This is a genomic window from Candidatus Thioglobus autotrophicus (genome assembly GCF_001293165.1).
Classification (GTDB): domain Bacteria; phylum Pseudomonadota; class Gammaproteobacteria; order PS1; family Pseudothioglobaceae; genus Thioglobus_A; species Thioglobus_A autotrophicus.
Map to the genome: position 1 here is coordinate 1434801 of NZ_CP010552.1, position 57671 is coordinate 1492471.

Here is a 57671-nt window from a genome sequence, read left to right on the forward strand (position 1 = left end):
AAAAAAATATCCACTAAATCTTGATCAATACTTACCAGGTAGCGCATCAAAAAAAGATACAAAGGTTGGGATGAAAATTTATCAGCATTATTGCCACGGCTGTCATTTGAGCCATAACGACCAAATAAAGATGCCAGCATTATCATTAGAGATAATGGCTAAAAATCTTTCATCTGAAGAGTTTATTGCGCGTATGATTGCCGGAGTTAAGGGTAATGGTGTAATTGCGCTAAGAAACCCTTTGAGTCGTAAAGATATTTCCAGTATTTATAGCTATTTACTGTATAAAGAATAAATTACAACAGCATGATGTCCTGTCATCACATTTTTTTAGGTAGTTAAATATGTCCACATTATTTTCTGATCGTAAACTTAAGCACTTGTTTAACGTTTGCTCAACTGAACAAGTAAAAGAGTTCGTCCCACTTAAGAGAAGTATTCGCATACATGGGCATGGTACGACCATTAGACTGGAAGAAGCTTATTGGACAGTTTTAGAGCAAATGGCGGAAGATGAAGAGTTGTCATTGGCAAAATTGCTGGAGCTGATTAGCGACACCTGTTTAGTGGCAAATGATAAAAACCTTGCCTCTTGTTTGCGAGTATTATGTTTAAAGTATATTAATATTTATTATTAGCACACTTTAGCAACTCCTCTTGTGCCTTTATTGCATTTCCCAGACATATGTAGAGGGCTATTCTCACTACTTTAGTAATTTTAGATTGTTGTCTTAATTTATTGGGGTGTTATAGTGTTAGTAATTTGGACGCTTTAAGCTCGAATGGTGAGATCTTTAGAGGCGTGATTAAGCTACAAAGAATGTCAGCTGATTTTCCCTACTTAGTTTTAAAAGATACAAGTTGTAGTGGTCTGACAAACTGTAGTGGTCCGTTAATCTTGGACTTATTTTAAGTTGCTTTTACCGGTTTAGGGGTGCCCGTCATTGCATATAAAATTGGTATTTAGGATGTTGTATTTACAATCGATGTTATTTAATATCAGTTTTTTATTTTTAAACAAAAGTTTAACCACATTTTCACTACATCTGCCATATGTGCACCTATGCACAGGTTGTTACACCTCGTTAAAACCTTGTTGTATAGCGATATTTAACTATATAATACATTTAAAAGGGGATTCGAATCCCTCTCTCTCCACCATATTTTTACTTAAAAATCAATGACTTACATTTATTTTTGATTTTGTTTTAACCAAATTTTCACGTGAAAATTTGGTTGCATTTAATTAATTTAACAAATATCCAAAAAATTATTGAACAAAATCTAAAGTCAACAGCAAACGATTTTCTTCACTAAAAATTTCCGGTGAACGGTGAACCAGGCCTAAATCTCCATTTTCTTGCCAAAGTGTGCCTTTGAGTAATGCCACATCTCCATAATTAAGCTTTTGAATATCGCTATGATTTTTATATAGTCCAGATATATTATCAGGTAGGCCATTGCTCCCTCTGCCTAATTTAGTATGATTAATAGCTTCATGTGGCAACCATTCTGTGGCTACACCTTGGTATGTAGTAACAAGGCGACAAGGAACTCTGTCAACATGGAATCTTGGACACATAACACTATCAAGAGATTGCAACCGCAAGCCCACTTGCTCAATCTCAAACAAACAACAAAACATATCGGCAAGTTCAGCAATATCTCTTTTTAATTTTGTTAAATTATTAACACCACTAACACCATCAAGAGATTCGCTAACGCGTGAAAATATATTTTGTGGTGTTACGATCATTTCTGATTGAAATTTAGGGTTTAAAGCTAAAAACTTTTTCACCGAGCCTTGAGTTTCTGAAGGTAGATTGCGCTTCCAAATAGCGATATTGACACCTTCTTGGTAAATATCTGTAAAGATAGTTGGGCTTTCTCCTTGTGATGCGTGTTGCGATACCAAAGGTATGCTATGAATAAATTCGGGTTTAGTGGTATGAATAGGGTTGGTAGATAACATAACTCTCTCTTATTAAATATATATAAAAATGGTATAACAAGTATTATATATAATTGCAATATTATTGCAATTATATATAATATATTTTTTGGATATGAAAGTGATATTTTCTCCACTGAGAGTAGATGTGTCGTCTCGTATAGTGCTAGTTAATATCACCATTACAGTGGGTGTCGATGCAAATTATGCAAATCTATAAAGCAATATTAAGCTTTGACAATCCAGCCTTGATGCAGTCAGCATTTAGTCGTACATCGCATTAATTTTATCCAAATTTATTTAATTATTTGATATTTTATTTTATACATGGTATATTATTGCAATTATTATTACAACAGGCAACTATTATGAATAAATCAATCGTAGCATCATTATTAATAGCAACAAGTGTATCGGTCGATGCGAATGAAAAAAGGCATGCGAGCGCCCATGTGCATGGGTTAAATAATGTGGAAATGCTTCTTAGTCAAAATCAATTGAATGTGATGTATCAAATGCCAATGGTGCAGATTAATGCTGAACACGATCATGATGATCACGAAGAAGGTGGACTGATTGCTTTTATAGAAGAGTTATTTGGCCATGGCCACGATGATCATCATGACCATGAGGAGGAAGAGGGTCATGATAACGAGCATGAGCACAAAGAATCACACAAAGATGAGCATGGACATGAAGATCATGATGAGGACAAGATAGTAGTACCGGAGAACCTATCAGAAAAATTAGCTGAATTTAAAGACAACACTGAGTTGTTTAAATTAGCATCTGCTGCAAAGTGTTCTATTGTAGATTATGATTCTGAACTTCATCAGGTTTCAAGTGAATCTAAGCATAAAGATATTGAATTGTCTTATCAGTTTAAGTGTAGCAATCCTGAGAGGCTTGATAGCATTGAGTTTACTGCCTTTAAACATTTTCCAGGGCTAAATGTAATTGTTTTAGATGCACTTATTAATAACAAGGCGATTTCTAAAAAAATAGACTCGGATGATGGTAAAGTTGTTTGGTGATTTTAAATACCAATAGTCTTCAATATACTTATCAAAATGGGAAAGTTATTAGCTTTCCCGATATTGAGATTAAAGCTGGTCAAAAGGTCCTCATCATTGGATTTTCTGGATCTGGAAAAACAACCTTATTAAATTTAATTGCCGGTGCTTTAAAGATCCAATCTGGAGAGGTAAGCTTACTTGGAAATAGCTATTCATCCATGTCTTCTACCGAGCTAGATAGACTTAGGGCAGATCATATTGGTTATATTTTTCAAACACTTAATTTGATTCCGTTTTTATCTGTTGCTGAAAACATCTCATTAGGCGTTAAGTTTTCGCATAGCAGGGGTTTGCTTGTTAGTAACTTGACAGTGGAAATTGAAAGACTGCTTAAGTCGCTTGGGCTAGATAAAGAAGTGCTAGATAATCCTGTTGATAATCTTAGTATTGGCCAACAACAGCGAGTTGCTGTTGCTAGGGCGCTACTTGGAAGTCCTAATTTGATTCTTGCAGATGAGCCCACTTCTGCACTTGATCAAGACTCAACCAATAATTTCTTAAATGAGGTGATGCAAACATTCAATCCGGAGAGTCAAGCGATACTTATGGTTAGCCACGACTTATCGCTTGCGCCACACTTTGATACAGTGATTGATTTTAATAAAGCCAATGTTTAAGTTGTTATTCAAATCAATTCGCTCAAGAATACTGCCAGTGTCTTTAGTGACAATAACATTGATGGCATCAATGGTTTTGTTGTTAAGTATTGAGCGTATACAGAAGGCTACAGAAGAGGGTTTTAATCAAAGTATATCAGGCGTTGATGCAATTATTGGTCCACGATCAAGCTCTCTTGAGCTTGTGCTTTATACGGTGTTTCATATTGGTCGACCTACTAATAATATCACCATGCAAACGGTTGATGATATTAAACAAAGAAAAGACATAGATTGGCTTGTACCGATTGCTTTAGGGGATAGTCATCAAGGTTTTAGAGTGATAGCCACTGAAAAAAACTACTTTCAACATATTAAGTATGCGGGAGATAGGTCACTTTCCATGTCTAGTGGTTCGGCCTTTAATCAGATTTCTGAGGCGGTAATTGGCGCAGATGTTGCAAAAAAATTAAATTACAAGATAGGCTCAAGTTTACAAATTAGCCATGGATCTGGTGAATCTATTGGTATGAAGCATGATGACTTTTCATTTAAAGTTTCTGGCATACTAAATAAAACAGGTACTCCAATAGACCAAGCTATTTTTGTAGATTTAAAAGGATATGAGTTGATTCATATTGGTTGGCAAAGTGGCAAAAAACTCTTCAGTCTTGATAGATTCGATATGTCTTCAATAACAAATGATGAGCTAACTCCTAAAACGGTCACCGCTGCTTTTGTGGGTTTAAAATCAAAGCTAACATTATTCAAGTTTGCTAAAAGTATACAAAAATATTCAGATGAAGCCATTTCTGCAGTGATTCCAGGAATTGCACTATCTCAATTGTGGTCAGTTATTGGTCTTGTTGATAAAGGATTTGAATTGTTAAGTTGGATAATTATTGTGATTAGTTTAATCGCTATGGTCACACTTATTATTTCTAGTATTGAAAATAGAAAACGTGAAATGACTATATATAGGGCTAATGGCGCTAGCGCATTCTTTTTATCTAAACTGGTGGTATTTGAGGCGCTATTAATAGGTGTAACTGCAATTATTGGCGCTATTGTATTTGTTACAATTGTTAGTTATCTTGCGACTGATCAAATAAATGTAGCTCTGGGCATCACCCCTAAGTTTGAGTGGGTTAGTTTAGAGGAAGTAAAGATATTTGGTATTATTTTGTTAGCTGGTGTATTAAGTAGTCTTGTGCCAGCGATAATGGTCTTTAGAAAAAACATACATCATGGTTTGAGTTAAATAAAAATGGTTAATAAATTTATTGTTGTTATATTGTTATTTTTCTCATCTGTTTCTTTTGCTAAAGAGGTTTCAGATGAGTATCTAAGTCAGTTGGTCGACGGCTGGAATTTATTGGCGCCGTCTGAATTATATGACTTCATTCCAGAAAATATTGATTATAAAACCATGAATAGTCCTGAATTTCAAAAAAAAATTGATAATGCCGGCAATCAAATTAATAGCTTAATGGATGGAAAGGTTATTGAAATTGCTGGATTTATGGTGCCATTAAAAACTAAAGGTTCTAGTGTTACACAGTTTTTATTAGTGCCAGAAGCCGGGCAATGTATTCATGTTCCACCACCACCTTTAAATCAAACGCTGTTGGTTGAAATGCCTGAAAACCCTACGAATATTAGAGACATCTATATCCCTATTATTGTTACTGGAAAAGTTTCAGTTGGCTCTCAAAGCTTTGATATAGCAGACAGCGGTTATTCATTGACTGATGTAACTGTTGAAAATCTAACTTTTAAGTATGAGGATGATCTTTAATGATTGATAAAAGTGAATTGTTAAACAGGTGCACAAAGGCAGGAAAAAGTGTCACACCCCAAAGAATGGCTATTATTAAACAATTATCAAAATCAAGTCATGGTGTTTCAGCCTATGATTTGTTAGAGCAAGTGAACGCTGCTGGTCATGAATTTAATATTAGCACCATCTATAGAGTTCTTGATTTTTGGACTGAAATGGGGGTTGTGCACAAAATTGAATCTAATAATACATATCTAGTTTGTAACGATTCGCATGACAACCATCTACATATTTTGTTTCATTGCACTAAATGCCATGAAATTGAAGAGTCCTGTCAATTTTCAAAACAAATATCTATCCCTGATAATAAAAAGTTTATAGCTAAAAAAAACCAAGTAGTAGAATTGCAAGGGTTGTGTAGTGGTTGTAAAATTGCCTAATTGATGATTTTTTTTAATTATTAGGCTTGCCTTGTATTGAGCTAACAAACTGTAGTGGTTTGTTAATTCTAGGCGCACTTTTTAGTTTCTTTTGAATGATAATTTGATTAATATAAGTTTAACCACATTTTCACTACATCTGTCATAAATGCAGCTAAATACAGCTAGTGATAATTTTAAAAAACCCTTTTACAGCGCTATATTTAGCTATATAATGCTTTTTTAAACGGATTCGAATCCCTCTCTCCACCAAATTTTTATCTTCTACTGTGTTAATTGTATAAAAATATTCAATCACATAGTTTTAACTATACTCAATCAAATTTTTCTACAATATGCCTTGTAGAAAGAAAAAAACCATAACCATTCTTATTATGAATCTCACACCAAACTTCAAACCTGAAAATATTGTTAAAACGATTGATGGTCTTACTAAAAAAGGCCTTGAAATTGTAACCCAAGCTGAGCAGGGTAATGACTGGGATAGTGTTGTCACCATTACTGATAATTTTGAATGTGAATTAGGTAGAGTGACTAGTGTTAATTCACATTTAAACGCCACGATGTTTAATGATGACTTTAACGCTGAGTATGAAAAAACATTACCCATTATTACCAATTTTTATTCAGATATCTCTAGCAACAAAGCGCTTTATACAGCGTACAAGAATCTTAAAAACACTAAGTTAAATAAACAACAACAGCATATATTACAAGAAGCGATTGATGGTTTTGAGTTGTCTGGTGTCGGGCTAGAGGGTGAAGACTCTAAGCGCTTTAAAGCTATTAAAGAGCGATTAAGCTTGCTCAGTAATCAGTTTTCTAAAAACTCCCTTAAAGCTACCAATGAATGGACAAAGTCTGTTGAATTAGACGAGTTAAAGGGTTATGGTGAAACTGAGCTGGCCAAGATTAAAACAGATAAAGGCTATGAGCTCAGCTTGCAAATGCCTGTGTATATGGACGTCATGACTTATCTGGATAATCGTCAGCTTAGAGAAGAGGTTTACAGGGCTTATGTATCTCGTGCTTCTGAGGTGGGAATCACTTCAAGTGAATATGACAATCAAGCCATTATGGATGAGATTCTTGCACTAAGACATGAAATGGCAATCATTCTTGATTTTGATAACTATGCTCAGTTGTCTATTGAGTCAAAAATGGTTGAAAGTGTTGATCAAATCCTAGATTTTTTAATGAATTTAGTGGATAAATCAAAGTATCAAGCGCAGACAGAATTAGACGAATTAGCTCAGTTTGCAGGTATAACGCTACAACCTTGGGATTTAGGTTTTTATAGTGAACAGCTAAAAGAGCAAAAGTTTGGATTTAAAAAATCAGACCTAACGCCTTATTTTCCAGAACACAAGGTATTGGAGGGGTTGTTTTCTACCATTGAAACTTTGTACCAAGTTAAGATTGAACAAATTAATGAGTCGAGCTACCACCCAAATGTACGAGTGCTGCAAATAACTAGTCAAGATGAGTTGGTGGGTAAAATTTACTTGGATTTGTATGCTAGAAAAGATAAGCGTGGCGGCGCTTGGATGGCGGATTATCAGCCTTTAATCAAGAGTGACAAGCCTGTTGCTTTTGTCGTGTGCAATCTTAACTCGCCTAGTGAAGGTAAGCCGGCACTGTTCGAGCATGATGAAATTGTGACTATTTTTCATGAATTTGGCCATGCATTACACCATGTTTTAACCAAAGTTGAGTATCCTTGTGCAGCGGGTATTGCCGGTGTTCCGTGGGACGGCGTTGAGTTGCCCAGTCAATACATGGAGTTTTTCTGCTATGAGCGAGATGTGGTTATGCAAATGTCTGAGCACTACCAAACTAAGCAAAATCTGCCGGATGAATTATATGAAAAATTAATCGCTGCTAAGAATTTCCAATCTGCTATGGGTATGTTGCGTCAGTGTGAATTTTCGATTTGGGATTTAAAGACTCACTTAGGCTTGGTTGATGCCTACCAAGTGTTGGCCGAGGTTCGAAAAGAGACCGCTTTAATGCCAAGTATTGATGAAAATCGTTTTTTAAATACCTTTGGGCATATTTTTGCGGGTGGCTATGCGGCTGGTTACTTTAGCTACAAATGGGCAGAGGTTCTCGCAGCAGACGCTTATTATTATGTGCAAGAAAATGGCGGTATTGGCTCAGGGGCATCCCTTGATTTCTTGCATCATATTTTGGAAACGGGCGGCTCTGAGGATTTTATGGTGAGTTATGAAGCCTTTAGGGGTAAAAAACCTGAGATTGATGCTTTGTTACAGGCCAATGGGATTGTGAATTAGGTACAATGCTTTTTATTTTTTAGGAAAAGACGATGATTAAATTTATCTTAAGCGTTATTATTATTTTGGCCTTGATTGGCGGTGCAGTTCAATTTGTTTCTACACCAGAAAGTTGGGCGCTAGTGGTTAACAAGGAAGTGGCATTAAACAGTATTCAAAATGGCGCTATGATTGTTTTTGAATTTTTTGAAGGTTTGATTGCTGATGCAGACCAGATTAAAGGTGTAGATCTTACGGTTGAAAAGTAGCTTTTAGCTCTGATTTATAACAATGCCTAGCTCTATGCTAGGCATTTTTTTTACACTTTAGACAGTAAGATGCTGCCGTTAGTGCCACCAAAGCCGAATGAATTGGAAATGGCATGATCTATTTTCATTTGACGCGCTTCATTGGCACAATAGTCTAAGTCGCAATCTGGGTCTTGATTGAAAATATTAATGGTAGGTGGCACTACCTGGTCTTTGATGGCGAGCGCTGTAAAGATCGCTTCAATGCCACCTGCAGCACCCAATAAATGACCTGTCATAGATTTGGTAGAGCTCATGACTAAGTTGTAAGCGTGATTACCCAATGCTAGTTTAGCAGCATCAGTTTCCGCTTGATCACCTGCAGGTGTAGACGTGCCGTGTGCATTGATATAATCAATTTGATCGGTGTTGATGCTAGCATTACGCATGGCATTTTTCATACAGCGCGCTGCACCTTCGCCACCTTTTGAAGGTAGGGTCATGTGATAAGCATCACCACTCATGCCGTAGCCTGATACTTCAGCGTATATTTTTGCACCTCGCGCTTTGGCGTGTTCGTATTCTTCAAGCACTACCACACCTGCGCCATCACCCAAAACAAAGCCGTCACGGTCTTTGTCCCAAGGGCGAGAGGCTGTTGCTGGGTCGTCATTGCGAGTAGAGAGGGCACGCGCCGCTGCAAATCCGCCTAAGCCACAATTAGTGGTTGACATTTCAGCACCACCTGCAATCATAACATCAGCATCACCATATTCGATTAAACGTGAAGCATCGCCAATGTTGTGTGTACCGGTTGTACAAGCGGTCACAATGGCAAAATTTGGCCCTTTAAGGCCGTATTTGATAGATAAGTTTCCAGAGATCATGTTAATGATCGAAGAGGGAACAAAGAAAGGAGAGATGCGCTTGGCGCCTTTCTCTCTAAATAAGTCAGCTGTTTTTTCAATTGTGCCTAAGCCGCCAATGCCAGCGCCAATAGCCACGCCAATACGCTCGGAATTTTCATCAGTTACTTCTATACCAGAGTCTTCAAAGGCTTGAATGCCAGCCGCCATACCGTAATGAATAAAGGTATCCATTTTTTTGGCGTCTTTAGGTTTTAAATAATCAGTGATTTCAAAATTTTTAACTGAGCCGCCAAAAGTTACTGACTGACCCTCAGTTTCAATATTGGTTAGAGCGTTGATGCCAGATTTTCCTGCTAGGATATTACTCCAAGATTCTTCAACCGTATTGCCAACGGGTGAAACAATACCCATACCAGTAATTACAACTCTTCTTTTGCTCATAATATCACTTTTTTTAAAAATAAAAAAGGCGCTTAATTCTGTGAAGAAAGCGCCTTATTGCTTAGCAAGCTAAACGGAAATTACAAATTGTTGTTGACGTAGTCAATGGCTTGTTGAACCGTTGTAATGTTTTCTGCTTGATCGTCAGGGATTTCACAGTCAAACTCTTCTTCAAGAGACATAACCAATTCAACAGTGTCTAGAGAATCTGCACCTAAGTCATCAATAAATGAAGCGTTATTATCAATATCACCACTTACGTCTAATTGCTCAGATACAACTTTTTTAACTCTTTCCTCAATGCTCATTTGCTACTTCCTGTTTAGTATAATAAAGTTATTATTTTATCGATTATTGACTACAAAGCAAGACTAAATTGCAAAAAAACTAGATTAGTTTTGATAACGAGTTGGATCTGTGATTTTTGCCTCATAAAAGCCTATTTTTCGATATTCGCAAGCATCGCAAACCCCGCAAGCTTGCCCTTGTTCGTTGGCTTGATAACAGGTAGTGGTGTGTGCATAGTCAACACCAAGCGCTATGCCTTTTTGAATAATTTGAGCTTTGTTGAGATTTATTAATGGGGTTTGTATGTGGATTTTTTGTCCTTCAACGCTTTGTTTGGTGGCTAGATTTGCCATGGTTTCAAACGCATCAATATAGACTTGTCGGCAATCAGGATAGCCGGAATAATCCAGTGCATTAACACCGATAAAAATGTTTTGACAATCAAGCACCTCAGCCCAAGCTAGTGCATAGGACAAGAAAATGGTGTTCCTAGCGGGAACATAGGTAATAGGAATTTTGTCACTTTCTACAAAGTCAGGTACGTCAATATTTTCATCTGTGAGAGCAGATCCACCAATATCTGAGAGTGAAATTTTCATCACTCGATGTTCGGCCGCCTTAAAATGCTTGGCAATGTTACTGGCAGCTTTTAGCTCTGATTTTTGTTTTTGCCCGTAGTCAAAGCTTAGTGCATAACACTCAAATCCTTGTGATTGTGCTATGGCTAGTGTGGTGGTTGAGTCAAGCCCACCAGACAGCAAGACCACTGCCTTTTTTTTAATATTAGACATTGGCTAAATTGCCTTTTTCTTCTAGCCATTTTTTACGATCGGGTGCTCGCTTTTTACTCAAAAGCATATCCATGGTTTGTTCTACTTGTAATGGATTATCAAGGGTTAGCTGAATAAGTCTTCTGGTATCAGGCAGCATAGTGGTTTCGCGCAATTGTGCTGGATTCATCTCTCCCAGCCCTTTAAAGCGCTGTACTTGGATTTTAACGCGTTTATTTTCACTTTCAATTTTTCTAATAATACTATCACGCTCACCATCATCCAAAGCATAATGCACTTGCTTGCCTGCATCGATTCGGTACAAAGGTGGCATGGCAACATAAATATGCCCCTCTTTGACCAATTTTGGAAAATGCTTAACAAATAAGGTGCAGATAAGTGTGGCGATATGTGCGCCGTCAGAGTCAGCATCCGCCAAGATGCAAATTTTTCCATATCTTAAATTGGAGAGGTCTTCGCAGTTGGGTTCCAGTCCAATAGCAACGCTAATATCATGAATTTCATTACTCGCTAGAACCTGTTCTGAATCTACCTCCCAAGTGTTTAGGATTTTTCCTCTCAGGGGTAAGATAGCTTGATATTCTTTGTCTCGTGCTTGTTTGGCAGAGCCGCCCGCAGAGTCTCCTTCAACTAAAAATACTTCAGTTTGAGTTAAGTCGGTGCTCGTACAATCAGAGAGTTTTCCAGGTAGGGCGGGGCCACTTACAATCTTTTTACGAATTATCTTTTTATTGGTTTTAAGGCGTGCCTGGGCATTGCTAATAGCTAATTGGGCAATTTGCTCAGCAATATCTGTATGTTGATTAAGCCACAAACTAAAAGCATCTTTAACAACACTAGAGACAAAGCTGGCGCATTCTCTAGAGGATAGTCTTTCTTTGGTTTGACCTGAAAACTGCGGATCTAAAATTTTAATAGATAATACGTAGGCGATTCGTTGCCAAACATCATCTGGTGTAAGCTTGATATTTTTAGGGATTAAATCTCTAAATTCACAAAATTCCTTCAGGGCATCAGTCAGACCTGAGCGCAATCCATTAACGTGCGTTCCACCATTGATGGTGGGAATAAGATTAACATAACTTTCAGCGACAACATTGGTGTTGTATTGGGTCCAAGCCAGCGAGCAGTTTAACTGCTGCTCGCTAGATTCAAAATTAACCACAAAAGGTTTTTCCGGTAGATTATCAAGCCCATCTAATGCCATTGATAGATAATCTTTTAAGCCTTCTTGATACATCCACTTGTCAGTAGTGTCATCAATTTCATTGTAAAAATTTATCTCTAATCCTGGGCAAAGTACCGCTTTAGAACGTAAATTATGACGTAGTTTGGTGGCTGAAAATTTAACTGTATCAAAAAATTGAGCATCTGGCGTAAATTTAACCTTGGTACCTGTGTTTAGCTTGCCAACTTTCCCAACAACTTCTAACTCGGTTTTTTTAAAGCCATTTGTAAAGCTAATGTGATGCTCTTTGGCGTCGCGTTTAATCCAGATTTCTACCAAAGTGGATAGCGCGTTAACCACCGATATTCCTACTCCATGAAGGCCGCCAGAAAATTGATAAGAATCATTAGAGAATTTACCACCTGCATGGAGCTTAGTCAGAATAACTTCAACACCCGATTGACCTTCGCCCGCATGCATATCAACAGGCATACCTCGACCGTTATCTTCGACAGAAAGAGAGCCATCTTTGTACAATATGACACTAATTTTATTCGCATGCCCGGCAACCGCCTCATCAACACTGTTGTCGATTACTTCTTGTGCAAGGTGGTTTGGACGCTCGGTTTCAGTATACATACCAGGGCGTTTTCTAACAGGCTCTAGCCCAGTTAAAACCTCAATCGAGGAAGAATCGTAATCACTCATATTTACCCAAGAATAGTTTCACCTCTCAAGAAGGTGTTAGACAGAATGCCAAGTATCATACCAAAAAAAGCCCCGTAAAAACGAGGCTTTTTGTCATCAATTGCGCAATAAAAAACGCAGTAGATTTTTACTACATCATACCACCCATGCCACCCATATCTGGTGCAGCTGGCGCACCACCTTCTTGAGGAATATCGGTAATCATAGCTTCTGTGGTAATCATTAATCCAGAGATACTTGATGCATGTTGTAGGGCTGCGCGTGTTACTTTAGTTGGGTCTAAGATACCCATTTCAAGCATATCACCGTAAGTTTCATTACCGGCGTTATAGCCATAATTTCCTTCACCATTAGCAACATTATTAAGCACAACAGAAGCTTCGCCACCACCATTAGAGACGATTTGACGTAATGGCGCTTCCATAGCACGCATTAGGATTTGGATGCCAATATCTTGGTCGTGATTGTCACCTTTTAAATCAGTCATGGCGCTAATTGCACGAACTAAAGCAACACCACCACCCGGTACAACGCCTTCTTCAACTGCTGCACGAGTCGCATGTAGTGCATCATCAACACGGTCTTTCTTTTCTTTCATTTCTACTTCAGTCGCAGCACCTACTTGAATCACCGCAACACCGCCAGATAATTTAGCCAAACGCTCCATTAATTTCTCTTGATCGTATTCAGAAGTTGTCGTTTCGACCTGTGCTTTAATTTGGGCAACACGGCCATTAATAGCTTCTTTTGCACCTGCGCCATCAACAACAACTGTTTCATCTTTACCGACTTCAATGCGCTTAGCGCCACCTAGTTGTAATTCTGTTACACCTTCGAGTGATAAACCAATTTCTTCAGCAATAACTTCACCACCTGTTAGGATCGCCAAGTCCTGTAAGATTGCCTTACGACGAGCGCCAAAACCAGGTGCTTTAACAGCAGCTACTTTTACAATGCCGCGCATATTGTTCACGACTAGAGTAGCAAGCGCTTCGCCCTCAATATCTTCAGCGATAATTAATAAAGGTCTGCCAGATTTTTGCGCGATTTCTAATGTCGGCAATAAATCACGAATATTGGAGATTTTTGCATCATGCAATAAAACCAGTGGATTGTCTAAATCAGCAGTCATAGCGTCCTGATTGTTAACAAAGTATGGTGATAAATAGCCACGATCAAACTGCATACCTTCAACCACTTCTAGTGCATTATCAAAACCTGAGCCTTCTTCCACAGTAATAACACCTGCTTGTCCAACACGCTCCATAGCTTCAGCAATAATATCACCAACAGAGTTATCTGAGTTAGCTGAAATTGTACCAACTTGGGCAATCGCCTTAGTGTCGTTACAAGGTTGAGATAGTTCACGTAGTGCATTAACAGCAGCTTCTGTTGCCTTATCAATGCCGCGCTTAAGATCCATAGGGTTCATGCCTGCAGCAACAGATTTAACACCTTCTACTACTAGTGCTTGTGCAAGTACTGTTGCAGTTGTTGTGCCATCACCGGCAATATCATTGGTTTTAGAGGCGACCTCTTTAACCATTTGTGCACCCATGTTTTCAAATTTATTTTCTAGTTCAATTTCTTGAGCAACAGAAACGCCATCTTTAGTGATGTGTGGTGAGCCAAATGAGCGATCAATAACAACATTTCTACCTTTTGGTCCTAACGTAACCTTAACTGCGTTTGCTAACATGTTAACGCCGTCTAGCATTAGATTTCTAGCATCTGAGCCAAATTTAATATCCTTTCCTGACATAATTCCTTCTCCTTTAATCGATGATTGCTACAATGTCATCTTCGCGCATTACTAGCAAAGATTCACCATTTGACTTAATTTCTGTGCCTGCAAATTGGCCAAATATTACCGTATCTCCAACTGCCACATCTAACTTAACAACCGTTCCGTTGTCAGCTGTTTTACCTTTGCCGATAGCAAGAATTTCACCTTGAGAAGGTTTTTCGGTGGCTGAATCTGGAATGATTAGGCCACTTGCTGTTGTTTTTTCTTCTTCTATTCTACGAACAATCACGCGATCGTGAAGGGGACGAATGTTCATTTTTTCTCCTAATTAATAAACGATAAATTTAAAACCAATGCTTAACTAAACAGAAGACTCTTCTAAAGTTAATTTAAGCTTTTGCATGGCTTTGTTTTCAAGTTGGCGAACTCTTTCTGCAGAAACACCGTACTTGTCTGCTAGAGTATGTAGGGTTGTTTTTTCTTCTTTCAAGTATCTAGATTGTAAAATATCCAAACTTCTTTCATCTAGTGAAGAAAGCGCTTTGTAAAGTTGCTGTTGTTGGTTTTTTTGAGAGTCGTCAATTAATAATAACTGCTCTGGCGTTTGTGTATTTTCGCCTGTAAGGTATTGCTCTGGCGCATGCGAATCTTCATCGTCAGAATTTTCAAAAGCGACATCGTTAAACTGCAAGCGCGATTCCATTTCTAATACATCTTTACGTCTAACACCTAAGTCTTGGGCGATCTGATCAGCTTGATCGCTATTAAGAGACTGGTATATTTTTGACTTGGCTTGCTTTAATTTGAAAAACAATTTGCGTTGGGCTTTGGTGGTAGCCACTTTGACAATTTTCCAATTTTTGAAAATGAACTCATGAATTTCGGCGCGAATCCAGTACACTGCAAACGAGGCTAAGCGTACGTTTTTATGTGGATTAAAGCGCTTAACAGCTTTCATTAAACCGATCGTACCTTCTTGTATTAGGTCTGCTTGCTCAAGTCCATAACCTTTATAGCCATGTGCAATAAAAGCCACAAAACGCATATGTGACAACACTAATTGCCTTGCAGCGCCCAAATCGTGATTTTCGTATAGTTTAATAGCCAACTCGTGTTCTTGCTCGGGCGTGAGTATGGGCGGGTATTTTTGAACACCTAAAGCACTGGTGGTGTTAGATATTGGTAGGGCGAACTCTGAACTCATTACAAAAGTTAATATAATTAAGGATTAATATTATAGGTTAAATCAATGAGTTAAGCAAGGATTGATGGCTTAATACTTGCTGAGAGAGTTGTAGTCGTTGGGCGTGAATTATTTGGGATAAATCCTCTAAAGCCACTTCAAAATCATCATTAATCACCAGGTAGTCAAATTCATTGTAATGCTGCATTTCACTCACTGCATCTTGCATGCGTCTATCAACAATCGTTTTGTCATCCTGGCCTCGATCGGTTAAGCGCTCGCGTAGGGCCGCTTCAGAAGGTGGCAAAATAAAAATACCAATTGCATCATCGAAAGTTGCTTTGACTTGTCTTGCACCTTGCCAATCGATTTCTAAAATTACATCCGTGCCTGAATCTAACAAATCTTTGACGGTTTGCTTGGCACTGCCATAATAATTATCAAATACTTGAGCAGACTCAATAAAGCCATCATCTTGGTTGATTTGATCAAATTCTTGTTGAGAAACGAAAAAATAATTTTTACCGTGTTCTTCACCAGGGCGAGCAGTACGTGTTGTATGAGAAACAGAGACGCATAAATTTTCAGTTTTTTCAATCAGTGCTTTGACTAAAGAAGTTTTTCCACAGCCTGAAGGTGCAGCAACAATAAATAAATTAGCCATTACGTCTCAGGGGTGTAGCCTTGTACATCGTCAGCACCTTCTTCGGAAAAGAAAAATTTATCCATCTGTTCTTTGAGATATTTTTGCGCATTAGGATCCATCATGCTTAAATTATTCTCATTAATCACCATGGTTTGGTGCTCAAGCCATTGCTGCCAGCCTTGCTTTGACACATTAGCTAAAATTCTTTGCCCTAGTTCACCTGGATAAGGTGCGCGATCTAGCGCTTCAAGTTCTTGATTGAGTTTGACACAATGTACGGTATTCATAATTTTTTCATCCTGACGCCTAATATTCTTAGACTTAAAAAATAAACGAACGCTGATAAGCAAACAGTTGTAATAAGCGCCGTTACTCTAGAAAATGCATCTGCATCAATATAGGCACCCAATGTTTGATCAAAGTTCAAAATAAAGAGCACCATTATAAAGCTTGCCATTAAAACTTTAAAAAGCATTTTGACTAATTCTTGAGAAAAAGTAAAAATTGATTGTTTTTTTAAATAATAATACAAAATTGCGCCATTGATCAGGGCAGAAATAGAGGTGGCAATTGCCAGGCCAACATGATCAAAATAATAGCCAAGAATAGCATTTAAAAATACATTGGAAAGCATGGCCACAACACCAGCTTTAACAGGCGTTGTAGTGTCACCTCTAGCGAGAAAAACTGGCGCCAAAACCTTAACCATAATAAAAGCCATTAAGCCCGATCCATAGGCCATCAAGCTTAAAGAAGATTGGTGTGCAGCAAATACACTAAATTTATCATATTGAAATAGAGTAATCATCAAAGACTCTGCCAGCAGAACTAATCCTGCGCAAGCGGGCAGACCCAAAATTAGACCAATTTTCAAAGCATAATCAATAGTTCGAGTAAATTTCTGAGTGTCTTTGTTGGCATAGTGCTTGCTAAGCTTGGCTAGTGCAACAGTTGCTAGGGCGATGCCAATAAGTGCTAAAGGGAGTTCTAACAATCGATCAGAATAATACAACCAAGAAACACTACCACTTATCAGCATTGAGGCAATCATGGTATCAATTAGCAAGTTGATTTGAGAGACAGATACCCCAAATAAAGCCGGTAACATGCGTTTTTTAAGTTTTTTAACGGCCTGATGATCGCCTTTGGCAAGTTTGGGTAATTTTTGAATTTTAATCAGAAAAGGAATTTGAAACAGGAGTTGTAATACGCCACCAATTAGTACACCCCAGGCCAATGCCATAATCGGCTCGGCTAAGTATTGTGACAAGTAAACACTTGATAAGATCATCGAGACATTGAGCAGTACTGGGGTAAAGGCAGGCACAGCAAATTGGTCATAGGTGTTGAGAATACTGCCTGAAAAAGCCGTTAGAGAAATCAGCAATAGATAGGGAAAGGTAATGCGAAGCATATCTGATGCAAGATTAAATTTAGTCAGGTCTGACTCAAAGTAAAAACCCCAGGCAAACATAAAGATAATCACTGGCGCTGCGATAACAGCCACTAGGGTAATAATGATTAAAACCTTTAGAAATTTTGTACCAATATGGTTAATGATATTTTGAACTTCTGCTTGCGTTTCATTGGCTTTTGCTTCAGCCAAGATAGGAATAAAAGCTTGAGAAAAGGCGCCTTCACCAAAGAGTCTTCTTAAGAAATTAGGAATACGAAAAGCCACCAAAAAAGCATCGGTTAGCCCATTGGCACCAAAATATTTAGCAATAAAAAAATCGCGTATAAGACCTAAAATACGCGACAAAAAAGTCATGCCAGTGACGATACTGCTTGACTTTAAAAAAGATTTATCCATTAATAGCAGGAATAGATTTATTCCTCGACAGGGCCACGCATAATACCCACTTTTGAGCCTCGAATACAGTTTACAAACTGCATAACTTCAGGGCTGTCAGATTCTGATTCTTCTAACTCTTTGAGCATTTGATCCAGTAATCGACCTGTTGACTCTCGATAAACCACTTTAAAAGCGCGCTTAATAGAGGCAATTGAGCTAGATGAAAACCCGCGACGACGCATACCTTCAGCATTAATACTACGCACTCGAGTTTGAGTGCCTGAAGCCACCATATAGGCCGGGATGTCTTTATTAACATGACAACCCATGCCGATATAAGTATGAATGCCAATCATGCAGAATTGCTTAACCAGCGTAAAGCCACCCAAAATTGCCCAATCATGAACCCTAACGTGACCTGCTAGCGAGGCATTGTTAGACATAATAACATGGTCGCCAATCTGGCAATCATGAGCAATATGAACATAGGCCATCAGCATATTATTGGAGCCAACTCGGGTCAGTGATTTTTCTTTTTCAGTACCACGATTGATTGTGCAAAATTCACGAATTAAATTTTCATCACCAATGACAAGATTAGATTCTTGTCCTTCTTCATAGGTAATATCTTGAGGGTCGCCACCAATGGAGGCAAAAGAGTAAATGTGATTATTTTTACCAATTTTGGTAGGGCCTTGAATAACGGCGTGAGACTCGACAATAGTACCAGCACCAATCTCTACATTAGCACCAATAACGGCATAAGCGCAAATTTCTGCATCTTTATGAACTTTCGCACTTGGATCTATAATTGCACTTGGATCTATAGCCACAGGATTCTCCTCAAGAATTTTGTTTGTTAATCAGCTGCCTTTTGCGTACACATGAGTTCAGCGGTTGTCACAACCTTACCATCAACAGTTGCCTGACATTTAAACTTCCATATACCACGCTTAACAGTTAGCACTTCCACCTCTAGACGCAGTTGATCTCCAGGCTCAACCATACGCTTAAAGCGTACTTTGTCGATACCCACTAACATATAAATTTGACCATCAATCGGCTTGCCAACTTCTGATTTAAAGGCCAAAATTCCTGTTGCCTGGGCTAATGCTTCAACAATCATCACACCCGGCATAATAGGTTGAGAAGGGAAGTGGCCTGTAAATTGTGGCTCATTGAAAGTAACATTTTTCAGTGCAACCAGTGATTTTCCCACTTCAATCTCAAGCACTCGATCAATTAGTAAAAATGGATAGCGATGGGGTAGGTAGTTTTTAACATCTTGAATATTCATTTCCATAATTATTTTCCTTTTAAATGGGTAAGCTTGATATTTAAATATTGAGTGATTTTATCAAGTTTTGTTAACCAAACACCAACAATCTGCCATTTTTTATGAGGCATTAGTGGCATAATTCCTGTGTACACGCCAGATATTGTGATATTTTTATCAACCGTACTTTTGGCATTCACAACGACATCGTCACAAATATTCAGATGGCCAACAACACCAACCATGCCGCCAATCATACAGCGTTTTCCAATGCGCGTACTGCCAGCGATACCTGTACAAGCCGCAATTGCTGTATCCTCGCCAATGGTTACATTGTGAGCAATATGCACTAAGTTATCGAGTCGCACACCCCGATTAATGTATGTATTTTCCAAAGTGCCACGATCAATTGCAGTATTGGCGCCAATATTTACATCATCTCCAATCACGACATTGCCAAGATGTGCAATTGAATGCCAGCGTTTATACTTATCTCTAGCATTGCCAAAGCCTTCTGAGCCGATCACAGCGCCAGATTCGACAACGACATTGTTACCAATAATAGTGCCTTGAAGAATGCTAATATTTGAGCCGATTGTGCAATTAGCGCCAATTGTTGTGTTGTCTTCAATAACCGTATTAGCGCCAATCGTTGTATCAGTACCAATACTTACTTGTTTTCCAATGCAGCAGTTTGGTGCTACGGTGGCGTTATTTGTATTGGCACTGGCGTGAATGCCATTAGTGTGTGTGACTTTATGTTTGAATAAATGAGTTATTTGCGCAAAAGCCAAATATACATCGTCAACAATAAGAGCGTTAGTGTTGCAAAATTTTTGCAAGGATTTGCTAATAATAACCGCACTTGCCTGGGTGCTTGATAATTGTTCTCGATATTTTTCACTGACCACGTAGCTGAGTTGGTCAGATTTTGCACAATCAATACTGGCCAGACTGGTTATTTTTAGCTCGCCATCGCCAACTAATTCAGCATTAACAAGTTTGGCAATCTCCCCTAGTGTATGCATATTATCCTAATACAGTATTTTTAAAAGCTGGTACCCAGTGTAAATTCAATGGTCTTAGTTTGGTCAGTAGATTTTTCAATTAATGGCTTGGCAGCGTAAATACCCAATGGCCCAACAGGTGTAAGCCATGAGAAAGCAACACCCGTTGACATACGCACTTCGTCAAGACTGACATTGGAGGCTTTTTCTTGAACTGCACCTGCATCAATAAAGGCACTCATGCGCATGTTTTTACTGTCATTGATAAACTTCATTGGCGAGATAACCGAAGTACCTGCCAAAAGTGATAACTCACCACCTTTAGCAATTGTAGTTCCCGTATATGTGGCACCTAAAGAGTTAAAATCAAAGCCTCTTACTGAGGATGAGCCACCTCCATAGTAGCGCTTAAAGAAAGGTAGTTCTTTATCACCATAGCCTTGTGCCAAACCTAAGCTACCATTTACTTTCCAAGTTAAATCATTACCAAGTGGATAATAACTCTTGTGAGAAGCATCAAGTTTGTAATATTGGAAATCTGCAATTGGTAAGGTTAGGTCAAAACTTAAGTTATTTTTACTACCTTCAGTTGGGTAGTTAAAATTATCCAGTGTGTTGTTTGACCAATTAAGATTGGTTTTAACTTCGGTTTTATCATTACTCGCACATTGTGTAGGCTCATAGGTGCTAAGCATAGTAGTGCCACAAGTAATATCACGACTTGAAACTCTGACATCAGCGCCAATACGTGTTTCTTTGGTAATTGGAATGCCGTAACCTAGGCTAAAACCATTTTCATCAATTTTGTATGAAGCGACATCAAGCGCTGTACCATCCAAAGATTTGGTAAAAATACCATAACTAATCGAATGACCATCTTCGGTAAAGTACGGATCAGAGAAATAAAAACTCATTTCTTGTACCGCTGTAGAGTTTGAAAAAGCCGCGTTAAGGGTGTTACCTGTCCCTAGGAAGTTATTCTCCTTAACACCCATATTAAATGAGGCGCCTGAGCTGTTTGAATGGGATAAGCCAATAGAAAAAGTACCGGTTTTAGTCTCTTCAACATTAAAGTGCAGGTTAATCTTATCATTAAATCCTGTTAGCTTTGATACCTCCATTTTTACATCAGAGAAATAACCTAAGCGCTTAATTTTTTTGATCGATTCGTCCAGCTCAGTATTGGAGTATAGGCCACCTTCATTAATGCCAATTTCACGACGAATAACTTCATCTTGAGTTCGGGTGTTACCAACAATGGTGATACGATTAATATAGACTTTTTTATTAAGCGCAATGTTAATCTCTAGGTCGATCACGTGAGACTCTGTATTTTCTTTAGTAATGGGATCAACTTTAGCGAAAGCATAGCCTTGATCGGCAAAAATGTCGGTAATCGCCTGGATGCTTTCAATTACTTTTTTACGTTTAAACACGTCGTTGGTGTTAATGGTTAGCAACTCTTTTAGCTCTTTAATAGATTGATTGAGTAGGTCACCTGTAAAGCTGATAGTGCCGAGCTTATATTCAGCACCTTCACTAATTTGAATATCAATATCAATATTTTCTTTATTAGCTGATAGTTCGGTTGCAATTTTGATGACTTTAAAATCAAGATAGCCTGCATTGATATAAAGGGACTTCATTGCTTCAATACCCGCATCTAGCGCTACTTTTGAGTAGTGATCTTTTTCAGTGAAATAATTCATAATGAGAAAATCAGCCTCGCCAATCTCAAATAAATCTAGCAGGTCATCTTCATCATGTACCTTGCCACCACTGATTTTCATGGTGTTGATTCTAGCCACTTCGCCTTCATAAACATCCAGTTCGATACCAACACGATTTTGAGCGTCAGTCTCGATTTTTTTACTGATTTTAATGCCGTAATAACCTTTGGAAATATAAGAAGCTTCTAGTTGGTCAATAAGCTTATCGAGTTGACGTTTGTTAAAAATCTTTCCCTGGGAAAGATCCATATTTTTAAGAATTTGAGTTAATCTTTCTTCATCAATTACTTTGTCTGAATAATTTAGAACATCAACATATTTAATATGCGGATTTTCTTGCAGGTTGATTTTTAAGATACTGTCTTGTTGTGAAACTTCAATATCTTTAAAGAAATTGGTTTTGTATAAATCTCGAATAATTTGACCAGAAACTTGATTGTTGTAGTCGTCACCCGTTTCAACAGGTAAGTAGCTCAAAACGGTTCCTCTAGAGATGGAGTTTAAGCCAAGTATTTCAATGCTTTTAATGGGTTCAGCAAGTGCAATAGAAGAACTAACAATACTAGTAGAGACTAATAATTTGAGTAACGATTTTTTCATAGAATTCATAAGATTATAATAAACGTATCAGGTCATTATACAGCGCAACAAACGTTAATGACAAAATAACAAACAGACCTAATTTAGCAAAAGTTTGCTGCACCCATTCACTCACAGGTGAGCCTTTGATAATTTCAACCACATAGAAGAACAAATGTCCGCCGTCAAGTAGAGGAATGGGTAGTAAATTTAACAGGCCAAGGCCAATGCTAATAAGTGCTAAAAAAGATAAAAACGGCACTAAGCCAACTTCTGCACTTTTTCCTGCGTAGCTGGCAATGCTAACTGGACCACTAATTTGATCAATTGAAGCTTCTCCAATAATCATTTTTTTGATCATTTTTAGATTGAGTAGTGTCAATTGATAAACCTTTTCTCCTGCAGAGACAAAGGCATCAATAGGCTGCTTCTTAATCAATACTTGCCAGTCTTTTAGGTGGTCTTTAGGTATCGCTACACTTACCCCGACCTTGGGTGTATCGCCTACTAATTCTGGTATTAAGGTGAGCGTTAAAGTGGTATTGTTGCGCTTAATTAATAGCTTAATCGGCCTAATCGGCTTGGCTTGTATCTGCACAACAAACTCTTGCCAAGAGTTGATGACTTGGTCATCAACACTAAGCACTTTATCATTTGGCTGTAGGCCAGCTTTGCTAGCAGCAGAGCCAGGCATAACTGTTTCAATAGTGGCAGACAGCTTAGGCATGGCAAACTTAAACCCTAAATATTGGTCTAATCCTTGTTCAGGATTGGCTAAAAAATCACCGGTTAAATTAAGAGTGGTTGTTTTAAGATTTGCATGTTTAGAGCGCACTTGAAGTGTTAAAGGTTGAGCTTCATCTGCTTGAATAAACTGATTAGAAAACTCACTGATACTTGGTGTGGGATTGTTATTAATACTAAGTAATTCATCACCAGCTTGTAAGCCTGCTTGTGCAAAAAATCCTGATTTTGTAACTGAGTCAACTACCGGTTTAATGCCGTTAACACCAATAATAAAGATAACAGCATAAAGAATAATGGCCAACATGAAATTAGAAATTGGACCTGCCGCCACAATGGCAAAACGCTTATAGACAGACTGCCTGTTAAAAGCTCGGTGTTTTTCTTTATCAGCAACCTGTGCTTCGCCTTCATCCAACATTTTGACGTAGCCGCCCAAAGGAATGGCGCACAGGGTAAATTCTGTTTCACCTCGTTTGAAAGATTTAATCACTTTTCCAAAACCAACAGAAAATCTTAAAATTTTGACATTGAATTTTTTGGCTACCCAGTAATGACCATATTCATGGATGGTAACCAAAATACCAATGGTTACAGCGAACGATAAAAGGGCGGTTAAAAAACCCATATAAATTACAGTTGTGAGTGCGCGTGCCCTGCATCTTTAAGGCGATTTAAGTAAGTTGCCCATAAAGATTTTTGATCAGTTGCGAGTTTATGTAAATGTGTCCATGAATAAATACCACTATCGTGTCCGTCACTAAAAAACAAGATGATTGCATAATTGCCAGTAGGCTCAATGCGCTCAATGGTGACATTTTCCTTGTCAAGTTGCAAGGTTTCCTGGCCAGGGCCGTGGCCAACCACTTCTGCTGAAGGCGAATAAACTCTTAAAAATTCAGTGCTTAATGGATATTCAACACCATCAAAAGTCAGGGTTAAAAGATTCTTGTCTTTATTTAAAGTGATATTGCTTGGTGGCTGCATGATTTTCCTTGTGGCTAAATATAGGCGATATTTTAGCAGAACTATCAATTTTATTAACCTTTAGCTTAAAAAGGCCTTTTGGTAGATTTTTAAATAAGCACGATCACACTGTTAATCATTTATATTTATACAAAAACCCCTTAATAAGTGGATAAAATAAAACCTATGTTAATAAATTTTACAAAAATGCACGGGCTTGGCAACGACTTTATGGTGGTTGACAATACCAGTGGCAATATAAATTTTAGGGCTGAGCAAATCACCCGCCTAGCTGATCGGCATTTTGGCGTGGGCTTCGATCAGTTACTTGTTGTGGAGTCAAGCACCTCTCCCGGCGTTGATTTTCGCTATATTATTTATAATGCAGACGGCTCTGAAGTATCTCAGTGTGGCAATGGTGCTCGTTGTTTTGCTCGTTTCGTTACTCAAAAAGGCCTAACGAATCGTAATCCTATTGTTGTAGAAACCCACTCTAGTGTTATCACTTTGCAAATTAATACAGATAAGACAGTGCGAGTGGATATGGGTAAGCCGAGCTTTGAGCTGGCCAGTATTCCATTGGTTGCACCTGAGGTTCAGCCTAGTTATGATATCGAGGGTTTTGAGATGGGCGTTTTATCGATGGGCAATCCTCATTGCGTTTTGCTCGTTAAAGATTTTTCAACAGTGAATGTTGAGCGTATTGCAACACAAGTGCAAAATAGCAAGGTCTTGCCAGACCAAGCCAATATTGGCTTTATGCAAATTATTAATCGCCATGAGATTAATTTACGCGTTTATGAGCGCGGCTCTGGTGAAACCCTAGCTTGCGGAAGTGGTGCGTGCGCTGCTGTTGTATACGGAGTTGAGCAAGGCTTATTAGATGAAAACGTTTGCGTACATCTCACTGGAGGCGATGCAAACATTGAATATCAAAAAGGTGGTGCGGTATTTTTATCCGGTCCTGCTGAATTTGTCTTTGAAGCTCAAGTGAGTCTCTAGCAGTCTACAGAAAATATTTTTTGGTCTGATTGTCTAATAGCGCTTAAACGTCCGCCCCAGATACAACCGTGATCCATTGGAAAAATATGCTCTTGCTCAACATTGGCGAGTGTAGACCAGTGGCCAAAAAAGATATCTGTGTCTTTTAATAATCGATTTTCATGCATAAACCATGCTTTGTAGCCACTAGGTGCTTGATCAAAATTTAGCTTATGGGCAAATTCTAACTGACCATTGGCCTTGCAAAAGCGCATTCGCATCAAAGCGTTAATGGTATATCGACATTGCTCAAGTTCGCTCAAATTAGCATGCCAAGTATCTGGTTGATTGTGGTACATTTTTGTTAAAAAATCGCCTAAATTTTCACTTTGTAAATGTTTTTGAACTAAAGATGATCGCTCTAATACAGTCTTCTTATCCCAATTTGGCGGAATACCTGCATGAACCATTAGGGCGTCATTCTCATTAATAACAAGCGGCTGTTGGGCTAAAAATTCTAACAAATGTTTAGCATTTTTTGCACCCAGGACATCTGTAAAAGTATCCTTATTATTAGCCTTAACTTTACCAAAGGCACAAGCTAATAAATGAAAATCATGATTGCCTAAAACCATAGAAGTGTTGTCAGTATGAGCTTTAATAAAGGCTAGAGTTTCTAAAGACTTATTGCCGCGATTAACAACATCGCCTAGAAAAAAAATTCGATCCTTGTCTAAGGAGAAGTTAACTTTTTTTAACAAGTGTTGTAGTGAATCGTAACAACCTTGAACATCGCCAATTAGGTAGTTAGCCATTAATGTAGAGTGTAAGGCTCACTTAAAATAAATTCAGGAATTTCTGCCTCGAAACGCTCTCCTTCATCGCTTACCATACCATAAGCACCTTTCATGGTTCCTGTGGCGGTTTTGATCACTGAGCCTGATGAATATTGATAAGACTCTCCAGGCATTAAATGAGGCTGTTGACCGATTACACCCTCACCAATCACATCTTCAACATGACCTGTTTCATCTTGAATGCGCCAATGTCGAGTAAGTAGCTGGGCGCCAACTAAACCTTGATTGACAATGGTAATGGTATAGGCAAATGTATACTGATTAACAGCAGCACTTGACTGCTCTTCAATAAAGCTTACTTGAACGTCAATTTTGATCTTGTTTTTCATAATCTTGAGTTAAGGTGATAAAGGCATTAATATCAAGCATTTCAGCACGCTGAGAAAGGTCAATGCTGGTCTGTTCTTGGGTTATTAATGATTTTAAACAATTTCTAAGTGTTTTTCTACGATGAGCGAAAGCTGCTTTTACAACTTTTTCAAATAGCTTGATATTATCCACCTTGCAAGTTTTAAGAGGGGTTAAGTAAACAATGGCGGAGTCCACTTTTGGCGCTGGATCAAATGATTCTGGCGGTACAACAAAAATTAACTCCACCTCAAAAAATGCTTGCATCATCACACTTAAGCGCCCGTAAATCTTAGAGCCATGAGTGGCTGACATTCTTTCTACTACTTCTTTTTGCAGCATGAAGGTCATGTCAATAACCTTGTCTCGATGCTCCAGCAGATGAAACAAAATAGGTGAGGAGATGTTGTAAGGTAGATTGCCCACCACTCTAATCGGTGGGTGAAATAAATCAAGATCAAAGTTAAGCGCATCACCTTGATGAATAACCAGATTAGGCTTGTTGTAACTATTTAATATTTCGATTAAATCCCGGTCGATTTCAATCACGTTAAGTTGGTCCACTCGATCTAGCAGGGGTAGTGTCATAGCGCCTTGTCCAGGGCCAATTTCTAGTAAATTGTCCTCTCGCTTAGGCGCAATGGTGGCAACAATTTGATCAATAATTTTCTGATCAGTCAAAAAGTTTTGACCAAAACGTTTGCGCGCTTTATGCTTTTTAGATGTGTCTGTGCGTTTCTCAGCCATGCTTTTTATCAATAAAATCTTGTGCATATTCTAACGCAGTATTCAAACTTCCTAGGCTAATATTGCCACTACCCGCTAATGATAAAGCCGTGCCATGATCAACCGAGGTACGAATAAACGGCAAGCCCAGGGTGATATTGACCGCCTTCTTAAAGCCCAATGTTTTAAGCACTGGTAAACCTTGATCATGATACATACTAAGCACACAATCAACCCCTTTAAGCGCGTCAACGGTAAAAGCAGTATCGGCAGGCACGCTGCCCACTAGGTTAAAACCCTGTTGATTAAGTTGTCGAATAAGTGGGTTAATAATTTCAATCTCTTCCATACCTAGACAACCATCTTCACCCGCATGAGGGTTAAGTCCGCAAACAACAATTCGTGGATTGCTAATACCGTAACCTTCTAATGATTGATGAATAATGCGAATGGTCTTTTCTAAAGAGGCTGGTTTAATATTTTGAGCAACCTGAGAAAGAGGTAGGTGGGTTGTTGCAAGCGCGACACGCAAGCCTTTGGTGGCTAACATCATCACTGTTTGATCTGTATTTGATAATGAGGCCAGATATTCTGTATGCCCAGTAAAAGTAGGGTCAATAGTATTAATAATACCTTTGTGAATAGGGCCTGTAACCAGCGCTTCGCATTGATTTGTTAGGCAAAAGTCAGTCGCCTTATCCAAAGTGTTAAGTACATATTGAGCGTTCCCAGCATTTAAAGCGCCAACCTCAACCGAGCCATTTGCTTTAATAGGGTAAACACATAGCTGGCTTTTGCCTAAAATTTTGTCAGACTCAACAATTTTGAGTGGTAAATTTAGTATTTTTGCACGTTTTAATAAAATGTCAGGATCTGAAAAAACCAATAGATTTTTGACTGGTTTTTTTTGGGCATGAATAATAGCCAAGTCTGGCCCAATTCCACCAGGTTCTCCTGGGGTGAATGCAATCGTCATTTATAACATAAATTAGTGAAATTAATAACTTATATTATAGTGTTAATATATAAGAAAAATTTTATATACTGGAATATTTTTCTATCTATATAAAATAATTAAAAATCAATTAGTTATGATAATTTAAAAGAGTTTCTTAGTTATTTAAATTAAATAATAAACACAAGCAAAATGATTCCTATAAAATTCGGATTAATAATAATAATATTCATACTAAAAAACAGGTTAACTATGCGCTTCACAATTACACCTTTAGTCACATCAGTTTTACTCATATTTTCACTACCTTCGCACGCTCAAATTATTAATCAAAATGCCAGTAGTTTTGATTCGGTTTACAACATTCAAACAGTTAGCGGCATGTCGTTAGATAAAAGAGCGCTTTTAGGTGGTGCGGTAGTTTCTTCATCTCAGGTTAATTTATCTGCACAAGTATCTGGCGATGTGTTGAATGTTAACGGCCGTGAAGGCGATATGTTTTCAAAAGGCTCAACCATCGTAATTCTAGAGCAAGAGTCTATTCAAGCGCAGCGTGATTCTGCCTATGCTGAAATCGCCTCGGCTAATGAAGCTTTGAGAAATGCAGGCGTTCAATATTCTCAATCTATTGTTTCTCCTAATAGTGGCGGTATGCTAGGTGGTGTACCAGGTATGTTTTCTATGTTTACCGATCCAATGTTAAAAATGAGTGGACAAGGCAATCCTGAATTTGATAAATTTGCCAATAGAACCTCGAGATACACTACTTATCAGCAAGCTAAAAACAAATTAACTCAAGCAGAAAACAACCTAAAACAAATTGAGTCGCGTCTAAAAGATGCGAATGTTAGTGCGCCATTTGACGGTGTTATTGTTGCTAAATCGATTAATGAAGGTGATGTGGTTCAACCGGGTCAAACCTTGCTAAAATTTGCCAATATTAAAGAGCTTCAGGTGGAGGTTAACATTCCATCAAGATTGGTCAGAAGCTTAAAGCTTAATAAAAACTATCGAGTAAAACTAGATATTGCCAATATTGTTGTTGATGCTAAATTAGCACAAATCTACCCAATTGCTGATAATGCCAAACACAGTGTCAAGGTTAAACTTGATTTGCCTGCCAACGTTCCAGTCTTGCCCGGCGCTTATGCTGAAGTTGAAATTTTCGAGACAGATTCGGGTGTGTTAACCCCTGTAGTGCCAGAAGTAGCCATTATGTGGCGCTCATCATTACCAAGTGTTTTTGTTATTAATCCACTCACTAATAAAACCGAACTGCGCTTTATTCGCTTAGGTGAACAAGTGGGCAAAGACAAGAAAAGTATTTTATCAGGTTTGAAAATTGGCGAAAAGATCGTCGCCAATCCAAATATTCTAATGGTTTCAGGAATGAGTATTTAATTTAACACTTATGTCAAACAACAATACAAACAATAACGATGAGATAGATTTAGGTATTGCTGGAAAGCTAACCAAAGCCTTTATTACCTCTCCACTATCAATCATTATCTTTTTCGCCATGTTGGGTGCGGGTATTATTGGTCTGATTTCGACACCTCGACAAGAAGATCCGCAAATTTCAGTTCCTTTAATTGATCTATTTGTTGAATACCCGGGCGCCTCTTCAGAAGAGGTTTCTAATATTGTCGTAAAGCCACTAGAGCGCCTAATGTCACAAATTTTAGGTGCTAAACACGTCTACTCGGTGAGTGACAAAGGACAAGGTATTATCACGGTTGAGTTTGATGTCGGTCAAGACATGAACGCATCAATTATCAAGGTTCGCGACAAAATGCTGGCCAACCTTGACTTTATGCCACCTGGGGCAAGAAAGCCACTTATCAAGCCTAAAGAAATTGATGACGTGCCCATTATTAATCTAACCCTATGGTCTAAATCGTTAGATGATGGACAACTACGCTCACTGGGTTTGGAGCTGATTCAACAATTAGAAAAAGTAAAAGATACGAATAACGGCTTTATTGTCGGTGGTCGTAAGGAAATTTTTCATATTGATGCTTACCCAGGTCGCTTAGCCGGCTACGGTGTTTCCATTCAACAAATAGCAGGTACTGTTGGTAATGCCAATGTTCGCGAGCATACGGGAAATATTGAGCTAAATGGCTACAACATGGAAGTTTACTCAGGTGACTTCTTTACCAAGGTTGAAGATATTGAAAACTTAGTGGTCGCTATTAACGATGGAAAGCCTATCTATATTAGAGATGTTGCTGATGTTTATTATGCGCCAGAAGACACTGAGCATATGGTCAGCTATTACACAGGAAAGGCCAATAAAACTGGACAAAAAGCAACTGGTGAGCAAGCAGTAACCATTGCCATTGCCAAGAAATTTGGCTCGAATGGTGTTGCTGTTGCTGAAAACATTTTAGCCAAAGTGGAAGAGTTAAAAGGGCGATTGATTCCCGATAACGTGGAAGTAGTCGTTACTCGAAATTATGGTAAATCTGCAAAGGATAAGGTTAATGCCTTAATTAAGAAGTTGTTTATTGCAACTGGCGCGGTCACTGTGTTAGTTTGGTTTGCACTAGGTGTTCGTCCAGCTATCGTCGTGACTTTGGTTATTCCAGTGGTGTTATTAATGACAATTTTCTCCGCTTGGATCCTGGGTATGACCATCGACCGAGTTAGTTTATTTGCGCTTATTTTCTCTATTGGTATCTTGGTAGATGACGCTATTGTGGTCACTGAAAATATTTATAGACGCTGGCTAATTGATAATAAAATTACCATTGGCACAGCGATTGATGCAGTGCGTGAAGTGGGTAATCCTACGATTTTAGCAACCTTTACCGTTGTTGCAGCATTGGTGCCAATGGCAGCAGTGAGTGGTATGATGGGGCCTTACATGGCGCCAATTCCTGTATTAGGCTCAGTAGCAATGATGTTCTCATTATTTGCCGCCTTTGTATTTACGCCATACTTCATTATGAAGTTTGTTCCACCTTTAAATGTCTTGCATAAGATGCATGAAAAGGAGGAAAAAGAAGCCAAAGTCATGTACGCTTTTTATCATTCAACCATTTCTAAATTGTTCAATAAAGCCACTTACGGCTGGAGCTTTTTATTGGGGCTGGTGGTTACATTCTTTTTAGCCATGTCGATGTTTTACACAACAGCCGTCCCCGTTAAAATGCTACCACTCGACAATAAATCAGAATTTGGTGTGGTGCTAGATATGCCAGATGGTACTTCTTTATCGGATACTGCTTCAACGTTGCACTTGATGGCTCAAGAGCTTCGTAGTGTGCCTGAGGTTATTGATATTCAAGCTTATTCAGGAACAGCCAAACCTTTTGATTTTAATGGCTTGGTTAGGCACTCGTATTTACGCCAATCTTCATCTGTTGGCGAACTTCAAATCCAACTGGCAGAAAAAGCAGATCGTTCGCGCTCTAGCCATGAAATCGCCCTTGAAGCTCGCGGACTATTAAAAGCAATAGCAGAAAGAGCTGGTGCAGATTACGCTGTGGTTGAAATGCCACCCGGCCCGCCAGTTCTTAGACCGGTAGTAGCTGAAGTTTATGGTCCAGACAAAGAGACGCGTCGAAAACTGGCTAACGATCTAACAGAATTATTTATTGAATCTGGCACTATGGCGGATATTGATAACTTAATACGTGACGAATACCCAGTGATTGATTTTCAAGTGGATACAGCTAAAGCGTCAAGATTTGGTGTTAGTGTTATGACTATTAAAGAAACACTAGCTATGGCTATGAGTAGTTTTAATGTCGGTACGATTCGTTTGAAAAATGCCTTAGAGCCTTCGCGTATTTGTTTGCAAGTTCCTCTAACAAAACGCTCTCAGCTTTCTTATTTAACACAACTTCCTGTGCCGTCTCAGCATGGTAGCATGATTCCTATCTCTGAGTTGGGATCGTTTAGTTATAAAAAACAAGATGATCTTATTTACCATAAAGATTTGTCAGACGTTGAGTATGTATTAGGTGAGCCTATTGGTCGCTTAAGTGCGCCAATTTACGCTATGTTTGCAGTTGATGATTTACTACTTAAATATCAGACATTAGACGGTACACAGCTCCAAGGTGAATATCTAGGTCCACCAAAAAATCAAAATATTCCGGGTTTTGAATGGGCTGGCGAATGGACGGTAACCTTCGAAACATTCCGTGACATGGGTATGGCGTTTGGCGTTGCCTTAGTGGTAATCTACATGCTGGTTGTCTGGCAGTTTGGTAACTTTATTATTCCAGCGGTTATCATGGCGCCAATCCCCTTAACACTTTTAGGTATTGTGCCTGGACATTGGTTATTAGGTGCGGAGTTTACCGCAACCTCTATGATTGGCTGGATTGCTCTAGCTGGTATTATTGTACGTAATTCTATTCTTTTGGTTGATTTCACTGTGCAAGAATACGCCAAAGGTACGCCGTTTTTTGATGCTGTTATTAATTCATGTGCATCAAGAACTAGACCAATCATGATTACTGCATTTGCATTAGTGGGCGGTTCAAGTGTTATCTTGTCAGATCCTATTTTCCAGGGAATGGCTATTTCACTGTTGTTTGGCGTGCTAGTTTCAACCATCCTAACACTGATTGTAATTCCACTAGGAACTTTGTCAGCTGGCGAAGAGTCTTGTCGAAATATTGCAGTGAACATGGGCTTGTTGCCAGGAGATGCGGATTCAGACGCCAAGTACAATGTCCATAAAGAGGAAAAGTCTAAAAGTAGTCGAAAGACTACTGATCCTAAAAATTGGATTAAGACTGCGTTAGCCAAAAAATCCAAGAAGTCAGATGCTGCCAAAGGGTCTGAGGATGAAAAGATTGATACTAACGGTTTGCTTAAAAAAGAAGATAAAAACGACTTGTAATCAATCAACTAGACTTGTTTAAGCGCAAGTCTTACATACAAAAATACCGACGTAAGTCGGTATTTTTTTTGTCATTTAAATAGGGTTTGGTTAGCGAATGGTTTCGCCTGCTGCTTGCAAATCTGCATGATAGGAAGAGCGCACCATAGGCCCACTGGCAACCTGTGAAAAGCCAAGCTCGGTAGCAATAACTTTATACTTTTCAAATTGGTCGGGATGAATATACGCTTCGACAGCTAAATGATGTTTGCTGGGCTGTAGGTATTGACCTAACGTTAGCATATCAACCTGATGTGCACGTAAATCTTTGAGCACGTCAATGACTTGTTTTTCACTCTCACCAACGCCGAGCATTAGCCCTGATTTGGTGGTCACGTTAGGGTGTTGCTGCTTAAAGGCTTTTAATAATTCAAGCGAGCACTCATAACTTGCGCCAGGACGGACTTTTGGATACAAACTTGGCACTGTCTCAAGATTATGATTAAACACGTCAGGAGGGCAAGATTCAAACACTTCTAGCGCTTTATCCACTCGTCCTCTAAAGTCTGGTGTTAATATTTCAATCTTAACATTGGGTGTACACTTTCTAACTGCATCAATACATTGTTTAAAATGAGTCGCACCGCCATCACGCAGATCATCGCGATCAACTGAAGTGATAACCACATATTTAAGCTGCATTTTCTCAATGGTCTCAGCTAAATGCTCAGGTTCGTCAGTATCAAGTGCTTTAGGTTTGCCGTGTGCAACATCACAAAAAGGGCATCGGCGTGTGCAAATCTGGCCCATAATCATAAAGGTTGCAGTACCGTGGTTAAAGCATTCGCCCAAATTTGGACATTGCGCCTCTTCGCAAACCGTAAACAATCGCTGGTCTCTTAATGTATTTTTCAGTTGCTCTACTTTCGAGCCTCCCGGATGCTTAATGCGAATCCAGCTAGGCTTACGTAGAGCAGGGCGCTGTGAATCAGGTTTAATTCTTAAGCGCGATACTTTGGATTCACCCTTAAGGTGTTTGATATCAATGTCTTGTTTTAAGGCGGTATTATTGGGCACGAGTAATATGATGAATGAGCAGCTGGGTCAGCTGCTTAGCAACCTTGGAAAAATTAATCTTATTATCCGCTAAGTCTTGCATTTGTGTTACTTTCAATCCTTGATATCCACAAGGGTTAATTTGAGAGAATAATGCCAGGTCCATATCTATATTCAAACTTAAACCATGATAGGTTTTACCGTGTTTAACTTTGAGTCCTAGAGCTGCAATTTTGGCATGATTTACATAAACGCCAGGTGCGCCTTCTTCTAAGTGCGCTTGAATTTGATACAAGTCTAGCAACTCAATAATAGCAGACTCAATAATAGCGACCATTTTTTTAACCCCAATTCCTAAGCGCTTTAAATCAATCAAACAATAGATTACCAGTTGCCCAGGGCCATGATAGGTAATTTGCCCGCCGCGATCAGTTTTAACAATAGGCATGCTCTCAATGTTTAGCTCATGCTCTGGTTTGCCTGCAATTCCTTGGGTAAAAACACCGGGGTGCTCTACAATCCATAATTCATCTTCAGTGTCTGTGGCGCGAGCATTAGTAAAGTCTTTCATGGCCTGCCAAGTGGGTAAATACGCTTGGACGCCTAGTTCAACTATTTTCATCTCAGTTTATAAAACGTAGGCTACCAATTCGCAATCTTGCAATTCCTGATTCATTGCGTCTAGTTGCACTCGACTGGTGGCAATAATTTTAAGTGTAATGGAGACATAGCCGCCCTTAGAGCTGCTTTTAGAGCTAATATTATTAGGATGAATCTTATCCGCATGGCGCTCGACAATCGTACGCACAGTTAGGTGTAATTCGTCACAAGTTTTACCAAAAACTTTAACAGAATAATCGCAAGGAAAATTCCATAATTCTTCAGAGCTTAAATTAGGTGTAGTCATATTAAGGGATTTTATCTTCTATTACGGTAGAATATGGCCAGTTTTCATTTTTTCAAGTTATTATGCGTCCAGAGCAAGTTAGCAAAATCCTTACCCAAGAGTTTGAATCCGTCTTTGATGGTCACCACACGCCTGTTATGTTGTGGGGTGCGCCCGGTATCGGCAAGTCTCAAATCATCGCCCAAGTTGCACAAACGCACGAGGTTGAGATTATTGATATTCGCTTATCACAAATGGAACCCAGCGATCTTCGCGGCATTCCTTTTAAAAATGATAAGCTGGTAGATTGGTCTATTCCATCACTACTGCCAGACGAAAAACGTCATGGCAAGCAAGGAATTTTGTTTTTAGATGAAATCACCTCTGCACCACCAACCGTATCTGCCGCTGCTTATCAGCTGATTTTAGACAGGCGTTTGGGCGATTATAAAGTACCCGATGGCTGGGTTATTTTTGCAGCGGGTAATCGCCAAGGCGATCGCGGTGTTACCTATTCCATGCCTGCACCATTAGCCAATCGATTTTCTCATTATGAGCTAGACGTTAATCTAGATGATTGGGCGGCTTGGGCTTATAAAAATAAGATTGATGAGCGTATTATTGGCTTCTTGCGCTATCGTCCTGAGCATTTGTTTGAATTTGATCCTGCACACAATCCGGTGGCTTTTCCTTCGCCAAGAACTTGGGAGTTTGTACACCGCGCGCTCAAAAAATTCGACCAAGATTTGGCTTTATTTAGACAAGCAGCTAGCGCCTGTGTGGGAGAAGTGGCTGGTGTAGAAATTACCACTTTTGTGGAGCATATGGCAGATCTACCAAATTTAGATGCTATTATCCAAGGTGAGCAAGTCAGCATACCCAAAGAGCTAGATCTTCAATACGCGATTTGTGCTGCCTTAGCAGGACGAGCAATCGCCGCAAAAGATAGTGATCAAGCACAGCAAATCTGGGGAAATATCCTTAATTTTGCACGTGATTTTCCACAAAAAGAGCTGGGCGTTATGCTAGTATCCGATATGCAAAGAGCCATTGGCGGTGATATTTTTGCAGTGCCTGAGTTTGCCAATTGGGCGGGTAAAATAGCAGAGACTCTATTTGACTAAAAACCTACATGATTAATTTAAATCAACACCAGGAATACACAACCAAACCTATACTACGACTAGGGTTTAGGCCTTTTTTCTTTGCCTCTGGCGTTATTGCTGTTATTTCCATGCTCATGTGGATGATATTCTATCCAGCACTTATCCTTGTTAACAATGCCAATCCAATTGATTGGCATGCGCACGAGATGATTTTTGCCTACGGATCAGCAGTTACTATTGGTTTTTTACTAACTGCTAGTAAAAACTGGACAGGCGTACAAACTCTTTACAAAAAACCTTTGTTAGCTTTAACCTTATTATGGCTTGGTGGACGCTTTTTGCCTTTTGTTGCGCATGATTTTTTAATTTACCAAGCGGTGATTGATAGTAGCTTTTTAGTACTATCAACACTGGCTATTGCTTGGCCTATTATTAAGGCTAAAAACTGGAACAATGTCAGTATTGTGGCAAAGCTAGTCCTATTGAGTGCAGCGCATATTTTGTTTTATTTAGGTCTATTAGGTGTTGTTTCTCAAGGAGTCTATCTAGGTATTTATCTAGGGTTTTATTTGATTATCAGCTTGTTGTTTATGATGTCAAGACGCTTGCTGCCGTTTTTTATCGAGCGTGGATTAGGCTTAAACACTGAATTAAAAAATTCAAAATTTCTAGACTTGGCTTCATTGTTTTTGTTTTTAGCCTTTATAGTGTTTGAGCTTTTCTTTCAAACTATTGCATCCACGATATTAGCCGGATTGTTGTTTATCGTTCACAGCATTAGGCTGGTTAATTGGCATCACCATGGTTTATGGAAAAAGCCACTGCTTTGGAGTATTTATCTAGCCTACGGCTTACTAACTCTAGGCTTTGGACTGCATGCAGTATCTTACTTTGTAAGCATGATGCCCAATATTAGCACGCATAGTTTTGCTTTTGGTTTTGCTTTAATGACGCTGAGTATGATGGCTCGTGTATCGCTAGGACATACAGGGCGTAATGTATTTCAACCACCTAAGCAAATCAACCTCATGTTTATTTTGCTAACGCTGGCATTTATTACTCGTGTCGTCCTAGTTTCAATATTTCCTGAATATTACACCAACCTTATTTTTATCTCTCAATTGTTGTGGATTTTATCTTTCTCTGGGTTTGTTATTATTTACACACCCATGTTTTTTCAAGCGCGTCTTGATGGGCAGTTTGGCTGATGAAAGTTGCTGGCGAATTACTCATTTTAACGCGAGAGCATCACAGTGCATTGTCGCTAGCCAACAAGTGTCTCAATGCAGTTAAGGCAAATAATGAGGTGGAAATTCAAACCTTGTGCGCAAAAATATCGCAAAATTTCAAAATGGACTATTCTGAGCATTTTGACACCGAAGAATCCACTATTTTTACCTTTTTAAGCGAAAAATCAGACGATTTAGCACAATTATGCGCCCAATTAACCCTAGAGCACCAGCAATTGTACAAAATTTCATCAGAATTGGCTAATCAGCCAGAATCTTTAGAAAAATTTGGCAAATTATTAAAATCACATGCTAGATTAGAAAACAGAGAATTATTCCCAAATATTGACTTACTCTCTGCGCCACAGCGCCGACAAATTCTTAACTCTAGCGCTAAACACGGCTCTGCCACAATTTATGAGTGATTCTGGCTATCCTTATTGGCGTAGTGATAAGCTGAAATCTACGCCTGAGCCAAAGGTAGAAGTGATTGGCGAAGATGTTATCTTTGAAAACAATATTGATGATATTGATTTAGAAATGGTTGAAGCAAAGCTTACCAAAGCGCGTACACAGCTTATCTTAGATAAACCTTTTTTGGGAAATTTGGTTCTGCGTTTGCCGTTAAAGGCAGCTGGGTCTTGGTGTAAAACCAGTGCCACAGATGCCAAAAGTTTTTACTACAATCCTAGTTTTATCGACAAACTTAACAACCATCAAACAAAATTTGTACTCATTCATGAGGCGCTTCATTGTGCGCTAACGCACTTCTCTCGACGTGGCAATCGCGACAAACACAAATGGGATTTGGCTTGTGATTTTGCCATTAATCCTTTACTGGTTAAAGAAGGGTTTCGCCCGCCTTTAGATGTGCCCATCTTTAGCAAATATGAAAGCATGATTGCCGAAGAGATTTATCCGATGATTGATGACAGTATTGATACCGAACCCATGGATCAGCACTTGTACGATGATGATCCAAAGGATGATGCTGACGAGTCAGATGGCGGTATGCGCGAAGATAGTCTTGAAGGTGAAAAAGACAACACATCTGGCAAGGGGCAAGATAACAAACCATCATCAGCCAATGCAAATTCTGAGGGTTTGGCTAAGCAACCACCACCACTAACGCCTGATGAAATGCAAACACTCAGTGGGCAATGGCAAAAAAATCTAGCCTCGTCAGCACAACTCGCACAACAAGCGGGCAAACTAGAGGGTGAATTTGCCAAATTGATTGATTTTTTCTTGCAGCCTCAACTCTCTTGGCAATCACTTTTGGCGCAATATATGTCTACACTTGCCCGCGATGATTTTTCATACGCGAGAGCCTCAAGAAGAAGTGGTGACGCAATTTTGCCATCGCTTAGGTCGAGTCAAATAGATGTCAGTGTTGCTATTGATACCTCTGGATCAATCTCTCAAGAAGAAATCAACGAATTTGTCTCTGAAATTAATGCTATTAAAAGCAATATGCGCGCCTCGATAACACTTATTGCTTGTGATGAAAAGCTCGATTCAAAACTAATTTGGCGTTTTGAAGCTTGGGATGAATTGCAATTTCCCGTTTCGTTGGGCGGCGGTAAAGGGACTAATTTTAACCCTGTATTTGACTATATAGAGCAACAGGATGCCCATCCTAGTGTTCTTGTTTATTTCACCGATGCCAAAGGAAAATTTCCAGAATTTGAACCTAGCTATCCAGTAATGTGGCTGGTTAAAGGCAAAGAGCCAATTCCTTGGGGATCTAGGATTCAACTTAATTAATATGCAAGATTTAACGCCTAAAGCCTTAGAAGAATATTTAGAGCTTAATAAGCCTTTGTTACTCGATGTTAGAGAGCAGTGGGAGTGGGATAAATGTCATTTTGATACAGCAAGGCTGTTGCCAATGGGGCAAATTATGGACAATATCGATAGCCTTGATAAAGCAGCAGAAATAGTGATTATTTGTCACCACGGTATTCGCTCTATGCAAGTAGCACGCTATTTTGAATCGATTGGCTTTGAGCGCGTTATTAATCTAAAAGGTGGTATTGACGCCTGGGCTAAAACCATAGATAGCTCGATGGCCTTATACTAAGCGCTGTCTAGATGCCTCAAATAAGCTAATACCCGTTGCCACGGAGACATTCAAACTCTCAACATTACCTTGCATTGGAATAAGGGCTAATTGGTCACAGGATTGTTTAGTGAGTTGTCTTAAGCCTTTGCCTTCAGTGCCCATAATTAAAGCTGTTGGTGTGGTTAGGTCAATCTGATAGATCGAAGTATCGGTAGAGCCGTCAAGACCCACCACCCAAATATTTTCTTGCTGCAGTGCCTTAATGGTTCTAGCTAGGTTGGTTACTTGGAAAATTTTGAGTTGATTCAATGCGCCCGCAGAGGTTTTATGGACGAGTGCGTTAATTGGCGCAGAGCCGTCTTTATTAATCACCACACAATCCACGCCAGCAGCATTTGCACTACGCAGACAAGCACCAAGATTTCTTGGGTCTTGAATAGAGTCTAGGATTAAAATCAAAGGCGGCGTCTCTAATCGAGAGACAAAGCCAATTAATTCATCTTGATTGGGTAGAGTGGGTAGTAAAATTTCAGCCACCACCCCTTGATGGGTTTGATTTTTACTAAGCTTATCAAGCTGTTGCTTGGTTGATTTATGCGTTTGAATACCGAGCTGATGGAGTTGAGAGGTGATTTGATTTACACGCTTATCGTTGCGATTATCCAGAGTTAATACTTTAACAAAGCCTTCTGGCGTCGAATCAAGTTGTGCCTGAATAGCGTGAAAACCAAAAATAACAATTGTTTTAGACATAAGTAAATAGCTTAAAGTTTGTGATCAAAAATTTCAATATAAGCATCTTTTCTAAGTTTTTTAGTCCAGTTGCGAAAATATAAACCTTTCTTTTGGCGCATTAAAGCGGCTTTAACAGTCTTTAAATGTCTATCAATTTGACGTTTGTCAATAACTTTGACCAATCTCCAACCGCCTCCTACTTTAAAAGGTTTTGACAGCTCCTGAAGCTCGAGAGATTTTACTACTTGAATGAAATCTTTAGGTAGACGCTCTTGCACCAGCCAGCCTGATTCACCACCATCCTTGTAAGAAGGGTCTTGAGAATGTAGTTTTGCCAATGCAGTAAAAGATTTTCCTTGCTGAATCTGAGTAGATAAATCTATTAACAAGGCTTGGATCAAGTCATCCTGAGATTGCAATAATGAGTCAGTTTGATCGATCGAGCTAATAGCAATTTGAGCAATGCGTATCTGCACTTCTAGCTGATCACTACCGGGCGGGTTGTTGGCCAAAGCTTGGTCAATTTCCGCTTGGCTAATAGAGAATTTAGCCTTGCTGCTAATCAATTCTTTTAAGCCATTCAAAGATAGTTTTTGTTGAATACTATCCATAATATCCCCAAATTCTGGTCTTTTTTGCAGTTGTTCAAGGGTTAAAGCATTTTGCTTGGCAACCTGTTTCAGCATGTTATTAATGGCAGTTTGCTTAGGCTTAACTCCTAATTGTGCCACTTTATCCATTTGCAAAAGAATATCAATTTGCTGATTAACGGCGTCTAATTTGTTTTTGACCAGATCTTGGCCACTGAGCGCATCTTGAGTGATTAAATGATCGTTCACAATGGCGATAATACTATTAGGTGCGGCACTAACGCTGAGTGAAATAATCAGCGCTAATAAGGGAAGTTTATTCATATTAAAAATCATCCAGATTGGCTAGGTAATTTGGCACTTCATCTTCAAGGCGTTTATACAAGCTTGGTGAAGTAGAGGCAAGCCCTTTAAGCACTAGCTCAAAGTTAGTGACATAGTCGTAACCAGTGCCACCCATGTGCTTTTTAAAATGCGCTAGACGCAATGCCCAGCAACAAGACTCGTAAGCAATACCGGTAGTTTCTTTACTCGTGGTCCAGGCGCTGGTTGCTTGGTTTTGCGATCTATTAATACCTGCAAAAACATGCACTTTCTGGGTTAATGGATAGGCACCATACAACTCAATTGATTTAGGATCGCTGTTAGCTCTGTCATAATGGTGTGCTAAAGTTAGGAATTTTCTTGGGTTAAGAATATAGCTTGCCGAACTATCGCGTTTGTCGATTTTGTTGGTTTCTGGGTCGTACTGCAGGGCGTTGTTAAAGCTAAAATCACTTAAACTCATATCAGCTGATAAAGCGATATCTGAGTATTTTCTTCGACTTACCAATACACCCGAGCTATCCATATCCGTGTCATCAAGGTGGCGTGTTTGTGCTGCTTTTAAACTTAAATAAGTATCGCCTGTTTCCTCATCTATAAAATCAGACTCAAGACCTAAAGTGAAGTTGTTGGCATTGCTGATTCTATCAATACCGGTAAATTTCTGCCCTGAAAATAAACCCTCGTAAGAGTCATTTTTATCGGCAGAGTCAAAGCTTGGCAGGGCACTTTGATCTTTTTTAGGGGTGTGGTTATAGGCCAGTCTTGGGGTTAGGGTTTGAACAAGATCTGTACCAAACAAACTAGTTTCTCTCTCTAAGAAAAGTTTTGAATCTAGGCCAAAACTATAGATAGATCTATTCTCATCCGTAGCATTATCCAGTGCATAATCTGTACTAGAAAGACTGAGTTTTGGCGTTAAAGAGTAGGCATTGGTTGTGATTGGGCGAGAGAGGTTTGCTTGTGCATGAGTACGAAGCCCTGTATCAGTTGATGTTTGATGTTGAAACTTAGCACTCACTAAAGATAAATCTATCTGGCGATTATCCATACCTGTAAATGTTTTAGAGATTGAAATCTCTGGTGCGCGTGTGTAAGCAGCCGTACCACTATTAACCAATTGCTCATTTTCAGCAAATAAAGCGATGTTTAAATTTTGATCTTTATCTGCATAAACCAGGTCAACATGGGAATATAAGGCGGTAGCACTAGTATTGTTATGTGCAATTTCTTCAAAATATTTAGTATCAGAAACACGATTGGCAGTTAAGCTAAGCTCGGTTTTTTCATTAATCGATAAATCAATACTTGAATTTAACAACCAACGTGCATTGTTGGTAATATCGTCTTCATTAAGATACTGACCCTCAAGCTCTAAACGACCTTTATCCATATAATCATTGCCAGCAATTAATTGGCGATATTTACCCTCAACAACGCTACCACGACTGGAAAGCTGATTTAAAGTTAATAAAAAATCACGATCTGGGGCGATATTAAAGTAATAAGGGATTCTAACTTGATAGTTGTTATCTTCATTCGCAGTAGACTCATCATAGCTACCAAAGGCTGGCGCTAAAAAGCCCGAGCCTCGACCTTCTAAAACCCACTCATGATGTGGCGAATAAAACACCGGGACACCTAAAAACTCAACCACAACATCACTTGCAACACCGCGATTGGTTTTTGAATTCAGTGTGATTTGATCAGCTTTCATTTGCCAATCCGTGTTGCCCAGCGGACACAAAGAATAGCTAACTTCATCAAAAACCTGTTGCGTGCCATCATTTTTCACTTGTTGCGCCTGACCATTTATCTTGGCGTCTGGATAGTGAAATTGAACTTGATTAAGTGTTGTATAAATAGTGTCATCTTGTTTTTTAACAACAGCCTTGTCACCCACAAACATCAACTCATCATCTTGAAACTTAACCTGACCTTTAGCAGTTGAAGTTTTGCTAGATTTTTTAATCTGAATTTCATCGGCACTTAAGTAGTAGGCGCTTGAATTAAGCGATACATTGCCTGTTAATAGATAGGTATCGCCCTTGGTAATTTCACTACGATCGGCAATCGCATCTAGGTTTTCGTCGTTTGATAAGGTCTGTTTTGGAAAAAGTAGGCGGCCATCCGCACAGTTTAACGCATAACCTTGTGCGCTGACCAAGCCGGAGAATAGGGCGAATGAACAAAAAGCAAGTGACTTTTTCATGATGGTTCTATATTTTTAAAAATTCATTTATTTTAACACCAACTAAATAGCAAATAGCCTGCATATATTAGTTACATAGACATGACTTTATTTGGGTAAAATAACTCAGGTTTTTAACAATAATGGAAGCATTTAAATGGCTTGGAATGATAACAACAATAATCAAAACCCTTGGGGTGGCAACAACCAAACACCACCAGAGTTAGATGAAGTAATTAAAGAATTTAAAAATAAATTTAATGGATTATTTGGTTCGAACAAATCAACTAACTCATCAGCAACACCAACACCCCCGCAAGGCAGTGTGAAATTTATCGTCATTATTGCTGCACTGGTTTGGATGTTATCAGGCATCTATATTATTGATCCTGCTGAGAAAGGTGTTGTTTTACGTTTTGGCGCCTTCCAAGAGGAAACCTCTCAAGGTCCTCACTGGCACTTACCATTCCCTATTGAAACTTTAAGCAGGGTTAATGTAGAACAAATCAGAACTTCTGAAATCGGCTATCGTAATGTCGTTAAAGGCGGTCGTAATTTCGGTGGCAACGTTTCTTCTGAATCACTTATGTTGACTAAAGATGAAAACATGATTGACGCTAAGTTTGCGGTTCAATACAAAATCAATGATGTGCAGGCTTACTTATTTAATGTTGCTAGTCCAGATACAACACTACGTCAAGTGTCTGAAAGTGCCATTCGTCAGGTGGTTGGCCAAAACACGATGGATTACATCTTGACTGAAGGTCGAGTAAGTATCGCTGATGACATTAAAGAAAGATCTCAAGAATTGCTAGATTTATACAAGACAGGCTTGCAAATTACCACGGTTAACATGCAAGACGCTCAACCCCCTGAGCAGGTTCAAGCAGCTTTTTCTGATGCAGTAAAAGCGCGTGAAGACAAGCAGCGTTTAATCAATGAAGCGCAAACCTATGCGAATGATATTTTGCCAAAATCTCGTGGTCTTGCTGCTCGTCTCTTGGAAGAATCTAAAGCTTATAAGTCTGAAGTAACCTCTAAGTCTGAAGGTGAAGCATCTCGATTTAAGCAAATTCTAGCAGAATACGAGAAAGCGCCAGCTGTTACCAAAGAGCGTCTTTATCGTGAAACTATGGAAGGCGTGCTAGCAGCGACTAGCAAAGTTGTGGTTGATTCAAAAGCCAACTCAATGATGTACTTACCGATTGATAAATTAATTAGCACTAAGCAAACTAGCACTCAAACCACCCCTCAAACTACTCAAGAGCAAGCCGAGGCAGCCAATGATGCTAGAAATATTTTCCGTAACAGAGGAGTAAGATAATGAAAAAGCTAGGATTAATTATCATTGCAGCGGTATTTTTTGTACTAAGTTCGGCGCTTTATACGGTTAACGAAACTCAAACCGCTATCAAACTACGTTTAGGTGAAATTGTCAGTGTTGAAAAAGAGCCTGGACTTAAATTAAAAATGCCATTTGTTAACAATGTGGTGAAATTTGACGACCGAGTACAAACACTCGATGCACCATCTGAGCGTTTTTTAACTGGTGAAAAGAAAAATGTGATTGTAGATTCGTATGTTAAATGGCGAATTAACGATGCAGAGCAATTTTACAAGTCAACAGGCGGTAATTTAGCGCGTACCGATAATCGTCTTGCGCAGATTATCAAAACAGGTCTTAAGAGTGAATTCTCAAAGCGTACGATTGCTGATGTAGTTTCTGGTGAGCGTGGTGAAATTATGTCCAATATTGTTAAACTTGCTAAAAAAGATATCAGTGAATTTGGCATTGAGATTGTTGATGTACGTATTAAGCGTATCGATCTATCGCAAGAGGTATCAAACTCGGTCTATCGTCGAATGCAAGCAGAGCGTCAACGTGTTGCGAAAGAATTTAGATCTAAGGGTGCTGAAGAAGCGGAAATTATTCGCGCAGCAGCGGACAAAGAAAGAACTATTATCTTAGCAAATGCCTACCGTGATTCAGAGATGATACGAGGTGAGGGTGATGCAATTTCAGCAGGAAACTATGCACAAGCCTACAATGAAAATGTAGATTTTTACTCATTCTATCGCTCACTAGAATCTTATAAGAAATCATTTTCTGGTCAAAATGACATTATGGTATTAAATCCAAATACTGAATTCTTCCGTCACTTTAACCCTGAGGTTAAATAAACACCATATGAAGACTTGGCAGCTACCCGAAGGTATTGACGAATTAAGCGGCAATCAGGCGCTTAATTTTGAAATGCTTCGACGTCAACTAATAGACCTTTACACTGATAAAGGCTTTGGCTTAGTCATCCCGCCAATGGTGGAACATGTGGATTCACTCTTGTTAACCAGTGATTCGGTTAACGAAAAAACCTTTAAATTTTTAGATCCTGTTAGTGGCAAAATGCTCGGTGTACATGCAGATATTACGCCGCAAATTGCGCGTATTGACGCTCGACGTGCGAGTAATAATATTGAAAAATATTGCTATATTAATTCAATTTTGCAAACTCGTGCTGATGACTTCTACGATTCACGATCCCCGATTCAGGCGGGTGCGGAGTTGTATGGTTCTAATGATATTTCAGCAGATGTTGAAGTCATTGAGCTTATGCTAGATAGTTTAAAGATTTTATCAATTGAGTCTGTTGTTATTAGCCTTGGAAACGTGGCAATTTTTGATGCATTGATCGCACAAGAAAACCTAGACTCAGATCAAACAACTGAACTGCGTCATATCTTTGCACATCGTTCATCCCCAGATCTGGTTACTTTTACCCAGCAACACTCGCTTGTTAATACAGCCTTGTTCGAGGCCTTGATTAAACTAGAAGGTGAGCGCGTCGTACTTGATCAGGCGATAGCACTTTTTGCAGACTTTCCTGATGCGTTAAAAGCCATTCAAGACTTACAAGCTATTGATCAGGCACTTAAGGGTAAAAATATACAAGTAAGCTATGATTTGGCTGAGTTGCAAACCTATGAGTATCATACGGGTATTGTCTTTTCAGCCTATAATCAAAACTACTCTAAAGCCTTAGCTCAAGGCGGGCGCTATAATGGTATTGGCGAGTCATTTGGGCAGTCACGAGCAGCCACAGGATTTTCGTTTGATTTGAAATTTTTATCTCAATCAAGTTAAGCTTTATTAAAAAAAATAAATTAATTAGTTAGGAATTAGTATGTCAAAAAATGTAGTAATCATCGGCACTCAATGGGGTGATGAAGGTAAAGGTAAAATTGTCGATTTAATCACTGATAAGGTTTCTAGCGTTGTCCGCTTTCAAGGTGGGCACAATGCAGGACACACTTTGGTGATTGATGGCCAAAAAACAGTGCTGCATTTAATCCCTTCTGGCATTTTACGCGATCATGTTGAATGTTTAATTGGCCACGGTGTGGTCTTATCTATGTCTGCGCTTATTAAAGAGCTTGGCGAATTAGACGAAGCAGGTGTTGATGCAAGATCACGTCTCAAAATCGCACCAGGTTGCCCCCTTATTATGCCGTACCATGTAGCGCTTGATAATGCTCGTGAAGCAAAACGAGGTAAAGCGGCGATTGGCACTACGGGTAACGGCATTGGCCCTGCTTATGAAGATAAAGTGGCTCGTCGTGGCTTGAGAGTTGGTGATTTACTCGATCTTAAAGCATTTTCAGACAAGTTAAAAGATGTGGTGGAGTATCATAATTTTGCTTTGACTCAATATTACAACGCACCAGCACTCGATTTTGACACGGTACTAGCACAAGCGCTAGAGCAAGCTAAGACAGTTATTCCAATGATTACTGACGTAACTGAACAAATTCATCAACATATCGCTAATAATGAAAATATCTTATTTGAAGGCGCTCAGGGTGCGTTATTAGATATTGATCAAGGTACTTACCCGTTTGTGACTTCCTCTAACACCACTTCAGGTGGTGCAGTGACAGGATCGGGCGTTGGTGTGACAGACATCGATTATGTCTGCGGCATTGTAAAGGCTTATACAACACGTGTAGGTGGTGGCCCATTCCCAACTGAGCTGGTCTACGACGTTGCCATTGACAAGGGCGACGCCATTGGCAAGGTGCTAGGTACAGTTGGCCATGAATTTGGTGCAACAACTGGACGTCAGCGTCGTTGTGGCTGGTTAGATATGGTCACACTTAATCGTTCATTAAAACTTAATGCTGTGACAGGAATTTGCCTGACAAAACTAGACGTTCTAGATTCATTGGAAAGTATTAAAATTTGTATTGGCTATGATTTAAATGGCCAGAAAATAACCACACCGCCATATGATGCTCAAGGCTATGCAGATGCAAAGCCAACTTATATTGAGATGCCGGGCTGGAAAACCTCAACCATTGGCACCGATTCATTTGACTCTTTACCAATTGAAGCGCAAAACTACATTCGTAAAATTGAAGAACTTTCAGGCTTGCCAATCGATATTTTATCAACTGGGCCAGATCGTAATGAAACGCTGATCCTTAATAATCCATTTAAAGAGTAATTTATGAGTGATCCGCATCAAAAAAGAGAAGCAAAAAAGTACGACAATCCCATTCCATCAAGAGAGCACATTCTCTCTTTTTTCAAAAAGAAGCCACTTTCAAAATACGACCTATTTGACTTACTAGAAGTTGACGGTCAACAAAAGAAACCTTTAACTCACCGTCTTAAAGCTATGGTTCGCGATGAACAGCTAGATTACAACAAAGACGGTGACTTCGTTATTTTTGATCCAAATGCAGGGATTAAAATTGGTACAGTCGTTGCCAACCCTAAAGGCTTTGGATTTCTTAAGCTAGAAGAGGGTGGGCGCGATTTACGTCTTAACTCACGTCAAATGCAGTTGGTTTTTCATGGCGATAAAGTCAAGGCACGCTTAATTAGCAAACGCGGCGACGCCAAGATTGTTGAAGTATTGGAAAGTGTTAAAACTGTTGTTGCACGTCTACATATCGATGAAGAGGGTAATGCCCACGCAGTAGTAGATGATAAGCGCATTCGCAACGATATCAATATTCCTAAAATTAATGACGACAACACCAATGAGCAAATTGTTATTGTTGAGATCACTAAATCACCGACTTTTAAATCTTTAGCAGAAGGCAGAATTATTCAAATTCTTGGCTCGTATATGGATGAAGGTGTTGAGACAGACGCAGCATTATATCGCAATGGTATTCCGGTTGATTTCTCAGAAGAGGCCTTAGCACAAACGGCCAAAATTCCTGGTGAAGTAACCAAGCAAGACAAACAAGGTCGTGTTGATATTACTGACATGAAGCTGGTCACGATTGATGGCGAAGACTCTAAAGATTTTGATGATGCAGTATTTGCCGAGGCTACTAACAATGGCTGGAAATTAGTCGTTGCGATTGCTGATGTTTCTCACTATGTTGCAGAAGGTACAGCACTTGATGCAGATGCCATTGAACGTGGCAATTCTGTTTATTTCCCGCGCCGTGTGGTGCCAATGCTGCCTGAGGCTTTATCCAATGGCCTTTGTTCAATCAATCCTGGCGTAGAACGCTTGTGTATGACTTGTGAGATGAACATCGATACAAATGGTAGCTTACTTGATTATAAATTCTACCCAGCGGTAATGTTCTCGCATGCGCGCTTAACTTACACCAAGGTTAGCGATATCCTTGAGCATGACAATCAAGCACTTAAAGCAGAATTTGAACCTGTTTTGGAAAATCTGAATGATTTGTATGACTTATACAAAGTGCTAAAAGCTGCGAGAACTAAACGTGGTGTCATGGATTTTGATCGTATTGAATCGCAAATTTTGTTTAATGATAACGGCAAGATTGATAATATCATTGCCCGCTCAAGAAATGATGCACACAAGTTAATTGAAGAATGCATGCTAATGGCCAACCAAGCCACGGCTAAATTTTTAGGCGAAAACAAGGAAGACTTCCTATACCGAATTCACCCGAAACCAACGGCTGAAAAAGTCGAGGTAACGCGTCAATTCTTAACTGCAGTAGGCTTAACACTTGAAGGTGGCGATCAGCCAGATTCTAAACACTTTGCTAAAGTATTAGAAGATGCTAAAGGCAGAGATGATGAAAATATCATTAAAACCGTTGTGCTTCGCACCATGAAGCAAGCGGTTTATACACCAGCCAATGAAGGCCACTTCGGCTTAGCATTCGAAGACTACACGCACTTCACCTCACCAATTAGAAGATACCCAGATCTTCTTGTTCATCGCGCTATTAATCGTGTGTTAAACAAGAAAGATCCATCATTTATGGGTAAATTGGTTAATAAAGTTTTGGGCAATAAAGAGAAAAAACCGTCTAAAAAAATGATCGAGCTAGGTGCCAATTTATCGGTAACTGAACGTCGTGCTGATGAAGCTTCTCGCGATGTTGAGCAGTGGCTTAAATGTGAATACATGCGTGATAAAGTTGGCGAAACATTCAACGGCGTTATCTCTGGTGTTGCTGGTTTTGGTATCTTTATTGAATTAACAGAAGTATTTGTTGAAGGCATGATTTCTATTCGCGACCTTAAAGATGACTACTATAACTTTGATGATATTCATCATCAGCTAAAAGGTGACCGTACCGGCAAGGTATTCACTCTAGGTGATACCATTAAAATCCAAATTGCCTCGGTTAATTTAGATGATAGACAAATGGTCTTCGTTCCTGCACCTGAAGAAGAGGAAGAAGAATAAAACAATAAAAAAAAGAAATAAAAAAAGGAGGCTTTCGCCTCCTTTTTTAATAACTATCAATAATAGATTCTAGCTAGTCACAGCCCCTTTAGAAGCTGACTTAGCCAGCTTGGCAAACTTAGCCAAAACACCCTTGGTGTAGTTTGGCTTAGGCTGCACCCAATGCGACAAGCGCTCATCAATAATCACCTGATCAACCAGCAGCTCTAATACGTTGTTTTCTGCATCGATTAAGATTTCATCACCATCTTCAACTACTGCTAGCACACCACCTTTAAAAGCTTCTGGGGTGATATGACCCACCACAAAGCCGTGCGTACCGCCCGAAAAGCGTCCATCGGTAATCAGTGCCACTTGACCGCCTAGACCTTTACCCATAACCGCTGAGGTTGGTGCAAGCATTTCACGCATGCCAGGGCCGCCAGCAGGGCCTTCGTAACGAATCACAATCACATCGCCGGCTTTAATTTCATCATTAAGTACGGCTGCAAGCGCGGCTTCTTCGCGGCCGTAGCATTTTGCCACACCTTTAAAGCTCAGGCCTTCTTTACCAGTAATCTTGGCAACAGCACCTTCAAGCGCTAAATTGCCTTTAAGAATCCTAAGATGTGAATCTTTTTTAATGGGATTGTCTAATGATTTAATAATATCTTGAGATTCTTCATACGGTTTAACATCTGCTAAATTTTCAGCCATGGTTTTGCCGGTAACCGTCATACAATCGCCATGTAGCATACCTGCATCAAGTAACATTTTCATCAGTGGTAGGGTGCCGCCGATTTCAATCAGCTCACTCATTAGGTACTTACCCGATGGCTTAAGATCAGCAATAACCGGAACGTTAGCACCAATACGAGTAAAGTCATCAATACTTAAATCAACACCGGCAGCATCTGCCATAGCAATTAGATGCAACACTGCATTGGTAGAGCCACCCAAAGTAATAATTACAGTAATAGCATTCTCGAACGCTTTCATGGTCATAATATCATTCGGCTTAATATCTTTTTCAAGCAGGTTAAGTACAGCTTCACCAGCGCGAACACAGTCGTTATTCTTGTCCGCCGAAATAGCGTCTTGAGCGGAAGAATTTGGCAAACTCATACCCAAAGCTTCAATGGCTGATGCCATGGTATTAGCAGTATACATACCACCACATGAACCCGGACCAGGAATGGCAGTTTTTTCAATATTTTCTAATTCAATTGCGTCGATGGTGTTATTGGCGTATTTTCCAACCGCCTCAAAAACACTAACAACATCCGTATGGTTTTCACCAGGTTGAATGGTACCACCATAAACAAAAATACCTGGGCGATTAAGTCTAGATAAACCAATAATACAGCCTGGCATGTTTTTATCACAACCACCAATTGCCACCACGCCGTCAAAACCTTGACAACCCACTACCGTTTCAATCGAATCAGCAATTACTTCACGAGAAACCAATGAATATTTCATGCCTTCTGAGCCCATGGAAATGCCATCAGAAATAGTGATTGTATTAAAAATAACAGCCTTGCCGCCCGCAGAATTGACGCCTTTTTCCGCTTGCTCTGCCAATTGGTTAATATGCATATTACAAGGCGTTACCATGGACCAAGTAGAGGCGACACCAACTTGAGGCTTATTAAAATCTTCTTTTTCAAAACCAACCGGATATAGCATGGCACGTGAAGGTGCTCTTTCATAGCCATCCACCACTTGCGAGGAGTATTTTCTTGGATTAGACATAATTACTTTGTATTGATATAAAGCATTATATTTTAGATTAAAATAGTGCACTTCTATCAATGTTTTTACACCGTACTTTGGATAATTCTGAACAAATTTTGACTTTAATCAAGCCTTTTGTAGAGCAGGGGAAAATCCTTCCTAGAAGCAAGCAAGAGATTGAGAGAAACATCAATGATTTTATTTTATTATTTGATGATAATCAGCTGCTTGCCTGTGCAGGACTTAAGGATTGTCAAGAGGGCTCTATGGGTGAGATTTACTCACTCGCTGTGGCGAAAAATGCGCAAAATACTGGGCTTTCTAACGAATTACTAAGCAAGATACTAGCCAATGCAAAACAAAGGAAATTTAGCAAAATTTTTGCATTAACTAAGTTTGGTACCGATTGGTTTGTTAAAAATGGTTTCATTCAAATGAAAATATCCGATTTACCAGTCAAGCGCCAACGCTACTTTAATCATGATCGAAATTCATCCATATTTTTTAAGGAAATTGTTTAATGCACATTAAAGAGCGTGTTCGTGGCTACTTACCTGTTGTTATCGACATTGAGACTGCGGGATTCAATCATCAAACCGATGCAATGCTGGAGATTTGTGCAGTGATTATTGGTATCGATGAGCAGGGTAAGTTTTATCCAAAAAAGCCTCAGCATTTTCATACGCAGCCATTTAAGGGGGCTAATCTTGAACCGGCAGCACTCAAATTTAATGGCATTGATGTAGACAATCCGCTACGTGGTGCGATTGATGAAAAACTTGCCCTAAGCGATATGTTTAAAACCATTCGCACTGAAATGAAAGAAGAAGACTGTACGCGCTCAATTCTAGTCGGGCACAACGCTTTTTTTGACTTAAACTTCCTTTACGCAGCCAGTGACAGATCAAAACTTAAAAACCCATTTCATCAATTTTCCACCATTGACACAGTGAGCTTGTCAGCACTTGCCTTTGGGGAAACGGTTTTGGCCAAAGCCATTGCTAAGGCGGGCATTGAATTTGACAACGCCCAGGCGCACTCTGCTTTATATGATACGGTCAAAACCGCTGAATTATTTTGTCAGATTTTTAACGGCTTTGAATTTTCCAGCACGCCAAAAAACTGATTAAATGCCAAGCGTTCTTTTTGCGCTTGTTCAATATTCATTAGCTCAAATCTAACTTTTGCGGTTGGTTGTTGTTGTGCAAGTTGAGCTAGATCTAGCGAAAACACGGTGCCAATTTTGGTGTAGCCACCAATACTTGGTGCATCTTTGAGTAGAATAATTGGTAAGCCATCAGTGGCAATTTCAACACTGCCATAACTCATTGCCTCGGAAATCATCTTGTCTCTTTTAAACACAATAGGTACGCCTTTTAGCCGACAACCAGACCGATCATTAGCATTGCTAACGGTGTAAGTTTGGCCAAAAAATAATGTCTTTTGAGCATCACTAAATTCTGAATATTGATAACTAGGCAGCAATCTTAAAACAACATTTTGATGATAATTAGGTCGATATTGAGGCGCCATAAAACTCTCCAATTGACCGCTTGATGGTGCACATGCCAGTACGCAATCTTGGGTAATTTTCACGCCAATATGTTCGCGTAAATTAACCGATCTAGAGCCAAATAATGTTTGAGTTTTAAACCCACCTTGAACTGCTAAATAGCTACGCACACCGTGTTTGGGTAAGCTCCAGCTTAGTATGTCTGTGGGTTGAACTTGCAGGCTTTTCCAGGTTGGTGCTATTTTTGCATTGATCTTAAAATCTAGGTCTGCACCACATACGCAAACAACCACCTCATCGAGTGCTTCTAGCTCAACTCCGCCAAACGTAATTTCCAAAACTGCATCAGTATAATCATTCCCGAGTAAATGATTAGCCCAGCCAAAGGCGTGCTCATCCATCACCCCAGATTGACTCATTCCGTATATCGCATGCATAAAGCGACCAGCATCTTGTATTGTGGTTAAAAAACCAGGCTTGATGACTTTAAAACTCATAGTTTGCCACCATATTTAAGATATTCATCGCGCGTAATCGGATAAAACTCAACCTGATCACCAGTTTTAAATTTATCTAAATTATCAGGATTTTTAAGCGATAAATCAAGCATTGTTCTGCCAATAATATTCCAGCCGCCCGAGGAGTCTGTTGGATAAATAGCAGTTTGACGATCGGCAATTCCCACACTGCCTGCTGGAATTTTAATTCTAGGCGTGGAGAGGCGTGGCGCTTGAATCTGTTGATCAACTTCGCCCAAAAAAGCAAAGACTGGGCTAAAGCCAATAGCGTAAACCAAATAACTTTGTGAGGTATGAATATAAATAAACTCGTCTAGTGTTAAAGCTTTTTCTGCCAGTAGTCGTTCTAAATCTAAACCCACTTCAAATCCATAATAAACAGGAATATGTATCACTTTAAACGACTGCTCAACCTCGGCTGGCGTCCATTGTTTTAATAGGGTGCTAACTTGAGATTTAAATATAGGGTAGCTGGTTTTATTGAGATCATAACTCACTAAAAGTGACGTATAAGACGGGGTTAGATTGATAATTAACTCTGAAAACTCGTTTTTTAGTTGATTTGCAAAATTTGCGATATTTTTAGGAAGCTCAGGATCGATCTTATCGCCAAAATAGATTAGCAGTGAGTTTTCCCCTGCGAGTATGATTTTATGCATTTTTAAGCTGTTTTAAGGCCTCTACAGAGGCTACATTGTCACTATGAAAGCAAATGGTGTCAATTTTGAAGGATTTTTCCTCTAAAAGCTGCTGATATTGCTTAATAATGGCTTTCGGATTGGTTAAAACCGCGCCTTGCTCACCTCGAGGAATCATATGCACGCCTTGATAACCACGATCAGCATAGATTTCATGTAAAAAAGTCGCATTTGCATTTTTTCCAAAATTTTTAAGACCTGCTTGAATCACCAAACTTAAATTTTGATCAATCGCGCTAATAGCATTAATAATGACGTCAAGCACAAAAGGTTTTTCCATCATGTCATGATACAGGGCGCCATGCGGTTTAACGTATTCGAGTACAGCGCCGTGATCATGACAAAGCTGTTGAAAGTGTGACACTTGGGAATACACCAAATCAAACAACGCATCACCGCTCAACTGCTGACTTATTCGTCCAAAATTAGCTTGGTCATCATAGCTGGGATGCGCCCCGATTTTGACGTCATTTTTAATCGCAAGTTTAAGGGTTTTAATCATGCTTTCAGCATCGCCCGCATGCCCACCACAAGCAATATTTGCCATATCAATCCGTGGCATAACCTCGGCATCAGGATTGGGGATCAAACACTCACCTAAATCACAATTAATCATCAACATAGATGTAAATTATAAAGCAATAAAATCTGTTTATTCTTGAGAATAAGCAGCCATATTTTCAGATAAAATCTAAGCTGATCAAACAATCATTCACACAAATATGGCAGGACTCATTGGCTACATCGGCGCCCTAGCAGATGACTTATCGGCGGTTGCCGTGAAAGTGTCCGCAGGCGCGATTGATGATATTACCCAGCAAACCGCTAAATCGCTCAGCAAAACAGCCGGCATCTTAATTGATGACACCGCCACCATTCCACAATATGTCAGTAGTACGACTGCCAAAAGAGAGCTGCCCGTTATTTGGAAAATAGGCAAAAAATCCTTGCGTAATAAAGCCATCATGATTCCCGTTGCCATGTTGATTACCTATTTTGCCCCGTGGATTATGGCACCAATATTAGTATTGGGTGGCTCATACCTGGCTTTTGAGGGCAGTGAATCATTAGCTGAAAAATTAGGCCTTATAAAGGCGCATGAACATCCGCAAGTGCATAGTATTGCCGATACAGAAGATCTTATGGCGGCAGAAGATCAAACGGTTAATTCAGCTGTTAGAACTGACACTATTTTATCCATTGAGATAATCGCGCTCACCATTGCCTCAGTAGCGACAGAGTCTTTATTAATTCAGCTAGGGGTTTTGGTGATTGTGGGGCTAATTGCTACTTTAGCGGTATACGGCATTGTGGGTCTGATTATTAAAATGGATGACATGGGTTTTTATCTAAAAAATACATCAAATCGTTTTTACCAAGCCATAGGGGGTATCTTAATTCAAGGCATGCCCAAGGTGTTAAAAGCCCTAGGCTGGATTGGTGCGTTTGCAATGCTGATGGTTGGTGGCACAATCTTAATACATAATCTGGGATTCTTGCACGGCCTAACCTTATTAGGGGGTTCGCTACCCGTATTAGCATCTACCTTGCTAGACTTTGTGATTATCCCTGCTATTGTCTCAATCGTCACCGGCGTTGGTATTATTTTAATCAAAAACGCAAAGCGGTTTTACAAGGGTAAAATCAATTAAATTTGCCAATCTAACTCGATAAATTCCATGAATCAAATCAAACAAATGTTCGAACTTCAGCAACAACTTAATGACGCAACAAACGGTGAAATTTGGACCGAAGGCGCTACTAAAGAAGGGCGCCAAATCTCATGGTTACGCTGTATTTATATGGAGGCAGCCGAAGCGATTGACTCTTTTAACTGGAAACATTGGAAAAATCTTGATGCTGAGCATGATCTTGATAATGCCCGAGTTGAACTGGTCGATATTTGGCATTTTCTAATGTCTGAAGCCATTCATTATGGCGATGCAGGCTTTGCTGAAATCTACAATGACATGCAGCCTGAACGCGATACAGACCCTGAAAAATTAATCGAAATTTTGGAAAAAATTGTCGCCGTATCAGCCAGTGCAAATGTTGATAAATCACAAAATTCTCTATACCAATTATTTGCTTTATTTTTCCAAGCCATTGCACACATGGAAATGGATGTACCAGAACTATACAAGCGCTACTTAGTTAAAAATCAACTCAATACATTCAGACAAGATCATGGCTATAAAGATGGCTCTTATATAAAAATTTGGGGCGAGGTTGAAGATAATGTCGTGGCGTTTAATATTATGGATGAAAATCCCGAACTTACACCTGAGCAGCTTTATGAGAAATTAGAAGCCGTTTACCCAGCTTAATACTTCTAATATCAGCCATGATTAACACCCTAAAAACTGAAATTCAAAAGGTCATTATCGGTCAAGAAAATTTGGTCGATAATCTATTAATCGGGCTTATTACCGGCGGACACATCCTAGTAGAAAGTGTGCCAGGATTGGCAAAAACTACAGCGATCAATACACTAGCAAAAGCGCTAGGTATTGATTTTAAGCGTATTCAGTTTACCCCTGATTTACTACCTAGCGACCTCACAGGCTCACAAATTTACAATCCAAAAAGTGGCGAATTTAGTATTAAACAAGGGCCTATTTTTACCAATTTACTGCTTGCTGATGAGATTAACCGCTCGCCTGCTAAAGTACAATCCGCACTACTGGAAGTTATGGCTGAAAGGCAGGTCACTATTGCCAATGAAAGTTTCAAAGTGGATGAGCCATTTTTAGTCATGGCAACACAAAACCCTGTAGAGCAAGAGGGCACCTACCAATTGCCAGAAGCGCAACTTGACCGCTTTATGCTAAAAACCGTACTCGACTACAACACGCCAGAAGAAGAGCTAGAGGTGGTTAATCGTGTTGCTGTTAATGGCTTCGAGACGGTTAATCAAGTAGCCGATATCGATGATATTAATCAGATTCGTGCAGAGTTCAAACAAGTGCACATGGACGAGGCGGTTAAACAATACATTCTTCAAATTGTTTTTGCAACACGTTACCCGCAAAAATACGGCCTAGATGAGCTTCAAGATCTAATTGAGTTTGGTGCCAGCCCTCGAGGTAGTATCGATTTATTCAAGGCCAGTTGTGCCAAAGCCTTAATACGAGGCAATGATTTTGTCACCCCGCTTGACGTGGCTAGTGTTGTTACTGAAGTCTTACAGCATCGATTGGTGCTTAGCTATCAAGCGCAAGCAGATAATATCAGCGCTCGCTCAATTATTCAAAAAATACTTAAGGTGATCAAAGCACCTTAAGTATTATGATGCTAGCTCAAGAGATACTACTACGCGCTAAAAAACAGGTTTTCACCAATA

At 39.3% G+C, this 57671-nt stretch carries 59 protein-coding genes (2 of these 59 cut by a window edge); 28 read left to right on the forward strand and 31 right to left on the reverse strand.

The genetic code is table 11. The features are described from left to right. Both SP60_RS07795 and SP60_RS07800 read left to right on the forward strand, forming a co-directional pair. Positions 1-295, forward strand: partial view of a c-type cytochrome gene (locus SP60_RS07795; RefSeq protein WP_053952091.1) — the final stretch only. It extends 329 nt beyond the left edge of the window; only the last 295 of its 624 coding nucleotides appear in the window; its start codon lies beyond the left edge, outside the window; the stop codon is at positions 293-295. Between the two features lie 49 nt (positions 296-344). After that, positions 345-638 carry a ribbon-helix-helix domain-containing protein gene (locus tag SP60_RS07800; protein ID WP_053952092.1) on the forward strand — a complete coding sequence of 98 codons (294 nt, stop codon included), beginning with the start codon at positions 345-347 and terminating at the stop codon, positions 636-638. A gap of 632 nt (positions 639-1270) precedes the next feature. On the opposite strand, the gene SP60_RS07805 is transcribed toward SP60_RS07800, so the two are convergent. Then, a complete protein-coding gene (locus SP60_RS07805; protein ID WP_053952093.1) occupies positions 1271-1972 on the reverse strand; it encodes a DUF1826 domain-containing protein in 702 nt (233 codons plus the stop codon). A gap of 347 nt (positions 1973-2319) precedes the next feature. Between SP60_RS07805 and SP60_RS07810 the strand changes: the two genes are divergently transcribed. From SP60_RS07810 to SP60_RS07840, 7 genes are all read left to right on the forward strand, one after another. Continuing rightward, positions 2320-2985, forward strand: a complete 666-nt coding sequence (locus SP60_RS07810) for a ZrgA family zinc uptake protein (protein ID WP_053952094.1) — start codon at positions 2320-2322, stop codon at positions 2983-2985. Next, a complete protein-coding gene (locus SP60_RS07815) occupies positions 2982-3644 on the forward strand; it encodes an ABC transporter ATP-binding protein (RefSeq protein ID WP_233487260.1) in 663 nt (220 codons plus the stop codon). Before SP60_RS07810 ends, SP60_RS07815 begins: the two co-directional genes overlap by 4 nt. Beyond that, positions 3637-4884, forward strand: a complete 1248-nt coding sequence (locus SP60_RS07820; protein WP_053952095.1) for an ABC transporter permease — start codon at positions 3637-3639, stop codon at positions 4882-4884. The genes SP60_RS07815 and SP60_RS07820 overlap by 8 nt, the downstream gene beginning before the upstream one ends. 6 nt (positions 4885-4890) lie before the next feature. Next, the gene (locus SP60_RS07825; protein ID WP_053952096.1) at positions 4891-5421 is read left to right on the forward strand and encodes a DUF3299 domain-containing protein; all 531 of its coding nucleotides are present in this window, start codon (positions 4891-4893) and stop codon (positions 5419-5421) included. Further along, the gene (locus SP60_RS07830) at positions 5421-5843 is read left to right on the forward strand and encodes a Fur family transcriptional regulator (protein WP_053952097.1); all 423 of its coding nucleotides are present in this window, start codon (positions 5421-5423) and stop codon (positions 5841-5843) included. Before SP60_RS07825 ends, SP60_RS07830 begins: the two co-directional genes overlap by 1 nt. Before the next feature lie 374 nt (positions 5844-6217). Beyond that, complete coding sequence (locus SP60_RS07835) at positions 6218-8137, forward strand: M3 family metallopeptidase (protein WP_053952098.1); 1920 nt, start codon at positions 6218-6220, stop codon at positions 8135-8137. Between the two features lie 32 nt (positions 8138-8169). After that, on the forward strand, positions 8170-8385 hold the full coding sequence (locus tag SP60_RS07840) for a hypothetical protein (protein WP_053952099.1): 216 nt from the start codon (positions 8170-8172) through the stop codon (positions 8383-8385). Between the two features lie 50 nt (positions 8386-8435). On the opposite strand, the gene fabF is transcribed toward SP60_RS07840, so the two are convergent. The 16 genes from fabF to SP60_RS07920 all read right to left on the reverse strand — a co-directional run bounded on the left by fabF (position 8436) and on the right by SP60_RS07920 (position 24323). Further along, positions 8436-9674, reverse strand: a complete 1239-nt coding sequence (gene fabF, locus SP60_RS07845; RefSeq protein ID WP_053952100.1) for a beta-ketoacyl-ACP synthase II — start codon at positions 9672-9674, stop codon at positions 8436-8438. Positions 9675-9754: 80 nt separating this feature from the next. Next, positions 9755-9982: an acyl carrier protein gene (acpP, locus tag SP60_RS07850; protein ID WP_053952101.1), complete on the reverse strand. Its 228-nt coding sequence runs from the start codon at positions 9980-9982 to the stop codon at positions 9755-9757. Positions 9983-10066: 84 nt separating this feature from the next. Then, positions 10067-10753 carry a 7-cyano-7-deazaguanine synthase QueC gene (queC, locus tag SP60_RS07855; RefSeq protein WP_053952102.1) on the reverse strand — a complete coding sequence of 229 codons (687 nt, stop codon included), beginning with the start codon at positions 10751-10753 and terminating at the stop codon, positions 10067-10069. After that, positions 10746-12629: a DNA topoisomerase IV subunit B gene (parE, locus tag SP60_RS07860; RefSeq protein WP_053952103.1), complete on the reverse strand. Its 1884-nt coding sequence runs from the start codon at positions 12627-12629 to the stop codon at positions 10746-10748. Before parE ends, queC begins: the two co-directional genes overlap by 8 nt. Before the next feature lie 130 nt (positions 12630-12759). Further along, positions 12760-14391 carry a chaperonin GroEL gene (groL, locus tag SP60_RS07865; RefSeq protein WP_053952104.1) on the reverse strand — a complete coding sequence of 544 codons (1632 nt, stop codon included), beginning with the start codon at positions 14389-14391 and terminating at the stop codon, positions 12760-12762. Between the two features lie 13 nt (positions 14392-14404). Further along, positions 14405-14692 (reverse strand): co-chaperone GroES, encoded by a 288-nt coding sequence (locus tag SP60_RS07870; RefSeq protein ID WP_053952105.1) that lies wholly within the window; start codon positions 14690-14692, stop codon positions 14405-14407. A 45-nt stretch (positions 14693-14737) separates the two neighbouring features. Continuing rightward, on the reverse strand, positions 14738-15580 hold the full coding sequence (rpoH, locus tag SP60_RS07875) for an RNA polymerase sigma factor RpoH (protein ID WP_053952106.1): 843 nt from the start codon (positions 15578-15580) through the stop codon (positions 14738-14740). A gap of 37 nt (positions 15581-15617) precedes the next feature. Beyond that, entirely contained in the window at positions 15618-16223 is a 606-nt protein-coding gene (gene gmk, locus SP60_RS07880) for a guanylate kinase (protein WP_053952107.1), read from the reverse strand. Continuing rightward, on the reverse strand, positions 16223-16492 hold the full coding sequence (locus SP60_RS07885) for an oxidative damage protection protein (RefSeq protein WP_053952108.1): 270 nt from the start codon (positions 16490-16492) through the stop codon (positions 16223-16225). The genes gmk and SP60_RS07885 overlap by 1 nt, the downstream gene beginning before the upstream one ends. Beyond that, complete coding sequence (gene murJ, locus SP60_RS07890) at positions 16489-18018, reverse strand: murein biosynthesis integral membrane protein MurJ (protein ID WP_053952109.1); 1530 nt, start codon at positions 18016-18018, stop codon at positions 16489-16491. Before murJ ends, SP60_RS07885 begins: the two co-directional genes overlap by 4 nt. A 17-nt stretch (positions 18019-18035) precedes the next feature. Continuing rightward, the gene (gene lpxA / locus SP60_RS07895) at positions 18036-18833 is read right to left on the reverse strand and encodes an acyl-ACP--UDP-N-acetylglucosamine O-acyltransferase (RefSeq protein WP_053952110.1); all 798 of its coding nucleotides are present in this window, start codon (positions 18831-18833) and stop codon (positions 18036-18038) included. A 26-nt stretch (positions 18834-18859) separates the two neighbouring features. Next, positions 18860-19303: a 3-hydroxyacyl-ACP dehydratase FabZ gene (gene fabZ / locus SP60_RS07900; protein WP_053952111.1), complete on the reverse strand. Its 444-nt coding sequence runs from the start codon at positions 19301-19303 to the stop codon at positions 18860-18862. A gap of 2 nt (positions 19304-19305) precedes the next feature. Next, on the reverse strand, positions 19306-20304 hold the full coding sequence (gene lpxD, locus SP60_RS07905) for a UDP-3-O-(3-hydroxymyristoyl)glucosamine N-acyltransferase (protein WP_053952112.1): 999 nt from the start codon (positions 20302-20304) through the stop codon (positions 19306-19308). 20 nt (positions 20305-20324) lie between these two features. Continuing rightward, complete coding sequence (bamA, locus tag SP60_RS07910) at positions 20325-22622, reverse strand: outer membrane protein assembly factor BamA (protein ID WP_233487262.1); 2298 nt, start codon at positions 22620-22622, stop codon at positions 20325-20327. A 4-nt stretch (positions 22623-22626) separates the two neighbouring features. Beyond that, complete coding sequence (rseP, locus tag SP60_RS07915) at positions 22627-23964, reverse strand: RIP metalloprotease RseP (protein WP_053952113.1); 1338 nt, start codon at positions 23962-23964, stop codon at positions 22627-22629. Between the two features lie 5 nt (positions 23965-23969). Then, the gene (locus tag SP60_RS07920) at positions 23970-24323 is read right to left on the reverse strand and encodes a gamma-butyrobetaine hydroxylase family protein (RefSeq protein WP_053952114.1); all 354 of its coding nucleotides are present in this window, start codon (positions 24321-24323) and stop codon (positions 23970-23972) included. A gap of 165 nt (positions 24324-24488) precedes the next feature. Here SP60_RS07920 and dapF point away from each other — a divergent pair, with 165 nt between their 5' ends. Next, complete coding sequence (gene dapF, locus SP60_RS07925) at positions 24489-25304, forward strand: diaminopimelate epimerase (RefSeq protein ID WP_053952115.1); 816 nt, start codon at positions 24489-24491, stop codon at positions 25302-25304. Here the strand turns inward: dapF and SP60_RS07930 are convergent. The 4 genes from SP60_RS07930 to pdxA are packed head-to-tail and all read right to left on the reverse strand — an operon-like array spanning position 25301 to position 28190. Beyond that, on the reverse strand, positions 25301-26098 hold the full coding sequence (locus SP60_RS07930; protein ID WP_053952116.1) for a symmetrical bis(5'-nucleosyl)-tetraphosphatase: 798 nt from the start codon (positions 26096-26098) through the stop codon (positions 25301-25303). The genes dapF and SP60_RS07930 overlap by 4 nt on opposite strands. Further along, the gene (gene apaG, locus SP60_RS07935; protein ID WP_053952117.1) at positions 26098-26469 is read right to left on the reverse strand and encodes a Co2+/Mg2+ efflux facilitator ApaG/CorD; all 372 of its coding nucleotides are present in this window, start codon (positions 26467-26469) and stop codon (positions 26098-26100) included. The genes SP60_RS07930 and apaG overlap by 1 nt, the downstream gene beginning before the upstream one ends. Continuing rightward, positions 26447-27235, reverse strand: coding sequence for a 16S rRNA (adenine(1518)-N(6)/adenine(1519)-N(6))-dimethyltransferase RsmA (rsmA, locus tag SP60_RS07940; protein ID WP_053952254.1), 789 nt, complete (start codon positions 27233-27235; stop codon positions 26447-26449). The genes apaG and rsmA overlap by 23 nt, the downstream gene beginning before the upstream one ends. Beyond that, positions 27228-28190, reverse strand: coding sequence for a 4-hydroxythreonine-4-phosphate dehydrogenase PdxA (gene pdxA / locus SP60_RS07945; protein ID WP_053952118.1), 963 nt, complete (start codon positions 28188-28190; stop codon positions 27228-27230). Before pdxA ends, rsmA begins: the two co-directional genes overlap by 8 nt. 231 nt (positions 28191-28421) lie before the next feature. Here pdxA and SP60_RS07950 point away from each other — a divergent pair, with 231 nt between their 5' ends. Then, a complete protein-coding gene (locus SP60_RS07950; RefSeq protein ID WP_053952119.1) occupies positions 28422-29570 on the forward strand; it encodes an efflux RND transporter periplasmic adaptor subunit in 1149 nt (382 codons plus the stop codon). A 10-nt stretch (positions 29571-29580) separates the two neighbouring features. Next, entirely contained in the window at positions 29581-33030 is a 3450-nt protein-coding gene (locus tag SP60_RS07955; RefSeq protein WP_053952120.1) for an efflux RND transporter permease subunit, read from the forward strand. 90 nt (positions 33031-33120) lie between these two features. Here SP60_RS07955 and lipA read toward each other — a convergent pair whose 3' ends face one another. Genes lipA through SP60_RS07970 form a run of 3 tightly spaced genes read right to left on the reverse strand, consistent with a single transcriptional unit; the run spans position 33121 to position 34972 of the window. Next, a complete protein-coding gene (gene lipA / locus SP60_RS07960) occupies positions 33121-34086 on the reverse strand; it encodes a lipoyl synthase (RefSeq protein ID WP_053952121.1) in 966 nt (321 codons plus the stop codon). After that, a complete protein-coding gene (gene lipB, locus SP60_RS07965) occupies positions 34076-34687 on the reverse strand; it encodes a lipoyl(octanoyl) transferase LipB (protein ID WP_053952122.1) in 612 nt (203 codons plus the stop codon). Before lipB ends, lipA begins: the two co-directional genes overlap by 11 nt. 6 nt (positions 34688-34693) lie before the next feature. Then, positions 34694-34972: a YbeD family protein gene (locus SP60_RS07970; protein WP_053952123.1), complete on the reverse strand. Its 279-nt coding sequence runs from the start codon at positions 34970-34972 to the stop codon at positions 34694-34696. A 62-nt stretch (positions 34973-35034) separates the two neighbouring features. On the opposite strand from SP60_RS07970, the gene SP60_RS07975 reads away from it, so the two are divergent. From SP60_RS07975 to SP60_RS07995, 5 genes are read left to right on the forward strand one after another with little or no spacing between them, the layout of a single operon-like run. Further along, complete coding sequence (locus SP60_RS07975) at positions 35035-36075, forward strand: AAA family ATPase (protein WP_053952124.1); 1041 nt, start codon at positions 35035-35037, stop codon at positions 36073-36075. An 8-nt stretch (positions 36076-36083) separates the two neighbouring features. After that, positions 36084-37265, forward strand: a complete 1182-nt coding sequence (locus SP60_RS07980) for an NnrS family protein (protein WP_053952125.1) — start codon at positions 36084-36086, stop codon at positions 37263-37265. Further along, a complete protein-coding gene (locus SP60_RS07985; protein ID WP_053952126.1) occupies positions 37265-37711 on the forward strand; it encodes a hemerythrin domain-containing protein in 447 nt (148 codons plus the stop codon). Before SP60_RS07980 ends, SP60_RS07985 begins: the two co-directional genes overlap by 1 nt. Continuing rightward, positions 37704-39053 carry a vWA domain-containing protein gene (locus tag SP60_RS07990; protein ID WP_199401930.1) on the forward strand — a complete coding sequence of 450 codons (1350 nt, stop codon included), beginning with the start codon at positions 37704-37706 and terminating at the stop codon, positions 39051-39053. Before SP60_RS07985 ends, SP60_RS07990 begins: the two co-directional genes overlap by 8 nt. A 1-nt stretch (position 39054) precedes the next feature. Further along, positions 39055-39369: a rhodanese-like domain-containing protein gene (locus SP60_RS07995; protein ID WP_053952127.1), complete on the forward strand. Its 315-nt coding sequence runs from the start codon at positions 39055-39057 to the stop codon at positions 39367-39369. On the opposite strand, the gene rlmB is transcribed toward SP60_RS07995, so the two are convergent. From rlmB to SP60_RS08010, 3 genes are read right to left on the reverse strand one after another with little or no spacing between them, the layout of a single operon-like run. Beyond that, entirely contained in the window at positions 39361-40104 is a 744-nt protein-coding gene (gene rlmB, locus SP60_RS08000; protein ID WP_053952128.1) for a 23S rRNA (guanosine(2251)-2'-O)-methyltransferase RlmB, read from the reverse strand. The genes SP60_RS07995 and rlmB overlap by 9 nt on opposite strands. Positions 40105-40115: 11 nt before the next feature. After that, the gene (locus tag SP60_RS08005; protein WP_053952256.1) at positions 40116-41000 is read right to left on the reverse strand and encodes a peptidylprolyl isomerase; all 885 of its coding nucleotides are present in this window, start codon (positions 40998-41000) and stop codon (positions 40116-40118) included. Position 41001: 1 nt separating this feature from the next. Next, positions 41002-43212, reverse strand: coding sequence for an LPS-assembly protein LptD (locus tag SP60_RS08010; RefSeq protein WP_053952129.1), 2211 nt, complete (start codon positions 43210-43212; stop codon positions 41002-41004). Between the two features lie 136 nt (positions 43213-43348). On the opposite strand from SP60_RS08010, the gene hflK reads away from it, so the two are divergent. Genes hflK through rnr form a run of 5 tightly spaced genes read left to right on the forward strand, consistent with a single transcriptional unit; the run spans position 43349 to position 49883 of the window. Next, positions 43349-44515, forward strand: a complete 1167-nt coding sequence (gene hflK, locus SP60_RS08015; RefSeq protein WP_053952130.1) for an FtsH protease activity modulator HflK — start codon at positions 43349-43351, stop codon at positions 44513-44515. Continuing rightward, positions 44515-45372 (forward strand): protease modulator HflC, encoded by an 858-nt coding sequence (gene hflC / locus SP60_RS08020; RefSeq protein WP_053952131.1) that lies wholly within the window; start codon positions 44515-44517, stop codon positions 45370-45372. The genes hflK and hflC overlap by 1 nt, the downstream gene beginning before the upstream one ends. Before the next feature lie 7 nt (positions 45373-45379). Next, positions 45380-46333, forward strand: coding sequence for an ATP phosphoribosyltransferase regulatory subunit (locus SP60_RS08025; RefSeq protein ID WP_053952132.1), 954 nt, complete (start codon positions 45380-45382; stop codon positions 46331-46333). Positions 46334-46373: 40 nt separating this feature from the next. Further along, complete coding sequence (locus SP60_RS08030; RefSeq protein ID WP_053952133.1) at positions 46374-47693, forward strand: adenylosuccinate synthase; 1320 nt, start codon at positions 46374-46376, stop codon at positions 47691-47693. Between the two features lie 3 nt (positions 47694-47696). After that, a complete protein-coding gene (gene rnr, locus SP60_RS08035; protein WP_053952134.1) occupies positions 47697-49883 on the forward strand; it encodes a ribonuclease R in 2187 nt (728 codons plus the stop codon). Between the two features lie 69 nt (positions 49884-49952). Here the strand turns inward: rnr and ilvD are convergent, their stop codons facing one another. Then, positions 49953-51617, reverse strand: coding sequence for a dihydroxy-acid dehydratase (ilvD, locus tag SP60_RS08040; RefSeq protein WP_053952257.1), 1665 nt, complete (start codon positions 51615-51617; stop codon positions 49953-49955). Positions 51618-51676: 59 nt separating this feature from the next. Between ilvD and SP60_RS08045 the strand changes: the two genes are divergently transcribed. After that, entirely contained in the window at positions 51677-52120 is a 444-nt protein-coding gene (locus tag SP60_RS08045) for a GNAT family N-acetyltransferase (protein WP_053952135.1), read from the forward strand. Beyond that, a complete protein-coding gene (rnt, locus tag SP60_RS08050; RefSeq protein ID WP_053952136.1) occupies positions 52120-52725 on the forward strand; it encodes a ribonuclease T in 606 nt (201 codons plus the stop codon). Before SP60_RS08045 ends, rnt begins: the two co-directional genes overlap by 1 nt. On the opposite strand, the gene SP60_RS08055 is transcribed toward rnt, so the two are convergent. Genes SP60_RS08055 through SP60_RS08065 form a run of 3 tightly spaced genes read right to left on the reverse strand, consistent with a single transcriptional unit; the run spans position 52680 to position 54950 of the window. Beyond that, positions 52680-53609: a 5-oxoprolinase subunit C family protein gene (locus SP60_RS08055; protein ID WP_053952137.1), complete on the reverse strand. Its 930-nt coding sequence runs from the start codon at positions 53607-53609 to the stop codon at positions 52680-52682. The genes rnt and SP60_RS08055 overlap by 46 nt on opposite strands. Further along, positions 53606-54289 carry a 5-oxoprolinase subunit PxpB gene (pxpB, locus tag SP60_RS08060; protein ID WP_053952138.1) on the reverse strand — a complete coding sequence of 228 codons (684 nt, stop codon included), beginning with the start codon at positions 54287-54289 and terminating at the stop codon, positions 53606-53608. The genes SP60_RS08055 and pxpB overlap by 4 nt, the downstream gene beginning before the upstream one ends. Beyond that, positions 54282-54950, reverse strand: a complete 669-nt coding sequence (locus SP60_RS08065) for a 5-oxoprolinase subunit PxpA (RefSeq protein WP_053952139.1) — start codon at positions 54948-54950, stop codon at positions 54282-54284. Before SP60_RS08065 ends, pxpB begins: the two co-directional genes overlap by 8 nt. 100 nt (positions 54951-55050) lie before the next feature. On the opposite strand from SP60_RS08065, the gene SP60_RS08070 reads away from it, so the two are divergent. The 4 genes in view from SP60_RS08070 to SP60_RS08085 are tightly spaced (at most 27 nt apart) and all read left to right on the forward strand, a layout consistent with a single transcriptional unit that may run on beyond the window. Beyond that, positions 55051-55980 carry a DUF808 family protein gene (locus tag SP60_RS08070; protein WP_053952140.1) on the forward strand — a complete coding sequence of 310 codons (930 nt, stop codon included), beginning with the start codon at positions 55051-55053 and terminating at the stop codon, positions 55978-55980. A gap of 27 nt (positions 55981-56007) precedes the next feature. Continuing rightward, a complete protein-coding gene (locus SP60_RS08075; RefSeq protein ID WP_053952141.1) occupies positions 56008-56655 on the forward strand; it encodes a dUTP diphosphatase in 648 nt (215 codons plus the stop codon). Between the two features lie 17 nt (positions 56656-56672). Beyond that, entirely contained in the window at positions 56673-57611 is a 939-nt protein-coding gene (locus tag SP60_RS08080) for an AAA family ATPase (protein WP_199401931.1), read from the forward strand. 5 nt (positions 57612-57616) lie between these two features. After that, positions 57617-57671, forward strand: the start of a protein-coding gene (locus SP60_RS08085) for a DUF58 domain-containing protein (protein WP_053952143.1). The gene runs 764 nt beyond the window's last position; 55 of the gene's 819 nt are visible here — the first part of the coding sequence; it begins with the start codon at positions 57617-57619; its stop codon lies off the right edge, out of view.

Bases quoted from the DNA above. Each gene is read 5' to 3' on its own strand.
- SP60_RS07800 (WP_053952092.1), top strand. From the start codon at position 345: ATGTCCACATTATTTTCTGATCGTAAACTTAAGCACTTGTTTAACGTT.
- SP60_RS07805 (WP_053952093.1), bottom strand. From the start codon at position 1,972: ATGTTATCTACCAACCCTATTCATACCACTAAACCCGAATTTATTCAT.
- SP60_RS07810 (WP_053952094.1), top strand. From the start codon at position 2,320: ATGAATAAATCAATCGTAGCATCATTATTAATAGCAACAAGTGTATCG.
- SP60_RS07820 (WP_053952095.1), top strand. From the start codon at position 3,637: ATGTTTAAGTTGTTATTCAAATCAATTCGCTCAAGAATACTGCCAGTG.
- SP60_RS07825 (WP_053952096.1), top strand. From the start codon at position 4,891: ATGGTTAATAAATTTATTGTTGTTATATTGTTATTTTTCTCATCTGTT.
- SP60_RS07830 (WP_053952097.1), top strand. From the start codon at position 5,421: ATGATTGATAAAAGTGAATTGTTAAACAGGTGCACAAAGGCAGGAAAA.
- SP60_RS07835 (WP_053952098.1), top strand. From the start codon at position 6,218: ATGAATCTCACACCAAACTTCAAACCTGAAAATATTGTTAAAACGATT.
- SP60_RS07840 (WP_053952099.1), top strand. From the start codon at position 8,170: ATGATTAAATTTATCTTAAGCGTTATTATTATTTTGGCCTTGATTGGC.
- fabF (WP_053952100.1), bottom strand. From the start codon at position 9,674: ATGAGCAAAAGAAGAGTTGTAATTACTGGTATGGGTATTGTTTCACCC.
- acpP (WP_053952101.1), bottom strand. From the start codon at position 9,982: ATGAGCATTGAGGAAAGAGTTAAAAAAGTTGTATCTGAGCAATTAGAC.
- queC (WP_053952102.1), bottom strand. From the start codon at position 10,753: ATGTCTAATATTAAAAAAAAGGCAGTGGTCTTGCTGTCTGGTGGGCTT.
- parE (WP_053952103.1), bottom strand. From the start codon at position 12,629: ATGAGTGATTACGATTCTTCCTCGATTGAGGTTTTAACTGGGCTAGAG.
- groL (WP_053952104.1), bottom strand. From the start codon at position 14,391: ATGTCAGGAAAGGATATTAAATTTGGCTCAGATGCTAGAAATCTAATG.
- SP60_RS07870 (WP_053952105.1), bottom strand. From the start codon at position 14,692: ATGAACATTCGTCCCCTTCACGATCGCGTGATTGTTCGTAGAATAGAA.
- rpoH (WP_053952106.1), bottom strand. From the start codon at position 15,580: ATGAGTTCAGAGTTCGCCCTACCAATATCTAACACCACCAGTGCTTTA.
- gmk (WP_053952107.1), bottom strand. From the start codon at position 16,223: ATGGCTAATTTATTTATTGTTGCTGCACCTTCAGGCTGTGGAAAAACT.
- SP60_RS07885 (WP_053952108.1), bottom strand. From the start codon at position 16,492: ATGAATACCGTACATTGTGTCAAACTCAATCAAGAACTTGAAGCGCTA.
- murJ (WP_053952109.1), bottom strand. From the start codon at position 18,018: ATGGATAAATCTTTTTTAAAGTCAAGCAGTATCGTCACTGGCATGACT.
- fabZ (WP_053952111.1), bottom strand. From the start codon at position 19,303: ATGGAAATGAATATTCAAGATGTTAAAAACTACCTACCCCATCGCTAT.
- lpxD (WP_053952112.1), bottom strand. From the start codon at position 20,304: ATGCATACACTAGGGGAGATTGCCAAACTTGTTAATGCTGAATTAGTT.
- bamA (WP_233487262.1), bottom strand. From the start codon at position 22,622: ATGAATTCTATGAAAAAATCGTTACTCAAATTATTAGTCTCTACTAGT.
- rseP (WP_053952113.1), bottom strand. From the start codon at position 23,964: ATGGGTTTTTTAACCGCCCTTTTATCGTTCGCTGTAACCATTGGTATT.
- SP60_RS07920 (WP_053952114.1), bottom strand. From the start codon at position 24,323: ATGCAGCCACCAAGCAATATCACTTTAAATAAAGACAAGAATCTTTTA.
- dapF (WP_053952115.1), top strand. From the start codon at position 24,489: ATGTTAATAAATTTTACAAAAATGCACGGGCTTGGCAACGACTTTATG.
- SP60_RS07930 (WP_053952116.1), bottom strand. From the start codon at position 26,098: ATGGCTAACTACCTAATTGGCGATGTTCAAGGTTGTTACGATTCACTA.
- apaG (WP_053952117.1), bottom strand. From the start codon at position 26,469: ATGAAAAACAAGATCAAAATTGACGTTCAAGTAAGCTTTATTGAAGAG.
- rsmA (WP_053952254.1), bottom strand. From the start codon at position 27,235: ATGGCTGAGAAACGCACAGACACATCTAAAAAGCATAAAGCGCGCAAA.
- pdxA (WP_053952118.1), bottom strand. From the start codon at position 28,190: ATGACGATTGCATTCACCCCAGGAGAACCTGGTGGAATTGGGCCAGAC.
- SP60_RS07950 (WP_053952119.1), top strand. From the start codon at position 28,422: ATGCGCTTCACAATTACACCTTTAGTCACATCAGTTTTACTCATATTT.
- SP60_RS07955 (WP_053952120.1), top strand. From the start codon at position 29,581: ATGTCAAACAACAATACAAACAATAACGATGAGATAGATTTAGGTATT.
- lipB (WP_053952122.1), bottom strand. From the start codon at position 34,687: ATGAAAATAGTTGAACTAGGCGTCCAAGCGTATTTACCCACTTGGCAG.
- SP60_RS07970 (WP_053952123.1), bottom strand. From the start codon at position 34,972: ATGACTACACCTAATTTAAGCTCTGAAGAATTATGGAATTTTCCTTGC.
- SP60_RS07975 (WP_053952124.1), top strand. From the start codon at position 35,035: ATGCGTCCAGAGCAAGTTAGCAAAATCCTTACCCAAGAGTTTGAATCC.
- SP60_RS07980 (WP_053952125.1), top strand. From the start codon at position 36,084: ATGATTAATTTAAATCAACACCAGGAATACACAACCAAACCTATACTA.
- SP60_RS07985 (WP_053952126.1), top strand. From the start codon at position 37,265: ATGAAAGTTGCTGGCGAATTACTCATTTTAACGCGAGAGCATCACAGT.
- SP60_RS07990 (WP_199401930.1), top strand. From the start codon at position 37,704: ATGAGTGATTCTGGCTATCCTTATTGGCGTAGTGATAAGCTGAAATCT.
- SP60_RS07995 (WP_053952127.1), top strand. From the start codon at position 39,055: ATGCAAGATTTAACGCCTAAAGCCTTAGAAGAATATTTAGAGCTTAAT.
- rlmB (WP_053952128.1), bottom strand. From the start codon at position 40,104: ATGTCTAAAACAATTGTTATTTTTGGTTTTCACGCTATTCAGGCACAA.
- SP60_RS08005 (WP_053952256.1), bottom strand. From the start codon at position 41,000: ATGAATAAACTTCCCTTATTAGCGCTGATTATTTCACTCAGCGTTAGT.
- SP60_RS08010 (WP_053952129.1), bottom strand. From the start codon at position 43,212: ATGAAAAAGTCACTTGCTTTTTGTTCATTCGCCCTATTCTCCGGCTTG.
- hflK (WP_053952130.1), top strand. From the start codon at position 43,349: ATGGCTTGGAATGATAACAACAATAATCAAAACCCTTGGGGTGGCAAC.
- hflC (WP_053952131.1), top strand. From the start codon at position 44,515: ATGAAAAAGCTAGGATTAATTATCATTGCAGCGGTATTTTTTGTACTA.
- SP60_RS08025 (WP_053952132.1), top strand. From the start codon at position 45,380: ATGAAGACTTGGCAGCTACCCGAAGGTATTGACGAATTAAGCGGCAAT.
- SP60_RS08030 (WP_053952133.1), top strand. From the start codon at position 46,374: ATGTCAAAAAATGTAGTAATCATCGGCACTCAATGGGGTGATGAAGGT.
- rnr (WP_053952134.1), top strand. From the start codon at position 47,697: ATGAGTGATCCGCATCAAAAAAGAGAAGCAAAAAAGTACGACAATCCC.
- ilvD (WP_053952257.1), bottom strand. From the start codon at position 51,617: ATGTCTAATCCAAGAAAATACTCCTCGCAAGTGGTGGATGGCTATGAA.
- SP60_RS08045 (WP_053952135.1), top strand. From the start codon at position 51,677: ATGTTTTTACACCGTACTTTGGATAATTCTGAACAAATTTTGACTTTA.
- rnt (WP_053952136.1), top strand. From the start codon at position 52,120: ATGCACATTAAAGAGCGTGTTCGTGGCTACTTACCTGTTGTTATCGAC.
- SP60_RS08055 (WP_053952137.1), bottom strand. From the start codon at position 53,609: ATGAGTTTTAAAGTCATCAAGCCTGGTTTTTTAACCACAATACAAGAT.
- pxpB (WP_053952138.1), bottom strand. From the start codon at position 54,289: ATGCATAAAATCATACTCGCAGGGGAAAACTCACTGCTAATCTATTTT.
- SP60_RS08065 (WP_053952139.1), bottom strand. From the start codon at position 54,950: ATGTTGATGATTAATTGTGATTTAGGTGAGTGTTTGATCCCCAATCCT.
- SP60_RS08070 (WP_053952140.1), top strand. From the start codon at position 55,051: ATGGCAGGACTCATTGGCTACATCGGCGCCCTAGCAGATGACTTATCG.
- SP60_RS08075 (WP_053952141.1), top strand. From the start codon at position 56,008: ATGAATCAAATCAAACAAATGTTCGAACTTCAGCAACAACTTAATGAC.
- SP60_RS08080 (WP_199401931.1), top strand. From the start codon at position 56,673: ATGATTAACACCCTAAAAACTGAAATTCAAAAGGTCATTATCGGTCAA.